General features: G+C 61.3%; 60 protein-coding genes, 1 tRNA gene and 6 pseudogenes (2 of these 67 running past the window's edge). 49 read left to right on the forward strand and 18 right to left on the reverse strand.

Annotation, left to right across the window (positions count from 1 at the left end):
- The 4 genes from ELS24_RS04290 to ELS24_RS04305 all read left to right on the forward strand — a co-directional run.
- A protein-coding gene (locus ELS24_RS04290; protein WP_127183465.1) for a thiamine pyrophosphate-binding protein crosses the window boundary here: on the forward strand, positions 1-1,652 show its 3' portion. The gene continues 43 nt to the left of window position 1, outside the view; only the last 1,652 of its 1,695 coding nucleotides appear in the window; its start codon lies beyond the left edge, outside the window; its stop codon occupies positions 1,650-1,652.
- Positions 1,653-1,806: 154 nt separating this feature from the next.
- Positions 1,807-2,589, forward strand: coding sequence for an SDR family oxidoreductase (locus tag ELS24_RS04295; protein WP_127183466.1), 783 nt, complete (start codon positions 1,807-1,809; stop codon positions 2,587-2,589).
- 87 nt (positions 2,590-2,676) lie between these two features.
- Positions 2,677-3,135, forward strand: coding sequence for an Lrp/AsnC family transcriptional regulator (locus ELS24_RS04300; RefSeq protein WP_006226278.1), 459 nt, complete (start codon positions 2,677-2,679; stop codon positions 3,133-3,135).
- A gap of 160 nt (positions 3,136-3,295) precedes the next feature.
- Positions 3,296-3,907 (forward strand): gamma-glutamylcyclotransferase, encoded by a 612-nt coding sequence (locus ELS24_RS04305; RefSeq protein ID WP_050449971.1) that lies wholly within the window; start codon positions 3,296-3,298, stop codon positions 3,905-3,907.
- Positions 3,908-3,929: 22 nt separating this feature from the next.
- Here the strand turns inward: ELS24_RS04305 and pagP are convergent, their stop codons facing one another.
- From pagP to ELS24_RS04325, 4 genes and pseudogenes are all read right to left on the reverse strand, one after another.
- Positions 3,930-4,484: a lipid IV(A) palmitoyltransferase PagP gene (pagP, locus tag ELS24_RS04310; protein WP_127183467.1), complete on the reverse strand. Its 555-nt coding sequence runs from the start codon at positions 4,482-4,484 to the stop codon at positions 3,930-3,932.
- Positions 4,485-4,644: 160 nt separating this feature from the next.
- Complete coding sequence (mgtE, locus tag ELS24_RS04315) at positions 4,645-6,117, reverse strand: magnesium transporter (protein ID WP_127183468.1); 1,473 nt, start codon at positions 6,115-6,117, stop codon at positions 4,645-4,647.
- Between the two features lie 10 nt (positions 6,118-6,127).
- Positions 6,128-6,538, reverse strand: coding sequence for an acyl-CoA thioesterase (locus ELS24_RS04320; protein ID WP_050449974.1), 411 nt, complete (start codon positions 6,536-6,538; stop codon positions 6,128-6,130).
- 105 nt (positions 6,539-6,643) lie between these two features.
- Positions 6,644-7,737: pseudogene (locus ELS24_RS04325) on the reverse strand (YeiH family protein).
- Positions 7,738-7,855: 118 nt separating this feature from the next.
- On the opposite strand from ELS24_RS04325, the gene ELS24_RS04330 reads away from it, so the two are divergent.
- Positions 7,856-8,749: a LysR family transcriptional regulator gene (locus ELS24_RS04330; protein ID WP_050449976.1), complete on the forward strand. Its 894-nt coding sequence runs from the start codon at positions 7,856-7,858 to the stop codon at positions 8,747-8,749.
- A 3-nt stretch (positions 8,750-8,752) separates the two neighbouring features.
- Here the strand turns inward: ELS24_RS04330 and ELS24_RS04335 are convergent, their stop codons facing one another.
- Positions 8,753-9,949 carry a M20 aminoacylase family protein gene (locus ELS24_RS04335; protein WP_050449977.1) on the reverse strand — a complete coding sequence of 399 codons (1,197 nt, stop codon included), beginning with the start codon at positions 9,947-9,949 and terminating at the stop codon, positions 8,753-8,755.
- Between the two features lie 76 nt (positions 9,950-10,025).
- Here ELS24_RS04335 and ELS24_RS04340 point away from each other — a divergent pair, with 76 nt between their 5' ends.
- Entirely contained in the window at positions 10,026-11,711 is a 1,686-nt protein-coding gene (locus ELS24_RS04340) for an AMP-binding protein (RefSeq protein WP_164741211.1), read from the forward strand.
- Here the strand turns inward: ELS24_RS04340 and ELS24_RS04345 are convergent.
- Positions 11,708-12,595 (reverse strand): inositol monophosphatase family protein, encoded by an 888-nt coding sequence (locus tag ELS24_RS04345; RefSeq protein ID WP_050449979.1) that lies wholly within the window; start codon positions 12,593-12,595, stop codon positions 11,708-11,710. The genes ELS24_RS04340 and ELS24_RS04345 overlap by 4 nt on opposite strands.
- A gap of 143 nt (positions 12,596-12,738) precedes the next feature.
- Here ELS24_RS04345 and mnmC point away from each other — a divergent pair, with 143 nt between their 5' ends.
- From mnmC to ELS24_RS04375, 6 genes are all read left to right on the forward strand, one after another.
- Positions 12,739-14,613: an FAD-dependent 5-carboxymethylaminomethyl-2-thiouridine(34) oxidoreductase MnmC gene (gene mnmC / locus ELS24_RS04350; protein ID WP_127183470.1), complete on the forward strand. Its 1,875-nt coding sequence runs from the start codon at positions 12,739-12,741 to the stop codon at positions 14,611-14,613.
- A 269-nt stretch (positions 14,614-14,882) separates the two neighbouring features.
- Entirely contained in the window at positions 14,883-17,108 is a 2,226-nt protein-coding gene (locus ELS24_RS04355) for a TIM-barrel domain-containing protein (RefSeq protein WP_127183471.1), read from the forward strand.
- A gap of 227 nt (positions 17,109-17,335) precedes the next feature.
- Positions 17,336-18,424 carry a methionine ABC transporter ATP-binding protein gene (locus ELS24_RS04360; protein WP_050450319.1) on the forward strand — a complete coding sequence of 363 codons (1,089 nt, stop codon included), beginning with the start codon at positions 17,336-17,338 and terminating at the stop codon, positions 18,422-18,424.
- Positions 18,381-19,034 (forward strand): methionine ABC transporter permease, encoded by a 654-nt coding sequence (locus ELS24_RS04365; protein ID WP_050450318.1) that lies wholly within the window; start codon positions 18,381-18,383, stop codon positions 19,032-19,034. The genes ELS24_RS04360 and ELS24_RS04365 overlap by 44 nt, the downstream gene beginning before the upstream one ends.
- Positions 19,035-19,102: 68 nt before the next feature.
- The gene (locus tag ELS24_RS04370; protein WP_050450317.1) at positions 19,103-19,900 is read left to right on the forward strand and encodes a MetQ/NlpA family ABC transporter substrate-binding protein; all 798 of its coding nucleotides are present in this window, start codon (positions 19,103-19,105) and stop codon (positions 19,898-19,900) included.
- Between the two features lie 146 nt (positions 19,901-20,046).
- Positions 20,047-20,122 (forward strand) — tRNA-Lys (locus tag ELS24_RS04375).
- Between the two features lie 24 nt (positions 20,123-20,146).
- Here ELS24_RS04375 and ELS24_RS04380 read toward each other — a convergent pair.
- The 8 genes from ELS24_RS04380 to ELS24_RS04405 form a co-directional block, all read right to left on the reverse strand.
- Positions 20,147-21,217 (reverse strand): tyrosine-type recombinase/integrase, encoded by a 1,071-nt coding sequence (locus tag ELS24_RS04380; RefSeq protein WP_127183472.1) that lies wholly within the window; start codon positions 21,215-21,217, stop codon positions 20,147-20,149.
- Between the two features lie 310 nt (positions 21,218-21,527).
- Positions 21,528-22,811 carry a DUF1173 family protein gene (locus tag ELS24_RS04385; protein WP_240669448.1) on the reverse strand — a complete coding sequence of 428 codons (1,284 nt, stop codon included), beginning with the start codon at positions 22,809-22,811 and terminating at the stop codon, positions 21,528-21,530.
- Positions 22,811-23,011: a hypothetical protein gene (locus ELS24_RS04390; protein ID WP_127183474.1), complete on the reverse strand. Its 201-nt coding sequence runs from the start codon at positions 23,009-23,011 to the stop codon at positions 22,811-22,813. The genes ELS24_RS04385 and ELS24_RS04390 overlap by 1 nt, the downstream gene beginning before the upstream one ends.
- A gap of 2 nt (positions 23,012-23,013) precedes the next feature.
- The gene (locus tag ELS24_RS04395) at positions 23,014-23,307 is read right to left on the reverse strand and encodes a hypothetical protein (RefSeq protein WP_127183475.1); all 294 of its coding nucleotides are present in this window, start codon (positions 23,305-23,307) and stop codon (positions 23,014-23,016) included.
- 86 nt (positions 23,308-23,393) lie between these two features.
- Positions 23,394-23,540: a hypothetical protein gene (locus ELS24_RS30785; RefSeq protein ID WP_164741212.1), complete on the reverse strand. Its 147-nt coding sequence runs from the start codon at positions 23,538-23,540 to the stop codon at positions 23,394-23,396.
- 36 nt (positions 23,541-23,576) lie between these two features.
- Positions 23,577-23,957, reverse strand: a complete 381-nt coding sequence (locus ELS24_RS04400; RefSeq protein WP_127183476.1) for a hypothetical protein — start codon at positions 23,955-23,957, stop codon at positions 23,577-23,579.
- 21 nt (positions 23,958-23,978) lie between these two features.
- Positions 23,979-24,113 carry a hypothetical protein gene (locus ELS24_RS31490; RefSeq protein WP_275066557.1) on the reverse strand — a complete coding sequence of 45 codons (135 nt, stop codon included), beginning with the start codon at positions 24,111-24,113 and terminating at the stop codon, positions 23,979-23,981.
- Between the two features lie 978 nt (positions 24,114-25,091).
- On the reverse strand, positions 25,092-25,517 hold the full coding sequence (locus ELS24_RS04405; protein WP_127183477.1) for a hypothetical protein: 426 nt from the start codon (positions 25,515-25,517) through the stop codon (positions 25,092-25,094).
- 72 nt (positions 25,518-25,589) lie between these two features.
- Between ELS24_RS04405 and ELS24_RS04410 the strand changes: the two genes are divergently transcribed.
- The 22 genes and pseudogenes from ELS24_RS04410 to ELS24_RS31660 all read left to right on the forward strand — a co-directional run.
- Positions 25,590-25,850 (forward strand): hypothetical protein, encoded by a 261-nt coding sequence (locus ELS24_RS04410; protein ID WP_127183478.1) that lies wholly within the window; start codon positions 25,590-25,592, stop codon positions 25,848-25,850.
- Between the two features lie 100 nt (positions 25,851-25,950).
- Positions 25,951-26,700, forward strand: coding sequence for a ParA family protein (locus ELS24_RS04415; protein WP_120156676.1), 750 nt, complete (start codon positions 25,951-25,953; stop codon positions 26,698-26,700).
- Positions 26,697-27,917 carry a DUF7673 family protein gene (locus ELS24_RS04420; protein WP_127183479.1) on the forward strand — a complete coding sequence of 407 codons (1,221 nt, stop codon included), beginning with the start codon at positions 26,697-26,699 and terminating at the stop codon, positions 27,915-27,917. The genes ELS24_RS04415 and ELS24_RS04420 overlap by 4 nt, the downstream gene beginning before the upstream one ends.
- 85 nt (positions 27,918-28,002) lie before the next feature.
- Positions 28,003-28,278, forward strand: a complete 276-nt coding sequence (locus ELS24_RS04425) for a hypothetical protein (RefSeq protein WP_240669449.1) — start codon at positions 28,003-28,005, stop codon at positions 28,276-28,278.
- A gap of 197 nt (positions 28,279-28,475) precedes the next feature.
- A pseudogene (locus ELS24_RS04430) lies at positions 28,476-29,120 on the forward strand (Mu transposase C-terminal domain-containing protein); the annotation flags it as partial.
- A 31-nt stretch (positions 29,121-29,151) separates the two neighbouring features.
- A complete protein-coding gene (locus ELS24_RS04435) occupies positions 29,152-30,420 on the forward strand; it encodes an MFS transporter (protein WP_127183480.1) in 1,269 nt (422 codons plus the stop codon).
- 48 nt (positions 30,421-30,468) lie between these two features.
- A pseudogene (locus ELS24_RS04440) lies at positions 30,469-30,816 on the forward strand (YkvA family protein); the annotation flags it as partial.
- A gap of 110 nt (positions 30,817-30,926) precedes the next feature.
- Positions 30,927-31,271: a TMEM165/GDT1 family protein gene (locus tag ELS24_RS04445; RefSeq protein WP_205736956.1), complete on the forward strand. Its 345-nt coding sequence runs from the start codon at positions 30,927-30,929 to the stop codon at positions 31,269-31,271.
- Positions 31,272-31,374: 103 nt separating this feature from the next.
- Positions 31,375-31,653: a metal/formaldehyde-sensitive transcriptional repressor gene (locus ELS24_RS04450; protein ID WP_127183482.1), complete on the forward strand. Its 279-nt coding sequence runs from the start codon at positions 31,375-31,377 to the stop codon at positions 31,651-31,653.
- Positions 31,654-31,661: 8 nt separating this feature from the next.
- On the forward strand, positions 31,662-32,639 hold the full coding sequence (gene dmeF / locus ELS24_RS04455; protein WP_127183483.1) for a CDF family Co(II)/Ni(II) efflux transporter DmeF: 978 nt from the start codon (positions 31,662-31,664) through the stop codon (positions 32,637-32,639).
- A pseudogene (locus ELS24_RS04460) lies at positions 32,636-32,953 on the forward strand (YnfA family protein). The gene dmeF and the pseudogene ELS24_RS04460 overlap by 4 nt, the downstream one beginning before the upstream one ends.
- Before the next feature lie 386 nt (positions 32,954-33,339).
- Positions 33,340-33,675: a PepSY domain-containing protein gene (locus ELS24_RS04465; RefSeq protein WP_127183484.1), complete on the forward strand. Its 336-nt coding sequence runs from the start codon at positions 33,340-33,342 to the stop codon at positions 33,673-33,675.
- Positions 33,676-33,731: 56 nt separating this feature from the next.
- Entirely contained in the window at positions 33,732-34,328 is a 597-nt protein-coding gene (locus ELS24_RS04470; protein ID WP_127183485.1) for an undecaprenyl-diphosphatase, read from the forward strand.
- A 69-nt stretch (positions 34,329-34,397) separates the two neighbouring features.
- Positions 34,398-35,180, forward strand: coding sequence for a COG4705 family protein (locus ELS24_RS04475; protein WP_127183486.1), 783 nt, complete (start codon positions 34,398-34,400; stop codon positions 35,178-35,180).
- 28 nt (positions 35,181-35,208) lie between these two features.
- On the forward strand, positions 35,209-35,661 hold the full coding sequence (locus ELS24_RS04480; protein WP_127183487.1) for a hypothetical protein: 453 nt from the start codon (positions 35,209-35,211) through the stop codon (positions 35,659-35,661).
- A 2-nt stretch (positions 35,662-35,663) separates the two neighbouring features.
- Complete coding sequence (locus ELS24_RS04485; RefSeq protein ID WP_127183488.1) at positions 35,664-36,287, forward strand: DedA family protein; 624 nt, start codon at positions 35,664-35,666, stop codon at positions 36,285-36,287.
- Positions 36,284-37,057, forward strand: a complete 774-nt coding sequence (locus tag ELS24_RS04490; RefSeq protein WP_240669450.1) for a COG4705 family protein — start codon at positions 36,284-36,286, stop codon at positions 37,055-37,057. The genes ELS24_RS04485 and ELS24_RS04490 overlap by 4 nt, the downstream gene beginning before the upstream one ends.
- A gap of 45 nt (positions 37,058-37,102) precedes the next feature.
- A complete protein-coding gene (locus tag ELS24_RS04495; RefSeq protein WP_127183489.1) occupies positions 37,103-37,657 on the forward strand; it encodes a cytochrome b in 555 nt (184 codons plus the stop codon).
- A 29-nt stretch (positions 37,658-37,686) separates the two neighbouring features.
- Positions 37,687-38,352, forward strand: coding sequence for a response regulator (locus ELS24_RS04500; RefSeq protein WP_127183490.1), 666 nt, complete (start codon positions 37,687-37,689; stop codon positions 38,350-38,352).
- Complete coding sequence (locus tag ELS24_RS04505) at positions 38,328-39,701, forward strand: ATP-binding protein (RefSeq protein ID WP_127183491.1); 1,374 nt, start codon at positions 38,328-38,330, stop codon at positions 39,699-39,701. Before ELS24_RS04500 ends, ELS24_RS04505 begins: the two co-directional genes overlap by 25 nt.
- Positions 39,702-40,295: 594 nt before the next feature.
- Positions 40,296-40,847, forward strand: a complete 552-nt coding sequence (locus ELS24_RS04510) for a phosphatase PAP2 family protein (RefSeq protein WP_127183492.1) — start codon at positions 40,296-40,298, stop codon at positions 40,845-40,847.
- A 467-nt stretch (positions 40,848-41,314) separates the two neighbouring features.
- Positions 41,315-41,591: pseudogene (locus ELS24_RS31660) on the forward strand (LysR substrate-binding domain-containing protein); the annotation flags it as partial.
- An 18-nt stretch (positions 41,592-41,609) separates the two neighbouring features.
- On the opposite strand, the gene ELS24_RS04520 reads toward ELS24_RS31660, so the two are convergent.
- Positions 41,610-42,521: a ChbG/HpnK family deacetylase gene (locus ELS24_RS04520; RefSeq protein ID WP_342672806.1), complete on the reverse strand. Its 912-nt coding sequence runs from the start codon at positions 42,519-42,521 to the stop codon at positions 41,610-41,612.
- Between ELS24_RS04520 and ELS24_RS31040 the strand changes: the two genes are divergently transcribed.
- Complete coding sequence (locus ELS24_RS31040; RefSeq protein WP_127183494.1) at positions 42,456-42,848, forward strand: GtrA family protein; 393 nt, start codon at positions 42,456-42,458, stop codon at positions 42,846-42,848. The genes ELS24_RS04520 and ELS24_RS31040 overlap by 66 nt on opposite strands.
- Before the next feature lie 45 nt (positions 42,849-42,893).
- Here ELS24_RS31040 and ELS24_RS04530 read toward each other — a convergent pair whose 3' ends face one another.
- The 3 genes and pseudogenes from ELS24_RS04530 to ELS24_RS04535 all read right to left on the reverse strand — a co-directional run bounded on the left by ELS24_RS04530 (position 42,894) and on the right by ELS24_RS04535 (position 45,272).
- Positions 42,894-43,946 (reverse strand): glycosyltransferase family 2 protein, encoded by a 1,053-nt coding sequence (locus ELS24_RS04530; protein WP_127183495.1) that lies wholly within the window; start codon positions 43,944-43,946, stop codon positions 42,894-42,896.
- A 753-nt stretch (positions 43,947-44,699) separates the two neighbouring features.
- Positions 44,700-44,889: pseudogene (locus ELS24_RS31665) on the reverse strand (hypothetical protein); the annotation flags it as partial.
- On the reverse strand, positions 44,883-45,272 hold the full coding sequence (locus tag ELS24_RS04535; RefSeq protein WP_127183496.1) for an SOS response-associated peptidase family protein: 390 nt from the start codon (positions 45,270-45,272) through the stop codon (positions 44,883-44,885). The gene ELS24_RS04535 and the pseudogene ELS24_RS31665, both read right to left, overlap by 7 nt.
- Positions 45,273-45,527: 255 nt before the next feature.
- Between ELS24_RS04535 and ELS24_RS04540 the strand changes: the two genes are divergently transcribed.
- The 14 genes from ELS24_RS04540 to ELS24_RS04600 all read left to right on the forward strand — a co-directional run.
- Positions 45,528-46,055 (forward strand): JAB domain-containing protein, encoded by a 528-nt coding sequence (locus tag ELS24_RS04540; protein ID WP_127183497.1) that lies wholly within the window; start codon positions 45,528-45,530, stop codon positions 46,053-46,055.
- A gap of 160 nt (positions 46,056-46,215) precedes the next feature.
- The gene (locus ELS24_RS04545; RefSeq protein WP_127183285.1) at positions 46,216-47,280 is read left to right on the forward strand and encodes an IS110 family transposase; all 1,065 of its coding nucleotides are present in this window, start codon (positions 46,216-46,218) and stop codon (positions 47,278-47,280) included.
- A 444-nt stretch (positions 47,281-47,724) separates the two neighbouring features.
- Positions 47,725-48,135, forward strand: coding sequence for an antirestriction protein (locus tag ELS24_RS04550; RefSeq protein WP_127183498.1), 411 nt, complete (start codon positions 47,725-47,727; stop codon positions 48,133-48,135).
- 306 nt (positions 48,136-48,441) lie between these two features.
- Positions 48,442-49,341 (forward strand): N-6 DNA methylase, encoded by a 900-nt coding sequence (locus ELS24_RS04555; RefSeq protein WP_127183499.1) that lies wholly within the window; start codon positions 48,442-48,444, stop codon positions 49,339-49,341.
- A gap of 301 nt (positions 49,342-49,642) precedes the next feature.
- Positions 49,643-50,290: a DNA methyltransferase gene (locus ELS24_RS04560; RefSeq protein WP_127183500.1), complete on the forward strand. Its 648-nt coding sequence runs from the start codon at positions 49,643-49,645 to the stop codon at positions 50,288-50,290.
- Positions 50,287-50,541: a hypothetical protein gene (locus tag ELS24_RS04565; protein ID WP_127183501.1), complete on the forward strand. Its 255-nt coding sequence runs from the start codon at positions 50,287-50,289 to the stop codon at positions 50,539-50,541. Before ELS24_RS04560 ends, ELS24_RS04565 begins: the two co-directional genes overlap by 4 nt.
- Before the next feature lie 3 nt (positions 50,542-50,544).
- On the forward strand, positions 50,545-50,739 hold the full coding sequence (locus ELS24_RS04570) for a DUF6900 domain-containing protein (protein WP_127183502.1): 195 nt from the start codon (positions 50,545-50,547) through the stop codon (positions 50,737-50,739).
- Between the two features lie 466 nt (positions 50,740-51,205).
- Complete coding sequence (locus ELS24_RS31670; RefSeq protein WP_127183503.1) at positions 51,206-51,541, forward strand: ClpX C4-type zinc finger protein; 336 nt, start codon at positions 51,206-51,208, stop codon at positions 51,539-51,541.
- 451 nt (positions 51,542-51,992) lie between these two features.
- Positions 51,993-52,424 (forward strand): hypothetical protein, encoded by a 432-nt coding sequence (locus ELS24_RS04580; RefSeq protein WP_127183504.1) that lies wholly within the window; start codon positions 51,993-51,995, stop codon positions 52,422-52,424.
- Between the two features lie 13 nt (positions 52,425-52,437).
- Entirely contained in the window at positions 52,438-52,668 is a 231-nt protein-coding gene (locus tag ELS24_RS04585; protein ID WP_127183505.1) for a hypothetical protein, read from the forward strand.
- A 19-nt stretch (positions 52,669-52,687) separates the two neighbouring features.
- The gene (locus ELS24_RS04590; RefSeq protein ID WP_127183506.1) at positions 52,688-53,110 is read left to right on the forward strand and encodes a hypothetical protein; all 423 of its coding nucleotides are present in this window, start codon (positions 52,688-52,690) and stop codon (positions 53,108-53,110) included.
- Between the two features lie 72 nt (positions 53,111-53,182).
- A complete protein-coding gene (locus ELS24_RS30795; RefSeq protein WP_164741215.1) occupies positions 53,183-53,332 on the forward strand; it encodes a hypothetical protein in 150 nt (49 codons plus the stop codon).
- A gap of 30 nt (positions 53,333-53,362) precedes the next feature.
- Positions 53,363-55,351: a ParB/RepB/Spo0J family partition protein gene (locus tag ELS24_RS04595; RefSeq protein ID WP_127183507.1), complete on the forward strand. Its 1,989-nt coding sequence runs from the start codon at positions 53,363-53,365 to the stop codon at positions 55,349-55,351.
- Between the two features lie 87 nt (positions 55,352-55,438).
- Positions 55,439-55,573: the 5' portion of a type II toxin-antitoxin system RelE/ParE family toxin gene (locus ELS24_RS04600; RefSeq protein ID WP_046804265.1), read on the forward strand. The gene runs 144 nt beyond the window's last position; the window shows 135 of its 279 coding nt (coding positions 1-135); its start codon is at positions 55,439-55,441; its stop codon lies beyond the right edge, outside the window.

Here is a 55,573-nt window from a genome sequence, read left to right on the forward strand (position 1 = left end):
AGCACAACGGCGTCAAACATATTTTTGGCCTGTGCGGCGACACCAGCCTGCCGTTTTACGATGCGCTGTACCGCCTGGACCACGGCATGCAGCACATCCTGACCCGCGACGAACGTAGCGCGGGGTACATGGCGGACGCCTACGCCCGCGTCACCGGCAAGGTTGGCGTGTGCGAAGGCCCCAGCGGTGGCGGCGCCACCTATCTGTTGCCCGGCCTGGTCGAAGCCAATGAGTCCTCGATTCCTGTGTTGGGCATCACCTCGGACGTAGCCGTCGGGTCACGCGGGAAATACCCCCTGACTGAACTGGACCAGGAAGCGCTGTACCGTCCGCTGACCAAGTGGAACCGCACGATTGACCGCGCGGACCAGATTCCCGGCATGGTGCGCGCGGCATTCCGCGCCATGACCACCGGCAAGCCGGGCGCCGCGCACCTGTGCTTTCCGTATGACGTGATGAAGCAGCAGGTGGATGCGTCCGATATCTGGGCGCAGCCCGAACACGCCCGCTTCCCGGCCATGCGTTTTGCTCCGGATCCCGCGGATGTGGCGCGTGCCGCGCAGCGCCTGATCGGTGCGCGTGCGCCGGTGATCATCTGCGGCGGCGGCGTGGTCATCGCCGGGGCCAGCGGCGCCTTGCAGGAACTGGCGGAAAGCTTGAAGGCGGCGGTGTGCGTGACCGTCAGCGGACAAGGCAGCCTGGCCGACACGCATCCGCTGAATGCGGGCGTGGTGGGCTCCAACGGTGGCGTGATGGCCACCCGCGACGTGGTGGCCGCGGCCGACGTGGTGCTGTTCGTGGGTTGCCGGGCTGGCTCGACATCCACGGAACATTGGCGCTTCCCGAACCGCGACGTGCCCATTCTGCACATCGACATCGATCCCATGGTGATCGGCGCCAACTACCTGACCGAAGTCGGCCTGGTGGGCGATGCGAAGCTGGCGCTGGAAGCCTTGGGCGCCGAAGTGCAGGCGCGCCTGGCACATCGCAATTCGGACGCGGTGGACGGCGCGGTGCTGGCCGGCCGTGCGAAGGCCGCGCGCCTGGCGCAACTGGAGCCGCTGGCCAACAGCCTTGAAACGCCGATCCGCCCCGAGCGCGTGGTGCAATCGCTGAACCGCTTGCTGCCCGACGATGCGGTGGTGTGCGCCGACCCGGGCACGCCTTGCCCGTATTTCTCGGCCTATTACGATGTGTCGCGCCCCGGCCGCCACTTCATCACCAACCGTGCACACGGTGCGCTGGGCTTTTCCATGTCGGCCGCGTTGGGCGCCTGGGTTGGCCGGCCGCAGTCCAAGTGCGTGTCGGTGATGGGCGACGGCAGCTTCGGCTTCACCGTCGGCGAACTGGAAACCATCGTGCGCCACAAGGCACCGTTGCTGTTGATCGTGTTTTCGAATTCGGTCTACGGCTGGATCAAGGCCAGCCAGAAGGCGGGCTACGACCAGCGCTACTACAGCGTGGACTTCAACCGCACCGACCATGCCCGCATTGCCGAAGCCTATGGCGTGAAGGCATGGCGCGTGGAAGATCCGGCCAAGCTGGACGACGCCATCAAGGCCGCCATGGAACACGATGGCCCGGCGCTGATCGACGTGGTGGCGCAGCCGCTGCAGGATACGGCGGCCCCGGTCAGCCAGTGGATGGGCTGATGCGCGCTTGACGGTGCATTGACCACGCAGTCAACGCAAGAGGCCCTTCGGGGCCTCTTATTTTTGGTCCAAGGTGTTGGCAGCCGGTCCTATACTGATCCGCTTTGGCGCGGCGTTGCCGCGTGGCTTGCAACACGTCAAAGGGGAATCGGGCATGGATCTGGGGATCAGTGGCAAGACGGCCTTGGTGTTCGGCGGCAGCCGCGGCATGGGCCGCGCGTGTGCGCTGCAACTGGCGCGCGAGGGTGTGGCGGTGACCATCGCCGCGCGCAATCCCGAGACGCTTGCGCAAGCCGCGGCCGAGATTTCCAAGGACGCCGGCATCGGCGTGGGCTGGGTGTCGGCCGATCTGACCCAGGAGCACGGCCGCGATGCGGCCTTGGCCGCGTGCCCGCAACCCGACATCCTGATCAACAACGCCGACGGCCCGCTGCCCGGCGATTTCCGGGATTGGACGCGTGAGGACTGGATCGCATCGTTGGACGCCATGATGCTGGGGCCCATCGACATGATCCGGCGCGTGGTGGATGGCATGGTCGAGCGGCGCTTTGGCCGCATCGTGAATATCGTGTCGCGCAGCGTGAAGGCGCCGCACGCCGAACTGGGCCTGTCGAATGGGGCGCGTTCAGGTTTGATCGGCTTCGTGGGCGGCCTGGCGCGGCAGACGGTGCGCCACAACGTCACCATCAACAACCTGCTGCCGGGCGCCTTCGCCACCGACGCCCAGGTCCGGCACGTACAGGGCATGCTGGCGCAGTCGTCGGACAAGACCTTCGACCAACTGTGGGAAGAGCGCGGACGCGCCAACCCGGCCGGGCGCTTTGGGCAGCCGGAAGAAGTGGGCGCCTTGTGTGCCTATCTTTGTTCGGCGCAAGCTGGCTACATGACGGCGCAAAGCCTCTTGATCGATGGGGGCGGCTACCCCGGCACGTACTGAAACCAGCGACACACGGCGGCTGCTTCCGGCTGGACGGCGACCGGACTAACGGGCAAGATTGCCTTCCATTGTGTTCGAGAAAAACTCATGGACCAGACCGACATCAAGATATTGGCGTTGCTGCAGAAGGACGCTACCTGCTCGGTCGCTGAAATTGCCGAACAGGTGAACCTGTCGGTGACGCCATGCTGGCGCCGCATTCAGAAGCTGAAGGATGACGGCGTTATCGCGCGCAACGCCATCTTGCTGGATCCGCGCGCGCTGGGCCTGAACCTGACGGTATTCGTGTCCATCAAGACCAGCCAGCACAACGAAAAGTGGACGCAAAGCCTGATCAACGCGGTCATGGCCTTGCCGAATGTGGTGGAGTTTCACCGCATGGCGGGCGATATCGATTACCTGCTCAAGGTGGTGGTCGAGGACATGGCGGCGTATGACCGCTTCTACCGTCGGCTGATCGGCGCGGTGGATCTGCTGGACGTCAGCGCCAGCTTCTCGATGGAAATCATCAAAAGCACCACCGAATTGCCGCTGGACGCGGTATAGCGGCGGTCGCGCAAATTTTTTTCGTTGCGGGCCGCTACGGCGGATGCAAATTTCTTTCGGCGTGTTGCGCAAGGCCTATCTCGCAATGCTTTTGCGCAGGGTGCGGCGTAGGATATCTCTCGTTCCCATCAGGGAATGAATCGGGATATCAGAGGACCCTATGTCGTTCGCAGTACCCGCCGGCTGTGCCGGTTTGGCAAAAGCGCGGCAAGCGCGATCGGTGGACGACTTGCTGGCCGACTGGAACGGCGTCGACGACCTATGGGTGTTCGCCTACGGGTCCCTGATCTGGCATCCCGGTTTTGCGTGGCGCGAGCGCCGCCTGGCGACGGTGCGCGGCTATCACCGGTCGTTGTGCCTGTGGTCGCACGATCATCGCGGCTCGCCAGACAACCCTGGCTTGGTCTTCGGCTTGAACCGGGGCGGTTGCTGCCGGGGCGTGGCATATCAGATCGCGGCGGCCGATGTGCCCGATGTGTTCCAGGCGCTGTGGCGCCGCGAAATGGTCACCGGGGCCTACACCCCCCGTTGGCTCGCTTGCCATACCGAGGTCGCCCCGGTGCGTGGCCTGGTCTTCCTGCTGAATCGCGCCTGCGATGAGTACGCCGCCGACCTGAGTGACGACCGCTTGATCGCATCCGTGCGCAATGCCGTCGGCCAGTCGGGGCCTTGCCTGGACTATGTGGTGGAGACCGAACGCGCCTTGCGCGCGCACGGTATCGACGATTGGCGGCTGGGTGATCTGGTGCGCAAGCTGGGCCAGGCTTTCTGAGTGTTGGCCCTGCGCCTTAGGTTTAGAAGTGCCAGCGGCCGAACATATACAGGACGTTGCCCGCGCCGCTTGAGCCGGGAATGTAGGTCGCGTAGAACATGGCGTCTTTGTAGCCGGCGCCCACCAGCGGCAGGATGCCGGGAAATGGCACGTAGCTCATGATGTCGTGCCGCGCGGTCAGGAACACCGTGTAGCCCGCGCCCAGGCGAAAGTTCTCGCTGACTCGGCCTATTTTCAGGAAGCCATAGCCGGCAATCGGTTCGACCTTGCTGTGCGAATCCAGGAACGCCATGGCATACAGGCCCTGCCAGTCGCCGTCTTCGTCGTAGATGCTGCGGCCATAGCCGGCGCCCCACGCCAGCTCGTTGAAGCTGTCGATTTTTTCTTTGCTGTACATGGCGCGGTTGTGCCAGGCATAGCCGGAAACGTAGAGGTCGTTGCCGCCTTCGGTCCAGATCTGGTCAAGGCGATTGCAAGCGGACTGTGCCCAGGAGGGCATGCTTTCACAGGCTTGCGCGGCGGCGGTGAAAGTCCAGAGCAGCAGGCCAAGAAGGGCTGCTCGAAATGCGGTGATCATTACGGGTACAGACGGATGAAAATGACAAGTTCATGACTGTACATGTTGTCATCGCTCGGTCCCTGTCAGTACGCTTTCATCAAACGGCGTTCGTGGCCCTGGCCCCAGGAAAGGGGCGGTCAGGCAAACGCGAAATCAAGAATTTTCTGTGGTGGCCGTGCTACAGCAGGAAGATGGTGGCCAGCCCCAGGAAGATGAAAAACCCCAGCGAATCGGTGGCGAAGGTCAGCAGCACCGATGAGCCCATGGCGGGGTCCTTGCCGAAGCGCGCGCGCACCATCGGCACCAGCACGCCCACCGAGGCGCCGACCAGCATGTTGCAGATCATCGCCGCCATCATCACCAGCGCAATCGAGATCGAGCGCGAGATCACCCAGGCGAACAAGGCGGCCACCAGGCTGCCGCACAGGCCCACCAGCAAGGTCACGAACAATTCGCGCTTGACCAGTTGCCACAGGTTGCGGCCCGTGATCCGGCCCATGGCAAGTGCCCGGATGATCAGCGTCATGGTCTGGTTGCCGGAGTTGCCGCCGATGCCGGCCACGATCGACATCAGGAAAGCCAGGATCACGATGTGGCTGACCGTGCCTTCGAACCGCGATGCCACGAAGGATGCCGTGGCGGCGGTGCAGAGGTTGAGCAGCAGCCACGGCGCGCGGTTGCGCAGCGCGGTGGTGACGGGCGCGAAGATGTCTTCTTCTTGCAGACCCGCGCGCGACAGGGCTTGTTCCTGGGAGTCTTCGCGCATCACGTCCACCACATCGGCGATGGTGACGCGCCCGATCAGGCGACCCTGGTCGTCCATCACGGGGGCGGAAACCAGGTCGTAACGTTCGAAGGCGCCTGCCGCGTCGGCGTCGGAATCCAGCGGGTTCAGCGTCAGGAAGTCGGCGTTCATGACGGCGCGCACTTCGGTTTCCGGTTCGCTGACCAGAAGGCGCGACAGCGGCAGGATGCCTTGCAGCTTGTCTTGGCGGTCCACCACGAAAATCTGGTCGGTGTGGTCGGGCAGTTCGTGCAAGCGGCGCAGATAGCGCAGCACCACTTCCAAGGTGACATCTTCGCGCACCCGGACCATTTCAAAGTCCATGATGGCGCCCACGCTGTCTTCCGGATAGCCCATGGCTTCCAGCAGCTGCGCGCGTTCTTCTTCGGTCAGGCCTTTTTGTACTTCGGCCACCACGTCGGGCGGCAGGTCGGGCGCCAGGTCGGCGAGTTCATCGGCGTCCATGCTGCCGGTGGCGGCAACCAGGTCCTGGCGGTCCATCGCTTCAATCAGCGATTCCCGCACCCAGTCTTCCACTTCCAGCAGCACGTCGGCGTCGTGCTCGGGGCTGACCAGCTTCCAGATGGCCTGGCGTTCATCCTTGGGCAGCGATTCCAGGATGAAGGCGATGTCGGCCGGATGCAGGCCGTCCAGCAGCGTCTTGAGTTCGGCTTCGTGCTGGCGGTGAACCAGGTCTTCGACCAGCGTGGCCTTGGCGTCGCCTTCTTCCTGGCGGTGCACCAGGTCGGCCACCAGTTGCTGGCGGCGCAGGCATTCCTGCACTTCGGCCAGGGCGGTCTGTGCGTCTTCCGGGTCGAGGCGGCGGGGCGTCGCGGGCGGTTTCTGCGCGGCGGCGGACTGCGTCATGCGTTACGGCTCAAAGAGTAGGAAGGGGGCGGCTGCGCCGTGCTTCGTCGGTGGCGACGTAGGTCAGGGTGGCCTCGGTGACCTTGACGACTTCGGCGTCCAGGCGCTGGCGTTCCGCGTAAACCTCGACCGACACCGTGACAGACGTGGTGCCGGTTTTGACGATGGCTGCGTAGAAGCTGAGCAGGTCGCCCACGAATACGGGCTCTTTGAACTGGAAGGCGTTGACCGCCACGGTGGCGACCCGTCCCGCGGCGCGGCGCGCGGCGGGAATGGACCCGGCGATGTCGACCTGGGCCATGATCCAGCCGCCAAAAACGTCCCCGTGGATATTCGCGTCGGCCGGCATCGGCATGACGCGCAACACCGCGTCGCGATTGGCGGGCAAAGTCGTAAACGGGGATTTGGGGCTGGAGGTCATGCGGCCGACTCCAATGCATGGGAATCAGCCGATTATGCAGGAAAAACGAGACAGCGGCGTGCGTGGCGCAAGCCGTCGCGGCGCTTTGCCGCGACGGCTTGGAAATCAGGTGGCCAACTTCACGATCCCGTAGCCGCCAACCAACAGCCAGGCGTACAGAATCAGGCCCAGGGCCATCACGCGGGGGCCCGCTTTCTTGATCTGCGCAAAGCGCGTTTCGATGCCGAGCGCCGTCATGGCCATGGTCAGGGCAAAGATGTCCAGGCGGCGGATGGCGGCAATGGCGTCGGCGGGAATGATGTTCAGCGAATTGATGATGGCCAGCACCAGGAAGCCGACGGCAAACCAGGGAATCGGCAGCTTGCCACCCTTGGCCTGACCGCCCGCCTGGCTGGCCGCGCTGCGCAGATACATGCCCAGCACCAGCAACACCGGCACCAGCAGCGCCACGCGGGTCATCTTGACGATGGTGGCGACTTCGGTGGTGGCCGGGTCGATATTGCTGGCGGCCCCTACGACTTGAGCCACTTCATGGATGGTGCCGCCGATATAGATGCCCAAGGCCTGGGTGTCCAGGCCGAGCCAGCCTGCGTGATACAGGATGGGGTACAGAAACATGGACAGCGTGCCGAACAGCACCACGGTGGCCACGGCGACGGCACTTTTATGGGGGCGGCCCGCAGTGTGGGCTCGAACGCCAGTACGGCGGCCGCGCCGCAGATGGCGCTGCCCGCGGCGGTCAGCATGGCGGTATCGCGGTCCAGGCCCAGAATGCGTTGCCCGACGACGGTGCCGATCAGCAAGGTGCCCAACACCACCGCCACCGACACGGCCAGGCCCGGCAAGCCCACGGCCGCGATCTGCTGAATGCTGATGTTCAGGCCGTAGAAGGCCACGGCAATGCGCAGCAGGCGCCGCGCGGTGAAGTTGACGCCCACGCCCCAGTCAGCCGGCATCGTGCCGCGCAGGAAGTTGCCGTACAGCATGCCGCAGACAATGCCCACCACCAGGGGCGAAAAGCCCAACTGGCGGATGACGGGCAGGTCGGCCAACTGCATTACGGCGGCGGCCATCAGCCCGACAAACAATACGCCGTTGAGCTTGTCACGCCACGGGGTGGCCGTGGCGGGGGCGGCAGCAACCGACGGGGCGGGCGCTGAGGGAGGAAGGGGAACGGCGGTGCTGGTTGAGGTGCTCATGACGGCTCTTGGGGTATATCTAAATAACTTCTCGAAATATTAGATCTGACCTCGTTATTTGAAAAATCTTGATTTTGAATATGTAATATCAAGAATTCTGATATCGAAAGAAGCTGCTATGACACCTGACCAGTTGCTGTCGTTTGCCTGCGTGGCCGACACGGGCAATATCAGCCGCGCCGCGCAAGTGCTGAATTTGTCCCAGCCCGCCGTGTCGGGCCAACTGCGCGCGCTGCAGGACTGGTTTGGCGAACCCTTGTATCGCCGCAGTGGCCACGGCATCGTCCTGACCGAGGCGGGCGAGCGCTTGGCAGAGCAGGCCCGGCAATTGCGGCAGGTCTACCGGCAGGCCCAGGCGGTTCGGGAATCCTGGCGTGGCTTGGAAACGGGCGTCTTGCGCCTGGGCGCCAGCACCACGCCCGCCAGCTACCTGTTGCCGCGCCTGGTGGCGGATTTTCGCTCGGCGTTTCCGGCGGTCAGCCTGCACCTGTCAGACGGCAATACCCGCGAAATCGTCGAGCGCCTGCCCGCGCTGGACCTGGCGTTTATTGAAGGCGATGTGCCGTCAGGCTTGCCGTCGGACACGGCCGTGCATGCCTGGCGTCAGGACGAGGTGGTGGCGATTGTGCGGGCCGACCATGCGCTGGCAGCCAAGGGGGCGGTGACCTTGCGGGACTTGGCGGCGTCGCCGCTGGTGATGCGCGAGCCGGGCTCGGGGGTGCGCCGGCTGGTCGAGCGCGCGTTTGCCGATGCCGGGCTGACCCCGTCCGTGGGTTTGGAACTGGCGGGCGTGGAAGGCGTGAAGCAGGCGGTGCGCGCGGGGCTGGGGGTGGGGTTTGTGTCGGTGATGTCGATGCGGCACGAAGACGGCGCCTTGGCGGCGTTGCGTCTGCTGCCCAGGCCGCTGACTCGCACGCTGAGCATTCTGGTGCCGCACGCCGATGCCGCCGCCCGCGCCGCCGAACGCTTTCTGGCGATGTGCCTGGCGGTCGGGGCGGGAGACGGCGGGTAGCGCTCAGGCCTTGGCCAGGCGCTTCAAGGCAAGTTGGACCCAGTACGTGCCGCCCAGGGGCAGCAGCTCGTCGTTGAAGTCGTAGCTGCCGTTGTGCAGCATGCAGGGGCCCAGGCCGTGGCCGCTATCGCGGTGTTCGCCGGTGCCGTTGCCGATCCAGACATAGCAGCCCGGCAGTTCCTGCAGCATGAACGCAAAGTCTTCCGCGCCCATGGTCGGTTGCACGTGGTCGTTGACGTTGGCGTCACCGACGATGTCGCGCAGCACGTCGGCGCAGAACGCGGCTTCTTCGGCGTGGTTGATGGTGGGCGGATAGTTGCGCTGGAACGTGAACTCCACTTCGCAATCCATGGCCGCGCAGGTGTGCCGCGTGATCTCTTCCATACGGCGTTCGATCAGGTCCAGCACGTCCAGCGTGAACGTACGCACGGTGCCGCGCAATTCCGCGTGGTTGGGCACCACGTTGTCGGCGCTGCCCGCGTGGATCTGGGTAATGCTGAGCACCGCGGCATCCAGCGGATTGCGGTTGCGCGTGATGATGGTCTGCAGCGATTGCGCCAACTGCACCGCCGCCATGACGGGGTCGATGCCCAGGTTGGGCATGCCCGCATGCGTACCCTTGCCTTTGACGACGATCGAAAATTCGTTGCTGGACGCCATGATGGGGCCGGCGGTCAGGCCGAACTGGCCGGGCTTCATGCCGGGCCAGTTGTGCATGCCGAACACCGCTTCCATGGGAAAACGCTTGAACAAGCCGTCGTCGATCATGCGCTTGGCGCCGCCGCCGCCTTCTTCGGCCGGCTGGAAAATCACATACACGGTGCCCGCGTAATCGCGATGCTGGGACAGGTATTGCGCCGCCGCCAGCAGCATGGCGGTATGGCCGTCGTGGCCGCAGGCGTGCATCTTGCCTTCGTTCTTGCTGGCGTGCGCGAAGCTGTTGACCTCTTGCATGGGCAGCGCGTCCATGTCGGCGCGCAGGCCCACCGCGCGATCACCAGGCAGCTTGCCGCGAATGATGCCGACCACGCCCGTACCACCCAGGCCGCGATCAATCTCGATGCCCCATTCTTCAAGCTTGGCCGCCACCACGTCAGCGGTGCGGAATTCTTCGAAGGCCAATTCGGGATGCGCGTGGATGTCGCGGCGGATCTTCGAAATATCCTGGTGCCAGGCGACGATGGGTTCGAGCAGTTTCATGGGAGAAGGGGGGCGGAAAAAGGGAACGCAACAAGGTTATCATCAATCAAAAATCTGTTTAATGGAGACAAACACCATGACGCGACCGTGGCTTGCTCACTATCCGCAGGGGGTGCCGGCAGAGATCTCCACCGAGGGCTATTCCTCGCTGGCCGACCTGTTGGACCGGGCCTGCAAGCAGTACGCCACCCGCATCGCCTGCACGGCGATGGGCAGCGACATCACCTACGCGCAACTGGATCGGCATGCACGCGCGTTTTCCGGATGGCTGCAAAGCCTGGGCCTGGAAAAGGGCGCCCGTGTTGCGTTGATGATGCCCAATGTGCCGGCTTATCTTGTCGGCATGCTGGGCACGCTGCGCGCCGGGTTGGTCGTCGTGAACGTGAACCCGCTGTACACGGCCGACGAACTTGAACGCCAATTGCAGGACAGCGGCGCGTCCGTCATCCTGATCCTGGAGAACTTCGCGCACACGCTGCAGGCGGTGAAAAACCGCGCTCAGCTCAAGCATATTGTCGTGACAGGGCCAGGCGATCTGCTGGGTGGCCTGAAAGCACCACTGGTCAACTTCGTGGCGCGTCATATCAAGAAGATTGTTCCGGCCTGGAACATCGACGGCGCGCATACGCTGCCCAAGGTCTTGGCGGCCGGCGCCAACCTGCCGTTCACGCCGCCCACGCTGACGATGGACGATATAGCGGTGCTGCAGTACACGGGCGGCACCACCGGCGTGCCCAAGGGTGCGATGCTGTCGCATCGGAACCTGACGGCCAACGTGCTGCAGACCGAAGCCGTGGCGCAGCCCGTGGTGCATGACTTGTCGGCTACGCAGCTCACGATCATCAGCGCGCTGCCGCTGTACCACGTGTTCGCAATGACCGTCTGCGGCTTGTACGGCCTGCATGCGGGCATGCGCAACGTGCTGATCATCAACCCGCGCGACCAGCCTTCGCTGATCAATGCGTGGCGCAAGGTGCCCATCAATCTTTTCCCCGGGGTCAACACCTTGTTCAATGCCTTGGCGCACAACGCGGATTTCGCCAAGCTGGATTTTTCGGCGTTGCGCCTGACGCTTGGGGGCGGCATGGCCGTGCAGCAGCCTGTGGCCGAACGCTGGCTGAAGATCACCGGCAGGCCGCTGATCGAAGGCTATGGTTTGTCGGAAACTTCGCCCGTGGCCACGGTGAATCCCACCAACGCCACGGCCTATTCCGGCTCTATCGGCCTGCCGCTGCCGTCCACCGACGTGGCCATTCTTGACGATGCGGGCCAGGAAGTGCCGCTGGGCGAACGCGGCGAAGTGGGCATCCGCGGGCCGCAGGTCATGCTGGGCTATTGGCAGAAGCCCGACGAAACCCGGCAGTCGATGACGGCGGACGGGTTCTTTCGCACGGGCGATATCGGCATCATGGATGACAAGGGCTATACGCGCATCGTGGACCGCAAGAAAGACATGATCGCGGTGTCCGGCTTCAAGGTCTATCCGAACGAGGTCGAAGCCGTGGTAGCGCAGATGCCGGGTGTGCTGGAGTGCGCGGCCATCGGCGTGCCGGACGAACACTCGGGCGAAGCGGTCAAGGTGTTCGTGGTGAAAAGCGACCCGTCGTTGACCGAGGCGCAGGTGCAGGACTGGTGCCGCGAAAAGCTCACGGGTTACAAGCGCCCGCGCTTTGTGGAATTCCGTGATGAACTGCCCAAGAGCAATGTGGGCAAGATTCTGCGCCGGGAATTGCGCCCCGACGCGCCCGCCAAGGCGTCTTAGGCTTCGGCGGGTGGCTCGCCGCCAAGGTGCGGCGCAATCATCTCGTGCAGGGCGCGTTCGATGGCGGGGTTGCCCGCCACAACGCGCCCGCCGATGGGCCAGGGATCCAGCTTGTGCATGTCTGAACACGTGCCACCCGCTTCACGCAGGATCAGCGTGCCGGCGGCCACGTCCCACGGCGCCAGGCCCATTTCCCAGTAACCGTCGTAGCGGCCGCAAGCCGTCCAGGCCAGGTCCAACGCTGCCGCGCCCATGCGGCGCACGCCGCGCGCGCGCTTGATGGCGTCGTTCAGCATGGGCATGTATTGTCCGGCGAAGGAAAAGTCGCGGAACGGAAAACCGGTTGCCAGCACGGAATCTTCAATGGTCTGCGTGCGCGAACACTTGATGCGGCGGCCGTTCAGCCAGGCGCCAATGCCATAGACCGCGGTGAACAGCTCTTCGCGGTTGGGGTCGTAAACCACGCCGGCCACGGGCGTGTCTTCAGTCAGTGTTTCCGTGCCAGACACTGCGGTGCCCGCATGCGCGATCAACGCGATCGAGACGGCGTAGTGAGGGATGTCGTGCAGGAAATTGGTGGTGCCATCAAGCGGGTCGATGTACCAGGTGGCGCGGCCTTGGGGCTTGCCGCCCGTCTCTTCAGCCACGATGCCGAACTTGGGCGTGCGCGTTTGCAGTTCCTGGATGATCACGGCCTCGGCTTCGCGGTCTGCTTGCGATACGAGATCGTTGCGCGCCTTGCGGTCGATCACGAGGTCGGCCCGATGATGCGCGTAGGATTGCAGGATGGCCGCACCGGCATGCGCCGCAGTGACTGCCGCGTCGATCGCGGCGCACAGGTCGATGGGTTGAGCCAGTGAGCGGGGCTGATCATAGGTGTCCATGCAAACCAGTGTAAGCCCAGGTTTGCGTCAAATCCGAGGCAGCCATTTGAAACCGCGCCACCGCGTGGCGTCTATCCAACGCATGGGGCGCGGCCAGCCGATAATTCGCGTTTGTCACAACCCTGATTCTTTTTGAAGAGCCCATGTCCGCGCCTTACGTTCCCCTGACACCCGCAGTGGTCGACTTCGATGCCGACGGCAAGCTCCATGACGCCGAGTCCGGCGACGTCTACCCCCAGCATGCCGGGTCATTCAGCGACCGGGAACACGTATTCCTGCGCGGTAACGGGCTGCCCGAGCGTTGGCGCGGATGCGACGTATTCACCATCTGCGAGACCGGTTTCGGGCTGGGCCTGAATTTTCTGGGGCTGTGGCAGGCGTGGAGGCAAGATCCGCAGCGGCCATCGGCGTTGCATGTCGTGTCGCTGGAGGCGCATCCGTTCACTTTGGCTGATTTGTCGGCATTGTTGGCGCGTTATGCGCCGACGTCCTTGGCGGGATTGGCGCGGCATCTGGTGGAGCAGTGGCCCACGCTGCTGCCGGGGCTACATCGGCTGGAATTCGAGAACGGCGCGGTAACGCTGACGCTGGGTTTCGGCGATGCGCAGGTGCTTGCGCCACGCCTGGACGCGCGCGTGGATGCCTTCTTCCTGGATGCCTACACGCCAGAACCCGATCCCGGCACGAGGTCGGCTCCCTTGCTACGCGCGCTGGCGCAACTGGCGGCGTCCGGGGCCACCCTGGCGGCCGGGGTCGGTACGGAAGCGCTGCGGCGTGCGTTGCAGGATGCGGGTTTTGACGCGCGCTGCGTGCCGATTGACGGGGGCAAGCGGCAAATGATCCAAGCCACCGCCCGCGTGCAGGGCCGAGCGGCCGGAGCGGCCGCGACGCCCGCGGCCGTCAAGCATGCGGTGGTGGTGGGCGCAGGGCTGGCGGGTGCTGGCATCGCGCAGGCGCTGGCCGGCCGGGGCTGGCGAGTCACCGTGTTGGACGCAGGTAGGGCGCTGGGGGCGCCTGCGCACGCCGGTCATGTGGCCGCTGCGCTGACGCCCGTGGTGGCGCGTGACGACAATGCGCGGGCGCGGCTGTCGCGCGCCGGCAGCCAGCGCGCGCTGGCGCGTTGGCAAGGGCTGGCTGGCGACGCCGCGCCGCGCGTGTGCGGCACGGTTCAGATCGAGCGCGACGCGGGCAAATCCGCTGCGTTGGCGAGCACATTGGAAACGCTGGCTTTTCCGCGCGACTGGGTACGCCAGGTGGATCGTGACGAAGCCAGCGCCTTGGCCGGTTTGCCGGTGGCGCGCGGCGGCGTGTACTTCGCGCAGGGCATGCTGGTTCAACCGAACCGACTGATCGACGCCTTGCTGGAAACGCCCGGCGTGAGCGTCTTGCCGGGCAGGGCGGCCCGGGTCGAACGACAGGGGCAAGGATGGAGCGTACGAGACGCGCAAGGCGGGGAATTGGCGCAAGCCGACACCGTCATCCTGGCCAATGCCTTTGGCGCGCGCGCGGTGCTGGCCGAAAGCGGCTTGCTCGATCCCTTGCCGCGCGTGGGGCAGATGCACGCGCTGGCTGGCGAGGTCACCCTGGTGCCCGGCGAGGCGCTTGCGGGCGGGCCGCGCTGCATCGTTGGCGGCGAGGGCTATCTGCTGCCGGACGTGGGCGTGGGCTGCGTGGTCGGCAGCACCTACGTGCATGGCGCTACGCAGGCCTTGGTCAGCCCGGAAGGGCAGCACACCACGCTTGCCAAGGCGGCCTGGCTACTAAGCGGTCACTTCCCGGCCTTCGATGCGTTGGTGCCCGGCACGCTGCCAGGTTGGGCGGGATGGCGGGCCGTATTGCCCGGGCGCCTGCCCGCAGTGGGGGAATTGCCGCATGCGCCGGGCCTGTGGCTAGCCATCGGCTATGCCTCGCGCGGCTTGTCCTGGTCAGCCTTGATGGGCGATTTGATCGGCGCTCGCCTGGCTGGCGAACCGGCGCTGCTGGAAACCGATCTGTCCAAACTTATTTCACCACGGTGAAAAAAAGTTTGGCGGTGAATGGGGGCTCGACCCAGGTGGCGTAGAATTGCGGTAATTGCCAGGATTTGGCGCCAAATAGGCTGTATTGGCCTCGTTGTTGGCGTTTCGGCGGCGCGCGGCACTAAGCCGATAGGCGCTGATCGAGGGCTTTACGACCCCTTTTTATGGATGAGAAAGCCATCCAGAAGAGGGACCGAGTTTATTTCAAAGCTCAAATCCGTCAAAATAGCGTCTTTTGATGGTTTTTGGCTTAAGCCGGGGGATGCTCTGTGCCGCCCAAGTTCGACTTTGCCCATACTACCCAGCTCGACACCATCGAGCTGCTGACGTCCCGCCCCAGTCGCTTCGATTTCGACGCGGGCGATGGGTTGCACCTGGTAGTCGAGGCGCATGCGCCTGGTGTGTTTCGCCTGCGCTGCGGCGAGGCGAACCACCTGAACGATGACAAGCCCGGCGCGCGTGCGCGCGCCGTGGCCGAGATGCTGCTCGCGCGCCAAGAGGCCGTGGGCGAGGCTTCTATTGCCCCTCGCGAAGGCGGGGATGGCTGGCGGATCACACAGGGCGACGTTGCCCTGGAGATCCAGTCCGACCCTGTGCGCGTGGCGATCTATCGCAACGAGGACCGGGTGTTCGAGTCCGAGGTTTCCGCGCATACGCCCGCATTCGGACACAACGCGCTGGACCAGGAAGACGACGCGGTGTGGACGGCGGGCTTTACCCTGCAGGCCGACGAGCGCATCTTCGGCCTGGGGGAAACACCGGGCGACTTGAACCGCCGCGAAGAATCGGTGGTGTCCGATGACCCCGAGCACCGCGCCTTGCCACTGGCATGGAGCCCGCGCGGCTGGGGCGTCTACGTCAATACGATGCGGCGCGTTGAGCATTCCGTGGGCGTTGCCCCGGCGGATTCGGCCTACGTGCTGACCGTTGACGACGCCGTGCTGGATATGTTTCTGTTCGCCGGCGAGCCCGCCGAAATCCTGAACCAGTACACCGCCTTGACTGGCCGCGCCGGCCAGCCCGTGCTGTGGGCGATGGGCGCCTGGCTGCAACAGGCTACAGGCGAAATGCCGACGCAAACCGTCGCTTTGCTGGCCCGTATGCGTGAAAACCAGATTCCCGTGGATGCCGTAACGCTGGCACAGCCGGCGGCTTGGGGTTTCCAGTCGGACAAGGCGGTGTTCGAATGGGACGCCCAGCGCTTCCCCGACGCCAAGCAGATGCTGGCCCTGTTCCACAAGCACAACGTGCATGTCGCGGCATCCGGTTTCCCCGGCGTGCTCAAGACCAGCCCCTTGTTCGAAGAACTGGAAGACCGCGGCTGGCTGCTGACCAAGGAAGACGGCGCTGCTCAGGTGTTTGACGGCATCGCCGCCACCTCGGGCCAGCCGTTCGGCCTGCTGGACCTGACTTACCGCGACATCTACAACATGTGGGTCGAGCGCCACCGCCAACTGATCGAAGATGGCCTGGACGCGCCCGCCTGCGATGCCCAGCTTGCCATTCCCGATGGCGTGACGGCCCGCAATGGCGAAACCGGCCCGGCGCTGCGCAGCATGTATCCGCTGCTGGTGCGCCGCGCGCTGTTCGATGCCGTGGCCGGCCTGAAGGTGCCGCCCGAAGGCGTCGTCCCCAGCTCCGACCTGTTCCCCGCCGCGCAACGTCTGCCATGGCAGGTGGGGCCGCAGGCCGAGAACTCCTGGGATGGCTTGCGCCATACGCTGCGCACCGCCTTGTCGATCGGCGCCAGCGGCGTGCCCGTGCAGGTGCACGGCATCGGTTCGGCATCGCGTGACCGCGCGGGCATGACGTCCGAACTGTATTTGCGCTGGCTGACCGTGGGCGTGTTCTCGGCGAACTTCTCGTTCCAGGGCGTGGAAGGGCTGATGCCTTGGGACTTCGACGACGACACCCTGGCGCAGGCCAAGACCTGGATGCAGTGGCGCTATCGCCTGGTGCCCTATGTGTTGGGCGCCATCGAGGATTCCGCCCGTACCGGCCTGCCGGTGCAGCGTTCCATGGCCCTGTCTTTCCCGAACGATCCGCATGCCCACGAATGGGACCTGCAATACCTGCTTGGCCCCGCCTTGCTGGTGGCGCCGGTCACCGAACCCGGCAAGCAGGTGCGCGTGTACCTGCCCAAGGGCGAGGCCTGGTGGGATCTGAACACCGGGCATCGCTACGAAGGCGGCACCACCTGGACAATCGACTGCGAGCTGGGCCAGTTCCCGGTTTTTGGCCGCGAAGGGCACATGCTCTGTCTGGGACCCGCCGCGCAGCATACGGGCGAGTTCAACTCGGCCCGCATCCTGGACGAGGTCTGGATGTTTGGCATGCCGGTGCATAACCCGGTTGTCATGCGCAACAAGATCCGCGTGATGCAGATGCAGGGCTCCAGCTACATCAAGGGGCTGGAAGGGCTGCGCATCTCGCCGTCCGAAGGTCTTGAGGTCAAGCGCCGGGGGGCGGAAGTCCGCATTTCTCGCGCTCGCTGATAGCGACGCGGCCGGTTCTCCGGCTACCGTCATCAAAAGGGCAGTCAGGAAGGCTTTCCTTCCGACTGCCCTTTGCGCGTTTTGCCGACGCCCTATCGCAACCACGGCCCGCGTTTATACGGGGCGGGCCGATGTCGCGGTAAAGATCGCTGATATTACTTATAGTTATTAAAAATGAAAAAAACGGTCGTTCTCTTCAGAAGAGAAAAGATACAAAATCGCTTGCCATGATTCACATCGAGAACCTATCCAAGACCTATGCCACGCCGCATGGACTATTCCAGGCGCTGCGAGGCATCAACCTGCATATCGAGCAGGGCGAGGTCTTCGGCATCATCGGCCCCAGCGGGGCCGGCAAAAGCACGCTGGTCCAGTGCATCAACCTGCTTGAACGCCCCAACGAAGGCACGATTGCCATCGGTGGACAGCAACTTACCGGCCTGAACGAGGCGCAGCTTCGCGGCCAGCGCCGCCGCATCGGCATGGTGTTCCAGGGCTTCAACCTGCTGTCGCGCCGCACCGTCTATGGCAACGTGGCGCTACCGCTGGAAATTGCCGGCGTCGCCAAGGCCGAGATTCCGGCCCGCGTTGAACGCCTGCTGGCCTTGGTGGGCCTGGAGCATCTGCGCGACCGCTATCCCAGCCAGATCAGCGGCGGCCAGAAGCAGCGGGTGGGCATCGCCCGCGCGCTGGCCAACAACCCGGACGTGCTGCTCAGCGACGAAGCCACGTCCGCGCTGGACCCCGAAACCACGCACAACATTCTGGCCCTGCTGCGCGACATCAATCGCAAGACGGGCGTGACGGTCGTCATGATCACGCACCAGATGGAAGTGGTGCGCGAAGTGTGCGACCGGGTGGCTGTGCTTTCGCAAGGCGAAGTGGTTGAAATCGGCAGCACGCGCGAAGTGTTCGCGCAGCCGCGCCACGAGGTCACGCGCGGCATGGTGTCGGCCGCCACCGCGTCCGACCTGACCGACGCCACCTTGGCGGCCGTGAAGGAACGCATCGCCACGCTGCTTGCCGCCACGCCCGGCCAGGCGGTGCGCCTGTTGCGCCTGGCCTTGACCGGTACGGATTCGTCGGGCTCGTTCCTGACTGATCTGTCCAAACAGTTCTCGCTGGACGTGAGCCTGGTGCAGGCCCGCGTTGAAGATATCCAGGGCGTGGCCGTGGGCACGATGTTCGTGCTGGTCCAAGGCGCGCCCGCCACGGTCAAGGACGCGATTGCCGCGTTGGCCGCCCGTGACATTACCGTTGAAGAAATAGCTCATGAGTCCGCAACTGATCGATCTGCTTATTACGTCGCTGCTTGACACCCTGCTGATGGTGGGCGTGGCCAGCGCCATTGCGGTGGTGATCGGCATTCCGCTGGGCGTGACGCTGACCGTGACCGCGCGCGGCAACATGCTGGAAAACCAGCCCGTGAACCACGTGCTGGGCGCCATCATCAACGCCACGCGCTCGGTGCCCTTCGTCATCCTGATGGTTGCCATCATTCCGTTCACGCGCCTGATCGCGCAGACCTCCATCGGCACCACGGCCGCCATCGTGCCGCTGTCAGTGGCCGCGATTCCGTTCATGGCCCGCATCGCCGAAAACGCCATGCGTGAAGTGGATCCGGGGTTGATCACCGCGGCGCGTGCCATGGGCGCATCGCCGATGCAGATCATCCTGAAGGTGCTGTTGCCGGAAGCCTTGCCCGGCCTGATCGCCGCCACCATCGTCACCGTGGTCAGCCTGATCGGCTATTCGGCGATGGCCGGCGCTATCGGTGGTGGCGGCCTGGGCGACCTGGCCATCCGCTACGGGTATCAACGTTTTCAATCGGACGTCATGGCCGCGGTCGTGATTGTGCTGATCATTTTGGTCCAGGCAATCCAAAGCCTGGGCGACCGCTTCGTGCGCCGCATGTCGCATCGCTGATACGTCGCGGCGCCGCTTCGTTTTCGCTGCAATTTTCTTTCTACTTCCGTTACTCGGGATATCGCAACATGAGCATCAAGGTTTTGAAGTCGCTGGCTGCATTCGCCCTCGGCGCCGCCGTATTCGCCCAGCCCGCGCTGGCTCAGGACAAGCCGCTGAAGGTTGGCGTTACCGCCGGCCCGCACGCGCAGATCTTTGATGTGGTCAAGGCCGAAGCCGCCAAGCAAGGCTTGAACATCCAGGTCATCGAATTCACCGACTACGTGCAGCCCAACGTGGCGCTGGCCGCGGGCGACCTGGACATGAACAGCTACCAGCACCAGCCCTACCTGGACAACGCCAACGCCGACCGAGGCTACAAGCTGGTCAGCATCGCCAAGACCGTGATCTTCCCCATCGGCATCTACAGCAAGAAGATCAAGTCGCTGTCCGAACTGAAGGACGGCGCCCGCATCGCCTTGCCGAACGACCCCACCAACGGTGGTCGCGCGCTGTTGCTGCTGCAAGCCAACGGCCTGATCAAGCTGCGTCCGGAAGCGGGCCTGAAGGCAACGCCGATTGACGTCATTGAAAACAAGAAGAAGCTGCGCTTCATCGAACTGGACGCCGCCCAATTGCCGCGTTCGCTGGACGACACCGACGCCTCGGCCGTCAACACCAACTTCGCACTGGAAGCCGGCCTGGATCCTGCCAAGGACGCCATCGCCCAGGAATCGCCGGATTCGCCGTACGCCAACGTGCTGGTCGTGCGCGAAAAGGACAAGGACCGCGCCGAATTCGCCAAGCTGATCAGCATCTATCACAGCCCGGCCGTGAAGCAGTTCATCCAGACCAAGTACAAGGGCGCCGTGGTGGCTGCCTGGTAATCCAGGTCCATCGCAAGCCCCGGAACGACCGCCGCGTGCGGTCGTTTTCTTTTGGGCGGCACGCCGGGGGTTGCGGGCCAAGCGCTGGGCGACGTTAAACTTTTTGACAAGCCCAAAGAAATCCGCCATAATTTCTGGCTTCGGTCGGGCTGATAGCTCAGTCGGTAGAGCAGCGGACTTTTAATCCGTTGGTCGCGAGTTCGAGTCTCGCTCAGCCCACCACCAAACACCCGCAGTATCAAGAACTTACGCCGCTATCACTAGCGGCGTTTTTTCTTTCTGTTCCGACTTTGACCAAAATTCGACCGTGTTCGAATGGTGGGCCAAGTGCGACGGGGCCAAATGGGCATAGCGTTGAACCATGTCCAGTGTCTCCCAACCCCCCAGATCCTTTAGGACCATGAGTGGTGTTCCGGCCTGCACATGCCAACTGGCCCAGGTGTGGCGAAGGTCGTGGAAATGAAAGTCGTCAATCCCGACCTCGGCGCACGCACGACGCAAGCACCGAGCATCGACCTGGCTGATCTTCCGCACCACGCCGTCTCTTGATGGCCGTTCGAATACAAACCGTTTGGCCTTGGGGATCCGGCGTTGCAGCACTGCCATAGCGTCCGCGTTGAGAGGCACCGATCTGGCATAGCCCGATTTTGCCTCTTCTGCGATGACCCATGCGTTTCGCTGGGGCATGTCCACGTTGCTCGGCTTGAGCGAAAGTAATTCGTCTTCCCTCATCCCAGTCGCTACGGCGACGAGGCTGACATCGCGCATCCACTCGAGCGACATCGCACTTATCAGTCGGCCGATAACGGACGGGGGTTCCCATCGCACACGATTATCGGGTTCAACAAATTCCGAGAATTTTGGGCACTTGTCGATCCAGTCCCAGTCTTCGCAGAGCTTGAGCATTCTGCGTAGCGTGGCGAGGTAGCGTTTTTTGGTCGCTGCACTTACCGGCGTCGGCTTGCGATGCTTATGGGTAGTATGCGTCGGCAGTTTGTCCGCGATCTCGTCAAATTTTAAAGAGCGAATTGCACGTCCAGAGAACTGAGTACGCCAATATGCGACGTGCCGGACCTTGCTGTCATAGTCGCGTAGTCCGTCCCATAGTCGAAGACAACGCACCGCAGCCTCTTCAAAAAAACGGTCGGGTTGCTCGCCGAGCTTGGCTTGGCGCCAGAGGTCGGCTTTCAGCTTGTCGTGGTATTCCTGCGCGGCTTGCCTGTCCGTCGTTCCAGAAGAGCATCTAACTCGCGGGACGCCTGGGACGCGGATATCAACTTGCCAAATACCTGAGGTTTCATCTTTGCGGATGGGCATTGTGCATCTCCCACAACCCGCAGCGATAGCTGGGTGACATTGTTGTTCTTTTCCGAAAATGCAGCAAGGCGCGATGGCCAAATGCGCCATGCGCCCCTCGCTCTAAGCTGAAAACCAAGCTCTTTGCGATAGCTGAATATGGTGCTGTAAGAGATGTTGAGGCGCATTGCTGCTTCTTGCAGGGTGAGCGCCTTTTCATCCACGTTCTCTGCCGGAGGCATGGAGGACATGCGAACTCCTTTATCGGGCCGGGGGAATATCGGGGTGTTCCAGGAAAGCCAGAAGGCTAGGGACCGTTCGGGGTCATTGCTTAATCGTGCGATCTCAGTGGTGCCGGGAAGTCTGGTACTGGATCACCGATCGACGCGTTCCAAGACCACCAGCCTTCTTTGCCGTACGTCTCGTCGTAGTGCGCGCCCTTTTCTGCCTTGCGCGCCAGGTATTCCGGCGTACTCATGCCCCACACCTCCAGGGGCGCTGGCGTGTGCCTGTCGCGCAACCAAAAATCCGGGAAGGCTGCGTCCTCGCCAGCGTCAAACCGGAGCGGCTTTTCAAAACGGCGCTTTTCCGCAACCAGCTTGTCGGCGACCAGCGCTTCGTAGCCTGAGTCGACCGGAATCCAGTCCCGCGTGGTTTGCATCAGCGCGATGTCGACCACTTGCGCGCGCATACTCCCTCCGGAAGACTTGGGGGGATCTGTTTGTACGACGGCGATGACAGCATTTCCTGCCCGCCAAGAGTCGATTTCTCGGGTAAAGCGGCGTTCTAAGGGTTCCCAGACGTTTTCATCGAGGTTCAAGTACGGGATTCCATGAAACCCCGCGATAGGCAGGGTGGCGCTGCCGTCCATTCCTTCTTGGTGCTGCGCGAGGGGGGCAATCACAACCAAACGCCGTCGTTGAGTAACCGCCTCCAGGGCCTTGGCCTTGTTGTGCCCCGCCTGCTGCCCGCTTGCGTTCGGCGTGGAGATCAGGAGGTTTTGAGCCAGTCGCACACGCCCCGCATAGGTAGTCATGGCCGAGCGCATCAAGTGGTAATGCAGCACACCAAGATTGCGCTTTCCTTCCATGCCTGGCGACCATGCGTGCAGGCCTGCTTGTGTCCAGAGAAAATGCAGGAGGCCGAGCAATGTCATGCTGGCTTGACCGGTTCGAGGGCGCGTCGCTGGCATCGACGGAGCGGCGGCAGACGAGGCGTTCCCTTCTTCTGGGGCGGATGTCGCACGCTGTTGAAGCCCGACCTTCAGCTTAATCTTGACCGCGCCGTCGTCGAGTTCCTGGACCACGCCGCGTCGGTAGGAACCAAGACCGGACATGCTCGGATCTACACCGTAATAGACGCAGTCTTCGCTGTGCTCCGACCCTGTCTCGGGAAAGCGGGCAAGGTGGAACCGATCAGAGTTGGAACGGCTGTGGATCGACAAGCGCCGTTCGCCCGATCCAGGGCAAGTGCACCTCACGTCTGCCTTGCCATGCGCCATCAACAGTACGCGTTTCCAGCTGTCCTTGAACTGATCAGCCGTTTGAAACTCCGACGAGTACGGTCGGGTCATTCCGGCTAGAGTGACCTCCACGGTATATATCTTTCGATCCATCAGTCTTCTCCGCCATCGATCGACGCCAGAATGGCGAGGTCCAAAGCCACCGTGAGGAAGAGAGAACCGCGCATAGCGACCACAGCGATCTGTTGATAGATGTTCAGTTCGCTGAACGAGTCGTAGGAAACGGACAGGGCGAGGTTCGCGACGATGAAAATCGCCATGCCCGCAATCTGCGTGGCGATAAGCCAGCGCAAGATCACTGTTTTACGTTTCGAGGCGCCATATGCTGTAGGCCCCCCCTTTCCGTCATGGCATAGGTAATCAATCCGGCCCATGCGGTGAATGCGACGCAGATTAGTCCCACGGAGACAGCTCCCCAGAACCGTCCGCCCATGGATACCAGCCACAGAACAGCTGACCATTCTTCGATTAGCTTTCCAACCGTGGCCAGCACCACGACGATCAAGACCAGCCCCATCGCGACCTTTATCGCGGACGAAGCCATTAGCGTGCTGTTTGGATTTCGATGCGTGGGCTGTTTCTTGTGCAAGATGTACTCCATTTTTCAGATGGCCAGCCTTTTCTGTTGGAGGGGAGACGTAGCCGACCAAGACAAAGATTGGCTGACCCCTTCTGCTACTTCCGCTCGACCGCGCAAAATGTGCTGCTTACGTAGGGCTGCTTGTAGCAATCTTCTTTGGCGGAGGAGTAAAGCTCGTACAGCGCGTAGCCGACGGCGAAGATCGCGATTGCGATCCCCCAGATAAGCATGTGTTTTTTCATTGAATTTCCGTATGAAGGAAGCCCTGCTTGACGGGCTCAAGTCGAGCGTGAGCGGTACCATTTGCGGCAGACAAATATGCTCCGCGTCAGCATGGCGATGCCTCTGGTCACCATGGATATGCAGACGGATATCGAGACAGCAGCCGAAGAGAGCGCCAACATGCCAAGGATGCCGTTGTTAATGAACAGCGCGTCAGAGCTAGCACCTGTTGAGTCAATCTTCAGCTTGGCCAACTGGACGACTGCGCCGGTGAGCGGGGCCAGCGCCGGCTGCTGCATCACCCAGGCGTAGATTTCCTGGCCGTGCAAGGCGGTTATGGCAAAGGCGCCAATGCCCACGGTCACCACGAATATGCCGATCAATAGGCAAATTTGTATGTAAAGGCCGGTGGCAAGGCCACCGATAAATCTATCCATGTGCCCTCCAGGGTCGACCTTTCATATCATCGGACTTCGCAGCTTTGAGAGTTCCGAGGCGCGAGCGTAGACAGCTTTCTTCCCGCCGCGCAATCCTGCGACCGTCGCCATCAACGCAAGGGCGATCTGAAGTGGGCCATCCAGCAGGATGGCCAAGAAGGCCTCCTGGCACGCTTGGACGATCGGTACATCATGGCCATGCGCGTGCCACATGGCTGTGCCGAAAATGGTCAGGACTACAAACGCAAAAAGTGCACGGCGGCGCTTATCGCCCAGGCCGTCGCCCATCGCCCGTTAGTGGCGCGATTTCCGTCAGCCTGACTGCACAAGTGGTACTTGATGTTGAAATCGTGCTTTCTCTGAAGAACGTTCATGTGTGTGTAGACCTTCGTGAGATGGAGCCATGTGCCATCCGAATCGGAGCGCTCGATTTCCGCAGTGTTTAGCAGCTAAACACCGGGAAAAACCTTGGTGAACGCCGATTCGGATGCCGCCGCCGAGATACCACGACGTTGGCGGCTTCCTGCCGACTTGCACGGCACAGGCAAGTTGAGTCCCTGCCCGGTGTTCGCCCAACACGTTATTCGCCACGTGGGGCATGTCCTACTTTGGCGCTCGTGTGAAACTTGGAGCCCCGCGTTGGCGGTTCGTCGGTTTCACTAGGGTGGGCTTCAATGTGCTTCCATCCCCGCACGAGATCAATGCGCCTGCCAGGCTCTGCACCTGGCCGGATTTGTACGTCAGCACAATTGCTAACGAGCTTCACGGGCCTCTTCTGGCGCAATGATTCTTGCCGCTTGTTTTTGTCCCTGGGGCCTCTCAATGTCGCGACCGGCTCCCCTTCTGACATCAACGCGTGCGCCGATGCAGGACGAATAAAGGTTCGGTTGTTAAAGAGCGCAACCCAAATTTGGGTGTGTGCGAACATGATAACCCGTAAATAAACGTTGTCAACCCAGATATGGGTTTATGAATGCAGCAGCGGCTTACCCTGAGCTAGGAGGGAACAAAATGATATTGTTTTCACGTTTTGATACGCCTGGACTAAATTTTTTGCGCAAGCTGCCGTTTCTACCTATATCCAAATAGTAGACAGTGGCACCAGTCGTGTGTTCGACCCGCCATTGCGGGGGTCTATGCGCGTCGCTTGGTGGACTCCCCCTTTTTAAGCATCGTCTGGCGTTCCGCCTCAGCATAGCGATCTATATCGTTCAGGATGAGTTGTTGGAATGCTGGGTTCAGACTGCGGAAGCTGACCAGGAGCATCCTTTCTTCTTCGGAAAGTGCCGAGACCCCATCGGCATCATCATGTCCGAGTGAAGGCAACTGGCCGGGATCCAGGCCTTCCACAAACAATTGCCAAAGATCCAACCCGAAAGCCCGTGCGATTTCCGCAACGCTTTCAACACCCGCGCTGCCCTCGGCGCGGCGGACGCGGTCGACCGTCGAGCGCGTTAAGCGGCCGTTTGTTTTTTTCTCCAGTGCGGCATTCGACAAACCGGCGCTGCGCATCAGCTGGTCTACGTTCGCCCCGACGATTTCTGTAGCTTTTTTTGCCATACCGCACTATGCCGCGCAGGCGCGCAGATATGTGGGTTGAAATAACCCAAATATGGGTTAGAATCTTCGTCTATGAGCCAACTTCAATTTTTCGACCGGGTGCTGGCCCGTCTCCGCGCCGTCCCATACACCGACCTCCAGACCGTCGCAGACGCCACGCATGTGTCTCTTAGCAATCTAAGGAAGATTCGCTACGGCGAGGTGAAGAACCCCGGAGTGCAGACGGTGCAGGCTCTGGATGACTACTTCGCAAGGATAGACGGCACCGGCGGGCACCCTTGTCCCATTCCCGAATCTCTTCGGTCGCCCGACCCGACCGTCAAGAAATTCTGAGCGTGACACCAATCTACTGGTGTTTAGCAGCTAAACAGCGGAACTTGTGTGTGGCTGCTCTGCGCCCGTACCTCACAACACAAGACGGATCGCAAATAGCATGAAAATTCTCGCAGTCGCACAAGGAAAGGGCGGTGTTGGCAAGACCACGACCGCAGTCAACACCTCATTTGAAGCAGCCGAAGCAGGAGCTAGGGTCTTGGTTGTCGACTTGGATTCTGGCGACATCTCCAAGACCATGGCCCGGTTCAAGCTGGAAATCCCTGCAAGCGCGCTCTTTCTCGACAGCACGCCCGTGGCGCCGACACACGACTCGAGCATCTCTTTGATCGCGGCAGATCAACTGCTGGCGAACTTGATTTACATGCCGCTCGAGACCGCGCTGAGAAATTTCCGGGTAAATCTGTCGGCCTTCGCCGAACAAGGTTATGACCTCTGCGTGATTGACACAGCGCCGGGCGTAAGCATCGCCTTGGCAGCAGCGCTTCACGCTGCCGATGCGGTCATATCCCCTGTGGAGATGGAGGAGTACAGCATCGAAGGGATCAAGAAGATGATGCGCGTGATACTCAATGCTCGGCAGCGCAATCCTAGGCTGCAATTTCTCGGGCTTCTTCCCAGCATGGTGGATCGGCGGAATCCGCGCCAGGTCCGCCATTTGGCAGAAGTCCGTGCCACCCACGAGAAGCTGCTTGCGCCCGTCACCATCGGCCTACGCAGCAGCGTCGCTGAAGCACAGTCTATTGGCGAACCCGTCTGGAAATCCAAGAAAACTACCGCGCGTGCGGCGGGCGCCGAAATGCGTGCCCTGGGACAGTACATCCGCGCCAAGATGGGAGTAAAGGCATGATGGATCTGAAAGGACTGGGCGACCTCGCCTCGATGCTGGACGGCCCGCAGCGACAGGTCGGCGAATCCGACCTGTTCGACGTGGATACCATCGACGAGGACCGGAACGTCCGGCTGGATTACAACCCGGGGTTGAGCAAAGAGAGCATCGATGAGTTGCGCGAATCGCTGCGCCGCGATGGAATGTTGAGCCCGATATCGCTCCGGCCGAACCCGGCTCGTCCTGGTCGGTATCTGATCAACTTCGGCCACCGACGCTATCGTGCGGCCAAGGCTGAAGGTTGGCGCCAGGTGCCTGGGATTATCCGCGAAAAGTTCGACCGCTTCGCACAAATGGCCGAGAACATGAAACGCGAAGGCATCACGGCTCTTGAGATTGCCGAGTTCATCCGCGACGAGTTGGCGGAGGGCAGAACGCAGAGCGAGATCGCTGTCGGGCTTGGAAAGTCGAAGGCTTGGGTTACCCAACACGCAAAGATGCTCGATCTGCCGCCTCCGGTGGCCAAAGCCGTCGCCTCGGGAAAAGTCACGGACGTGACGCTGGCCAGCGAGCTGGCCGTTGCTCATCGAGAGGATCCGCAGGCTGTCGCAGATCTGCTAAACGCCACCGAGACGAAGCCGACGCGGTCAGCAGTGAAGGCGATTCGCAAAGCCGCAGGGACCAAGGAAGAGTCGCCAGAAGCACCGTCGGACGAGACGTCACCGTCATCACATAATGAGGCGACAGCCCGCACGGTCGCCGCGCAATGCTCGACCTACGTATTCCTGGCAAACGAGCCGAGCCCCCCGCCCGCAGACGGCGCACTCCCGCCTCGCTCAACCTTCGTGTCGACCGCCGGCGAGATCCCTGCAGAAGTGAAGGCGGAGTTCCAACGCCGTCGGAACGTGCTCGAGCAAGAGCAGCGTGAGGCTGCCAATCCCGCGCTGCGACAAGCCGGCATGGACTCCTTGAATCGGCTCATCGAAATAGCTCGACAAGACACCAACCAAAGCAAGCGAGTGGCGGACTTCCTGCTTGCCTGGTGGAACGCAACAAGCTGCGGTGGTTTTGATCTGTCGGATCTGTGGAGCGTGGACAAGGAGATATACGACGATATATCTTCAGTCATTTCTCTGGTCCGGCGCTGCCGATCCTATCCAGACACGCTCAGCACCACCGTACACGAGGCGTTCAAGGAGCTAGTAAAGATATGGAGGCCCCAGCTCGTTAATGAATGACAAAGCGTGCCGATGTTTAGCGGCTAAACCGCAAGTATCGACACTACCCAACCCACTTGCACATAACGCGTAAAAGGAAAATGACTTGCCGAACTTGATCCCCACTTTGAACGATGTGAAGTCCCTGGATGGCCGAATCTACGCATTGCTTTCGACTGACGAAGTCCGCGTGTTGGACTTCTACCGGACGCAGGGTCGGAAGTTTGACGTTCTCGTATCGATCGTCAACGAGGCCGATCCGGTGCAACTCGCTGCGGCACGTTCGCAAAACGAAGCCGTGGATATAAAAAAGTGGGCCAACAGCCGAGTCTCCGTCACGATCGGCCCGGCCGCAGAGTTGGAATGGGCTGCGCGGGCATGACCGCCGTGGCAACGACGCCTTCACGCTTAAGCGCCCCATCCCGGTCAGCCCCAAAATGCGCTGACCGTGCAAGGTAGCCCTCAGACGGAAATTGTCATTTTCAGAAGACGACTGCACCAATCAGCGCGGTTTGAAGCCCGTTGTGCATACGGCTCCTGACAGCCAGATATCAGGACTCCTCTGCACGGAACTCGTCTATGCTTAATACTCGTGTGCACCAAAGCGAGGTGGGCATGGCGACCGATACCACACCGATTACCGAGCACGGCGTAGCCACCCTGCCAGATGAGGCATGGGAGCGTGCGCGCCGTCGCGCGGAGATCATCGGGCCGCTGGCACAGTCGGAGACGGCAGGACATGAAGCGGCTGACGCGGCAGCCCAAGCACTGGGTCTGTCCCGGCGGCAGGTCTACGCCCTGATCCGCCGTGCCCTGCAAGGCTCGGGGCTGGTCACTGATCTAGCTCTTGGGCAGGCGAGCGGCGGCGAATGTAAAGGCCGCTTGTCGGAATCGGTCGAACGCATCATCCGCGAGCTACTGCAAATGCGCTTCCTGACCAAGCAGAAGCGCAGTCTGGCGGCCTTCCACCGTGAAGTTGCGCGAGCGTGCAAGCTGCAAAAGCTGCGGGTGCCTGCACGCAATATCGTGGCTTCGCGGATCGCCGCTCTCGACCCGCTCAAGACCGCGTGCCTTCGGGAAGGCCAAGAGGCGTCCCGCACTCTGCAAAGTGCCGGCGGCGTTCCGCCGCCAGGCTCCGCGCCGCTGGAGCAGGTACAGATCGACCACACAGTTATCGACCTGATCGTGGTGGACGAACGCGACCGGCATCCGATTGGACGTCCGTAAATAGCCGGGCACACTGAAGGGCCAAAGAGTGGAAGAAAGTAAGGATAAGAACGAAGCCGCATTGGTGGCTGCAACCGCAACTCGCTCGAAGGGCTGGCTCAACCGCACCGTCGCCGGCGCTGGGATCACCAGCGCCCTGGGTGACTTCTGCTATGAGACGACAACCGTCATCCTGCCTGGCTTCCTTGCCGTGCTGGGACTGCCGGCCAGCGTACTCGGCACCATCGAAGGTATCGCTGATGCGGTGGCCAGCTTCACCAAGATGGCTTCAGGCTACGTCGCAGACAAACTGGGCCACCGCAAGCTGTTGGTCCTCGTGGGCTATGGCCTGACGCCGCTCGGGCAGGCGCTGATTGCACTGGCGGCCGGGTGGCCGCTGATCTTGTTTGGGCGCATGGTTTCCTGGTTCGGCAAGGGGCTGCGCGGACCGCTGCGCGATGCCATCGTGATCCAGGCGGTGACGCCGGAAACCAAGGGCCGAGCCTTTGGATTCCACCGGGCTGCCGACACAATCGGCGCAGTCCTCGGCCCGCTATTGGGTGTCGCTTTGTTGGGATGGGCGCAAGGACTGCGTTGGGACGGTGCGGCCGGCCCGTTCCGGCTTGTGCTGTGGCTATCGGCCATTCCTGGCGCGCTGGCCGTGCTAGCCTTCCTGACGCTGGTCCGGGACCCACAACACTCGCCTAATCCGGCGCTCAAGTTCTTCAGCTCGTTGCGCACCCTGCCGGCGCGCTTCAAGCGCTATCTCGGCGCGGTCGGCCTGTTTGGCATCGGCGATTTCTCGCACTCGCTGCTGATCCTGGCCGCGACCACTCTGCTCACACCCTCGATGGGCGTGGTGAAGGCCGCTCAGGTCGCCGGCCTGCTCTATGTCTGGCGCAACGTGGTGCAGGTCGTGCTGTCCTACCCGGTCGGCGCCATGGCGGATCGAGTCGGCCATCTACGCATGTTGGTCGGCGGATACGTGCTGGGTGCCCTCACGGCTGTCCTGACGGCGCTTGCGTTCTGGCTTTCGGTGGACAGCGTGCCGCTGCTCGCCGCCATCTTCTTCGTTGCAGGCTTATACGTGACCGTCGAGGAAGCGCTGGAATCCACGGTGACGGCGGAAATGGTGCAGTCCGACACCCTTGTGATGAGCTACGGCGCACTGGGCACGGTCAACGGCACGGCCAAGTTCATCTCCAGCGCCACAGTCGGTGTGGTGTGGACTGCTGTCTCGCCGACTCTCGGTTTTGGCTTGGCGGCTTTGCTGATGATGGCTGGGACGCTGGCCTTGCTCCGCGTCGGGAACGAGTAGCGTGCGGAGACAACCATTATGACCAAACGACTAATCTCGAACGCCAAACAATGGGCGCGAACCATCAAGCGGGACGTGCACGCAATTTGGCTTGCCGCTCGTGATCCACGCACCCCATGGTTCGCAAAGGCGCTTGCACTGGTTGTCGCGGCCTATGCCGTCTCGCCCATCGACTTGATCCCCGACTTCATTCCTGTGCTTGGCTATGTTGATGACATCATCATTGTTCCGCTCGGGATCATGCTGGTCGTGAGGCTTATCCCGCAAGAGGTAATGAACGAGCACCGAGAAACCGCCGCCAAAGCCATCGCGCGTCCGGTAAGCCGCATGACGGCGGGCGTGTTTATCGCCATCTGGATCGTCTGCGCCACCCTCTTGGTCAGACTGTTCTTGTGAATATGTCTAACCGTGGCTTAGCTAGTGCGGCCCGCTTCTGACGTTGCATGCAGTCATCTTCTGAAAACGGCAGAAATGTGTCAGGAAGAAATCTATAACCTTTGACAGCTATGGCCATCTGGACAATGGTCCCTGACAAGATCGAGGAAGAGGAAACCCAGGTCGCAAAGAAATTCGGCGTCTTTGGTGCAACGCTAATCACCTTCTTCCTCGCGGAGATGGGCGACAAGACGCAGATCGCTACGGTCGCGATGGCGGCGTACTATGCTGCACCGCTGATGGTGGTCATCGGCAGCACGCTCGGCATGCTGATTGCAGACGTCCATGCTGTTTTCGTTGGTGACAAGCTTGCCAGCAAGATGCCGATGAAGCCGGTGAGCTCGATTGCCGCTGCAATCTTAGCGCTACTTGGCATTGCGACACTGCTCGGAGCGGGTTCGAAGCTCGGTTTTTAGACCTTCGAGTGTCAACGTCATCGATTGGACCACGCGCTCATCGATGGCGCTGATTCATGTGCTTGGTACTATACCCCCCTATGTTATTTGAAAGAAGGTACGCATGAGCCACACCATTCGTGAAAAAGCCAAGCTGCTGGCCAGGGTGCGTCGTATCCGAGGTCAGGTCGAGGGGCTCGAACGTGCACTTGATGCAGAAAAGGGGTGTGCCGAGATCCTTCACCAGATCGCAGCAGCACGCGGCGCGATCAACGGACTGATGACTGAGGTGCTGGAAGAGCACATCCGAACACATATCGCCGATCCAGCCATCACCAGCGATGCCGAACGTACACAAGGCGCAGACGAGCTGATCGATGTTTTGCGCGCCTACATCAAATGAGAACCGCCATGCATACCGAAAAACTTTCCGATTGGGTTCACGACCACGTTTTCCACACAAGCAATGAGGCGGCTGAGCGCAGCACGCGGGTGGTGATGTGGATTACCGCGATCACCATGGTGGTTGAAGTTGCCGCTGGTTGGTGGTTCAACTCGATGGCCCTGCTGGCCGATGGCTGGCACATGAGCTCTCACGCGGTGGCCATTGGCCTGTCAGCCTTCGCCTATGCCACGGCCCGGCGGTACTCCCAAGACCCTCGCTTTGCCTTCGGTACCTGGAAGATTGAGATTCTGGGCGGATTTGCCAGCGCCATCTTCCTTGTGGGCGTGGCAGTGATGATGTTGGTGGGTTCGATGGAGCGGATCGTCTCTCCGCAGCCCATCCAGTATAAGGAAGCCATCGTAATTGCCATCCTCGGATTGGTGGTTAATGTGGTGTGTGCGCTGATCCTGGGTAAAGCGCATCACCACGATCACGGGCATTCACACGGTCACGATCATGGACATGCACACGGTGACCATCACGATCTCAACCTGAAATCCGCCTATGTGCATGTGATTGCCGATGCCGCAACCTCGGTGTTGGCCATTGCAGCGCTGTTCGGAGGCTGGATTTTCGGCTGGTCGTGGCTGGACCCCCTCATGGGGATCGTCGGCGCAGTGCTGGTTGCCGTGTGGGCCAAGGGTTTGATTGCCGATACAGGAAAGGTCTTGCTTGACCGCGAGATGGACCATCCGGTTGTCGACGAAATTCGTGAAGTGGTTGAGACGGGAGCCGACGCGGGAGATACGCGGATCACCGATTTGCACGTCTGGCGCGTCGGCAAGCAGGTGTACTCATGTGCCATGACGGTGGTCACACACGACCGTTCGCTTACTCCGGACACAGTGCGTCAACGCCTTTCCGTTCACGAAGAGATCGTCCACTCGACCATCGAAATGCACTACTGCGACGGTGGATCGGGTGGGGTGCCACAGGTAGCATGAGAACCTTTGGCCTCTATGTCGTCACAGCACTGGCTGAAATCGTCGGGTGCTATTTGCCGTGGCTTCGGCTTAAGCAGAACGGATCGGCTTGGTTGCTTGTACCTCCGTAGCGAGCCTGGCTGCATTTGCGTTGCTGTTGACCCTGCATGATGCGGCGTCCGGCCGCGTATACGCCGCATACGGTGGGGGCGTACATCGGCGTGGCCGTCCTCTGGCTATGGACGGTAGATGGCATTCGCCCTTCCAGTTGGGATGTCTTGGGAGTCGCGGTGGCCTTGGCGGGTATGAGCATCATTGCTTTTCAGCCGCGCTGAGATGCTATGAGCCTGACCTAAGCCGCTCATTTAGTCCAGTCCCGACATGGCCTGGTTAGCACCTAGCGTGCTTTATTTTCCGTTTTCTGAGATGACCCCATTTAGTGGGGGGCTTCCTGCAGGAAGTTCACTGACGAGTATTTCGCGCAACCGAGTACTTACTAAGGCTGCTGCGCTAATTGGAGCAACGAGAACTAGACCCTTGTGCCGAAGGTCTCAATTCTTCTTTCCTCTCGAGGTCGTCTCTGAAGGCGGAAAATAAAGCGAGCCAAGCCAATCCCAGCCCTCCCTTGCGATAACAGTAACGGCTCGCCTCAGTGGCAGCTAAGTTTTCCTGCGTACCTTCTCTCCACGGTGCAAATCTCTGCACCCTTCTGGAGATGCTCATGTACCGCTACACCAAACTCGCCCTGCTGGCCATCGCCATTGCTACGACTGGCGCTGCAGCCTATGCCGCCAAGGGCGGCGTGGAAAACGACGCCCTGGCGATTACTAAGGCCAAGATTGCTCTCACCCAGGCCGTCACCGTTGCCGAGCAGCACGCCAATGGCAAGGCATCACGCGCCGAGTACGAAAACTCGAAGCAAGGCTGGGTCTACGACGTGGAAGTTGTCAGCGGGGCAAAAGTCTTCGATGTCCGGGTCGATGCCGAAAAGGGCACGGTCATCTCGTCTGCCGAGGACAAGGCGGATCACGATGATGGCCACGACAAGCAAGACTGACCACCCGCCAGTGTGGCCGGATCGCGCATGACGCCGTGATCCGGCCCGGAGACTTGATGGAACACCTCAACCAAACAATCTTCCTGTGGCTCAATGCGCCAGAGCACCCGAATGCTCAGGTGATTACGCTGGCCACTTTCTTTTCGGAATGGCTCATCTGGGCCGTCCCGATTCTGATCGGCATCGGCTGGCTGCGTGGCAACGAGAACACCCGCAAAACGCTGCTGATCGCTACCGCGTCCGGCTTGGTTGGACTGCTGGCCAACCAAGTCATCGGCCTGGCTTGGTCGCACCCCCGGCCTTTCATGATCGGGCTGGGGCATACACTCATTCCCCACGTTGCCGACTCGTCATTTCCCAGCGATCACCTGACGCTTTGGTGGTCGGTTGCCTTCAGCATTCTGATGCAGCGAGGACTGCGAAGAGTTGGTATCGCTTTGGCACTGTTTGCCCTCCCCATCGCCTGGTCGCGTATCTACCTGGGGGTTCACTTTCCGCTGGACATGGTTGGTGCCATCGTGGTCGCAGCGTTCAGTGCCGCTCTGACGCTACACGGAGCACGTTGGTATCTGGGACCGATCTACCGATTGGCCGCCTGTATCTATCGCAAGTTGTTCGGCAGGCTGATCGCGCTGGGATGGGTGCGCGAATGAGCCTATGGATCGGCTAAGTCTGCCTGGTCAGACTGGCGGCAACCCCTTTCACCTCGGCAGGAGAACACCATGAACAATTTGCCCACGGTCCGAGCAAGCAACTGGCTCAATAAAGTCCCTGAAGTAACGCTGTCGTTCTGGATCATCAAGATCATGTCCACCACGGTGGGCGAGACAGGGGCCGACTTCCTGGCGGTCAACGCGGGCTGGGGCCAAGGCGTGACCCTTACGGTCATGGCGGCTTTGCTGGCAGCCGCATTGTTCATGCAGTTGCGTACTCGCCGCTACACCCCTTGGACCTACTGGCTGACAGTATTGCTGGTCAGCGTGGTCGGTACCCAGATAACTGACCTATTAACCGATGGCCTGGGTGTCAGCCTATACGTCAGCACCTCGGTTTTCGCCGCGGCGCTCGCCGCGATCTTCTTTTTCTGGTATCGGGTTGAACGTATCCTATCCATCCATGACGTCGTGACGCGCAGGCGGGAACTGTTCTATTGGTCCGCCATCCTCTGCACGTTTGCGCTGGGCACCGCTGCCGGCGATCTGGCGACCGAGGCGCTGGGCTTGGGCTTTACTTGGGGCGCAGTCGCCTTTGGTGCGCTGATCGGCATCACCTTTGCCGCATGGCGCATGGGTGGAAACGCCGTGTTGACCTTCTGGATCGGTTACATCCTGACCCGTCCCTTCGGCGCTGCGCTCGGCGACCTGCTGACGCAAGCCAAGACGTATGGGGGCCTCGGCATGGGGGCTATGTGGACCAGCGCCCTGTTCCTCTCCATCATCGTCATGCTGGTGGCCGTTGCGCAGTTCGGCATGAACGCAGGACGCTCCGCCCAAGCCGCCAAGTAACCCTCTTCTCAATCTCCAAGGAGAAACCATGCGCAAGCAGCACTCTATCGCCCGCCTTGTCGCAACAGCTTCGGCGGTGGCACTCGTAGCCCTTGCCGCCGGCTGCTCCAAGCCTGCCGACCAAGGCGGCACGAGCGCCGAGCCTGGTGCCGCGGCCAACGCCAGCACGAAATCGCCGGGTAAAACTGCTTCCAAGCTGGGCGACCTGACCGCATTTCGCAATATTGCTGCCGATGTAGCCGCCATCGTAGACAACGGTGATCTGCCCATCGCCAAGACACGTATCAAGGATTTGGAGACGGAATGGGATTGGGCCGAGGCAGGCCTGAAACCGCGAGCCGCCAACGACTGGCATGCCCTCGACAAGGCCATCGACAAGGCGTTGGCAGCACTGCGCGCTGATACGCCGAATCAAGCCGACTGCAAGGCTGAGATGGGTGCCCTGCTAAAAACCTTCGACTCACTCGAAGGCAGGAACTGAACATGGACATTGCCAGCTGGGTCCAAAGCTGGGGCCTACCAGCCGTGGGCGTCGGAAGCTTTCTCGAAGGTGAGTCCGTACTGCTGATCGCTGGCGCCGCCGCGGCGCGCGGCCATCTTTCAATCCAGGCGGTAATGGCCGTGGCGGCCGTGGCCAGCTTTATCGGAGATCAGTTGTTCTTTCTGATCGGTCGGTACTACGGCTCCACCCTGCTGGCGCGCTTTCCTGCGTTGCAGCCACGCGCTCTGCGGGTAGCCCTGTTGCTCGAGCGTCATCACCTGCCACTGATTCTGTCAATCCGCTTCCTCTACGGCCTGCGCGTCGCCGGGCCGATCGTGATCGGCATGAGCCGCGTGCCTTGGTCGCGCTTTCTGGTGCTCAACTTCGTTGGTGCCGTGTGCTGGGCCATGCTGATTGGCGGTATCGGCTACGGCACGGGTCATGCACTGGCGTACGCACTGCAAAGCGTCGATGCCGATGAGCTTTGGGGCCTGGCGCTGCTGGCCGTATCGGTTTCCCTCACCTGGCTGATCGCGCGACACAGCCCTCGAGGGACATCGGGTAGAGAGGGGGCACATCCCGATCTGACTCAAGCAGCAAAGAACCACATTTGGAGAAGAAAATGAACACCAATGAATCGATGGCCAGCCTCCAAGATGCATTGGCCAAAGTGCCCGAAGTTACGCTGGGCTTTTGGCTCATCAAAATCGCCGCCACGACGCTCGGCGAAACTGGAGGCGACGCTGTCTCGATGTCCATGAACCTGGGCTACCTGGTCGGCACAGGCATATTCGCAGTGATCTTCCTGGCCGCCGTCGTCGCGCAGGTCAAGGCCAAGAGCTTCCACCCCTTCCTGTATTGGGCCACCATCATCGCTACCACGACAGTCGGCACGACGCTGGCCGATTTTGCGGATCGTTCACTCGGAATCGGGTACGCTGGCGGTTCGAGCTTGCTGCTGGTCTTGTTGCTCGGTTCGCTCTTAGTCTGGCATCGCACCCTCGGCTCTGTGTCAGTGAGCACCGTCAGTTCACCCAAGGCCGAAGCGTTTTATTGGCTGACAATCATGTTTTCCCAGACTCTGGGCACGGCGTTGGGTGACTGGACGGCTGATACGGCGGGCCTGGGCTATACAGGCGCAGCCGTCGTGTTCAGTGGGTTGCTTGCTCTGATTGTGGCAGCCTACTACTGGACGGATCTATCCCGCACGCTACTTTTCTGGGCGGCGTTCATCCTGACCCGCCCGCTAGGTGCCGTGGTAGGGGATTTTCTGGACAAGCCGCTGAGCGCGGGCGGTCTGGCCCTGGATCGCTACTCCGCGTCGGCCGCGCTGCTGACATTCATGCTGACCGCCATCTTGCTCTTCAAGCAACGTGCAGCCAGGACCGCACATTAAACTTAAGCCGCAGCGCAAGCGGCGCGGCAGTCTCCAGGAGAGAAAATGAGCAAAACCGAAGCCATTCACTACGACGGAATCAGCAAGATCTTTCACTGGCTCACCGTCATCCTCATTTTTGCCGCCTTTGTTCTCGGCCCCGGAGATTTCGGACGCCTGGTCCATGCTAATGGCGATCCCGGCGCACGACTGGACATTGTGTGGCACGAAACATTGGGAATAAGCATCTTTGCACTAACCTTTCTGCGCCTGTTGTGGGTTGCCCTGCGCTCGGGCGCGCCTGATCACAAGCTCGAACCCAAGCTGCGTCTGGCCTCCAGATTGATGCACATTGCCTTATGGACCCTGCTGTTTGCATTGCCGTTGACCGCTTTGCTTACACTGGCATCGGAAGGCCAACCGCTGACGCTGCTGGGCGGTTTGCGCATTACCGAATTGCCTTGGATCGCTTCCGCTCCGGTCCTCGGCGTGGCCGATTGGGGCGATATCCACTCCTTCCTGGGAGATGCCATCATCTGGCTGGCGGGCATTCATGCAGTTGCCGCCCTCTACCACCACTTCGTACTCAAAGACGGCGTATTCAGATCAATGCTGCCTTGAGCGGCTTACCCAGACTGCATGGAGAACGTATGCGGGTTTTGCTGGTCGAAGACGACCTCATGATTGGCGAGGCGGTCCAAGGCGCATTGAAGGACGCCGCGTACGCGGTCGATTGGGTGCGGAATGGGCAAAGCGCGCTGGCGGCATTGGGCTGCCAGCATTACGACCTGCTTCTGCTGGACCTTGGCCTGCCGGGCAAGGACGGGTTGCAGGTCCTGCACGATGTCCGCGCCAGCGACAACGGCGTGCCGCTGATTATCATCACCGCTCGGGACGGGCTCGATGACCGGCTGCGCGGCCTGGATGGGGGGGCCGACGATTACGTGCTCAAGCCTTTTGAGATGACGGAGCTTCAGGCCCGCATGCGTGCCGTGCTGCGCCGCAAAGCCGGGGCATCCAGACCGGTGATGAGCAATGGCGTGGTTTCCCTCGATTTGGCCACCAAGGAGGCGCATGTCAAGTCCGCCCCTGCCCAGCAACTCTCCAATCGCGAGTTCTCGCTGCTGCAAGCCCTGCTGGCCCGGCCGGGAGCCATTCTCTCGCGCAGTGAACTGGAAGATCGCATATACGGGTGGGGCGAAGAGGTCGAAAGCAACGCCGTTGAATATCTGATCCACGCACTGCGACGCAAGCTCGGAAGCGACATTATCAAGAACGTCAGGGGCGTCGGATGGATGGTCTCAAAAAACGTTTGAACGAATCGGTTCAGCTCAAGCTGTCCTTCACCCTGTCGCTGGCCATCCTCGTGGTGGCCGTCGTGGCAGGTGTCTTCTCGTTCCTATCGGCCTTCGACGAAGCCCATGAGCTACAGGACGATGTTCTACGCCAAGTGGCACAGCTCATGGATCGGCAGCGCCTGTCACCGGCCCCGCCGACGACAGATGTTCGCCCTATTGATATCGATGAAGAAGCGCGTGTGATCGTCCAGCGCTTGGGTGAAGCCAATCCATCTGAGGCAAGCGTGGATGCAGGGGGCACGCTTCCCCTTCCGAAGACTCTCGCTGATGGGTTGCACACGCTCGAGGTCGGTGGTGAGTCGTTCCGGGTGCTGGTCAAGACCACGGCTGCAGGTGAGGGCATCGCCGTGGCGCAAGAAGCGGGCTTCCGCAATGAAATCGCCCGCGACGGAGCATTGCGCACCGTGATGCCTTTTCTGATTCTCGTGCCGGTACTGCTATTGATCGTCGCCGATCTGGTGCGCAAGATGTTCCGCCCCATTGCCGCGCTTTCCGAGGAAATCGACCGGCGCGCCGAGCAGGAACTGCACCCCATCGAAGACCGTCACCTTCCGGCCGAGGTGCGCCCGTTCGCCGTTGCGATCAATCGCCTGCTCGCCCGTGTCGGCCAGTCTATGGAATCGCAGCACCGCTTTGTGACAGACGCCGCACACGAGCTGCGCTCGCCTTTGACTGCGCTCTCGCTGCAAGCGGAGCGGCTGGGAGATGCGGAAATGTCCGGCCTGGCACATGAGCGACTGACGGTCTTACGCCAAGGTATCGAGCGCGGCCGAAGCCTGCTAAATCAACTCCTAACTTTGGCCAGGGCACAGTCGGCCACTGACGCACCAAAGTTGCCGGTATCCCTCCAAAGCATCTACCGCCGTGTGCTGGAAGATCTCATGCCGTTGGCCGAGGCCAAGCACATCGACATCGGGGTCGAAGGCACGCAAGACGCAGAAGTGTGGGCGAGCGAGATGGACATGATCGCCCTGGTCAAAAATCTGGTCGACAACGCTATTCGCTACACGCCGGAGGGCGGGAGGGTCGATCTTTCCGTGGGGGCATCAGAAGGGAAAGCCGAGCTTCGTGTTCAAGACAGCGGGCCTGGCATTCCGCAGGCCGAACGGGACCGGGTTTTTGATCCCTTCTACCGCACGCTCGGCAACGAGCAGATCGGTTCGGGACTGGGGCTGTCCATTGTCCAAACGGTCGCCCATCGCGTCGGCGCAGAGATTCGGCTCGACTTCTCAGATGAAGAGAGGCAAATCGGCTTGAGTGTCATCGTCCAATTTTCAAGATCCGGCTCGCCGCACGCATCGGATTAGTGGTTCGCGTAGGCTACATCCTAACTTGGCGTCAAGATCGGCTCGCGAAATGCGTCAGTTTAGGATGATGTTGTTCCTTTCGGAAGACGACTAAACGGAATTTCATGAGTCGGATACACCAGAGATCAGCGGCCATGTATTTGCATTCAATCAGTCTGCCATCATCACCGCAGCGATTGCTTCAGCGTCCACGCGGCGTCTCTATGCTTGGCGCCTGCTTCATGGCCCGCCGTGGGGTCCGCGTCGCGACGTTTGGGAGAGTGGCCAGCATCAACGATAGGGTATGGGCTTTTAGACTCGGCTGGGTTCCGCCGATGGCGCTATCTCTACAAACGAATCCGAGATGAAATGCCTTTCGTCTTCAAATAGCTGGGTTGAATATGGTGCAACAGCCGGTTGACTGCGTAAGCCTATTAGAGGCTTACGCGAACCAGGTTTTCGAGCGCGAACAAAATGCCTCATCTGTCAAAATATGACCCGCCGTAATACGGGCGAGTGTTGCCAAGAAGATCTCCAAGGGCGATGCGAAGAGTTGATATCGAGGGTCCAATGAGCTTTGATCTGTTTACGCCACAACATTGAATTTTTCCGGATATGTATAACCTCAGCACGATTGAGCTCTGGAACGTTGCTGCCTTTGAATTTCTTCGCGCAGCCACTGATACTCCTCATTTATTGGCCAAATTAGGAGCATTACTGACTGAGCTGCCCGTGTACTTGGCCGTCGCCCTGATATTGGTCGACTTATGCCGGCGCCGCGATGGGGCGACGGCCACCGTTTTGATTGTGGCGTGCGTTGCAGCTCGACTGATGGAGGCGTTGGCCAATCTTTACATTTACCACGCACGTCCCTTCGCTGTGGGGTTTGGTCCGGCGCTGATTTCTCATGCCGCCAACAATTCCATGCCCAGTTCGCATGTCACTTTTGTTTGGACCATAGCGATGGTCACTGCGTTTGGCGGGCGCTGGCCTTTGGCTGGGACACTAATCCTGTTGGGCGCCGTGTTGGCATGGGCACGCATCTATGTGGGCATCCATTGGCCATTAGATATGGTGGGCGCGGCCCTGGTCGCAGTGGTATGCGCAGCTTTGGGAAGCACAGCACAACACTGGGGTGCCAATTTCGTTAGAGGCCGACAATCGTAAACGTGAATTCGTTGATTGCTTGTATTCCCTCTTTGAATCGTCAAAGCAGAGAAGTGAAATAATCACCTGGGCATCTGGCGCACCTACTATGCTGACTTCCTTTATGGCCCGGCAGTCGAATTCATAGAGGCTCTGACAATTTCGCTCGCCGTCGTGGTGGTTGCAAGGACGGGGATCCGCATTGTCGGGAACTGCCGTGGCAGCCGCTGTGCTTATTGGAATCATCGCTGCGCATGATCCGTCGCTCACCGGAATTCGGTTGCGCATTGTCCAACTGTTCGTGGAAACGCTCCTGCTTCTCTTCGGCTTTCGCTAGCTTCGCAAGGCAATATTGCGAGCGGCCAGAGTCTTGTCGCTGCATGAAGAAACATTAGCGCTCGAAAAAGAGGCAGTCTGATCGAAAACGTCGCCCGCAAGGCCATGCGCCCGGTCGACAAGCATAAGTCGTGTGCCCGTATGCGCGCGGAAAAGTGGACGACAAGGACGCTGCGCCTCCTCACGCAACGTGGTCGGCACCCGAATATCTGATGTTGGTGGAAATGGCCAGTTTGGGGTTCGGCTGGACTGAATTGCCCCGTTGCATGATTCAGCGCCTTGGCCGCGACCCGTTGGTGGAATCGTCGCTGCCCGGGTGGGCCGCGCCACATATCTGTCGACGCTGTGTGGCCCACCCACCGCGCGCTAAGGTCGGCAGGCGCATGGCTGCTCGAAAGCCTGACACGGGACCGCACCACGCCGACCTGACCGCGCGGGGCGCGAAGTTCAGGGGGTGGGCAGCCGCGATATACGCACGCCGTTGGCGTTCATCCAGTCGCCCAGCTTAGGGCTCGCCAACACGTCGAATTCGGCCCGCCGTTGTCGGGACATGGCATTGCCCTCTTGGCCGTTTATCGCGGGATGGCACATTAGCAGGTCGCCGTCGCGCGCGTTGAACAACCAGTTCTGAAGCAGGCCGGCGTAGCGCCGCTTGCCGCCGTTGAATCCATACACACCCAGCAGTCGGCGATTGGTGCGCAAGCCGTCACGGCTGGCCTGACGCGCCAGCGCCGCCGCCCCCAACGCGCCGATGATGCGTGCTTTGATCGATTCTTTCAGGGGAATGCCGCTCAATGTGCCCGGCGCCGTCTGGCGCAGCCACGGGCGCTGTTCGCCAAAACGCCGCTTCAACTGCGTCAGCAATTGATCGCGCACGCCTGGCAGTTGATGCACGTGTTGATGGCCGTCGATGTAGTCGGGCGCTCGCCCCAGCCCCGCTTCAAAGGCATCGAACTGCCGGTTCAACTGCGCGTGCACCCATTCCATGTCCAGCCGCCCTGTGTAGGCGCTGATGACGACTTTGCTCAAGGATGGCATGGACTCAGCGCCCGCGCCCAGCGATTCGGACAGATTCACATGCAAGCCTACATCCACGTTGCGCGCGCCAAGCCGGCCGGCGTTGGCGGCGAAAGTCGGACCGAGCGCCAGGCAGCTAACCGCACTGATGCGCCCCATGTCGGCCAGCGTAATCATGCCTTCATCGATATCGGCATTCATGCCAAAATCGTCGCCGCAAACCACGACTCGTTTGCTCATTGCAGTCCCTCGCAATTCGATTGCTCTCAGGCACTCATGCGCACTTTGCTTCGTCAAATCAGCTTTTTTGTCGCCGTCGGGTGCGCGGCGGCCGCAACGCATTGGGCGGTCGCAGTCGGCTGCGTCGAAACCTTCTCGCTGCAACCGCTGGCCGCTAATCTGGTCGGTTGGCTGGCCGCCTTCGGAGTATCTTTTTCCGGCCACTATCGGCTTACGTTCAAACATGCCCAAACACCTTGGTCCATAGCTATTCGCCGTTTCTTTTTCATTTCAGCGGCAGGATTTTTCATCAACGAATCTGCGTATGCGCTGCTGCTGCGCACCACCAACATCCGCTATGACGTGTTGCTGGCAATGATATTGATAATCTTGGCGTTCGCGACGTTTATCGCCAGCCGGTTATGGGCCTTTCGCAAGCCCCCGGTGTGACGCACTCGACGCCTCTTGCCGGGACGCGCTACTGCGTGGTAAGAATCAGAGAGACCGCGCCCCGTTGTCGGCGGACCGGCCCTGACGGCGGCGCACCACGTAGAGCGGCCGCCCTTTGACTTCGTCGAATATGCGCGCTACGTATTCGCCCACCACTCCCAACGAGATCAGATTCACCCCGGCAAAGAACAGCACGGCGGTGACGATGGTGGTCCAGCCCGACACGGGATTGCCCGAGGAAAGGTAGTCACCCACCAGATAGGCGGCGTACGACATTGCCATCAGCGCGAAGGCCACGCCGACCAGACTGACCAAGCGCAGCGGCCATGTCGTAAAGGCCGTCAAGCCGTCCAGCGCCAGACGGAACAACCGCATGCTGCTGAAGCGACTGTCGCCGTGCATGCGTTCGTCAGGCGTGTAAGGCAGCGCTTCGACTTTGAAGCCGACCCAGGCGTACAAGCCTTTCATGAAGCGAGTGCGCTCGGGCAATGCGTTTAGCGCATCGACCACGCCACGGTCCATCAGGCGGAAGTCGCCAGCATGCGCGGGGACATCAACGCCGCGCGCACTGCTTAGCAGTTTGTAGAACCAACGCGCACCGGAACGCTTCAGCCAGGATTCGTCCTGGCGCGTTTCGCGCACGGCGTAAACCATTTCAGCGCCGGCCGCCCACCGCGCCAGCATTTGCTCGATCAGCACCGGCGGGTGCTGCAAATCGGCGTCCAGGCAGATCACTACGTCGCCGAAGGCCGCCTCCAGGCCTGCGCTAAGGGCGGCTTCTTTGCCGAAGTTACGCGATAGCTGGACGTAGCGAAAGCCTTCATGTTGCGTCCATTCGGACATCAATGATTCCGTGCCATCCGTGCTGCCATCGTCCGCCACGAGGATTTCCCAGCGCGTACACAACGCCGACAAATGTCCGCGCAACAGCGGCAACAGCACACGCAGATTTTCTGCTTCGTTCAGGCATGGGATTACGCAAGTCACGCACATGTCATAAGGCACCTCGGCCGCCTTGCTGGACCACAGCGCTTCCAGCGGAAAGGTTTTGGCCAACGGCTGCGAGGGAATCGGATCGGGCCGGAATTGGATGCGCATGAGGCGGCAGTTGTCAGGATACAGGAATGCTATGACCCTAGTATGCGTGGCACCCCGTCGAATTTTCATGAAATGCCGTCACCGCTGCCGTCATCGTTAAGTTGCACAACAGTCTTTTCCTTACCGGCAGTCATGAAGTGCCCTGGAAGTGCCCTGGAAGTATCCAGGTTAAAACTAGAGGTAAGGTTGCTTCTCAACGCCCCGGGCGGCACGAGGAGAAGCCATGAAACGTCGATATTTACCGAAGGGCAGATCCTCTATGCGCTGTGACTAGCAGAGCCATGAATGAAGAATTGACACCTAAACCACTTGGCAATTCTGTGGTTCAGGGAAAGTTCTTCAAAAAACCGCCCGTTTGCAGATATTCCGGGTCGATTCAGCGGCTAAAAACCCAATCCAAACACGCTTATCCGAACCCGTGGATATGTGGATGATCGCTCCGCGACCGCCCGGCTCGCCGTACTCGGCCCGTGGACAACCGCTGATGGACAAACGGTGGACAGGCGCCGCCTGACCACGCGCTTGACCACAGGGTATGCCCACCGGCTACCCGGGCTTCTCCCACATACCCACCGGCCCCCATCAAGCAGCCACAAAACAGACAACTTCTAAACAGGTCCCCAAAGGTACTACTGAGCGTAGTTCTGCAGAAGCAAAGCCATACGTGGAATCTCTCACAGTTGCTGCCGCTACTGTCTTTCGTCACCGATGGCCTTCATCGCCTTTCCCAGTGATTGGGGTGTACAGTCATCCGGAGACGCGCAGTCCAGGCCTCGCGAGAGCTGACCAAGCCGATGCAGTTGGCGTCCCAAAGCCGTTCCGCAAGATCCACGAAGATCTTCCCGAGCCGGGTCTGCGGGCCGCTGTTTGCGACAAAAATCAGCAACAGTGTGCGTGCGAGCCGACATCCAACAGTCTCGGCAAACCCGTTGACGGTCACCCATAAAAAAGTGGTCCATTTTCATGTATGAAGTAGGGCTGCTTGGGCGCTTTTGGCCCTGACCCGAGGGCCTTCCACTCGTACCACCCGTCCACCGGCACGAGGATGCGGCCACTACCTACAAGCATTTTCCACGGCCAGCCTCCAGCCAGGACCTTGTCCAGGCGTGCGCAACTCATCTTGTACTTGGAACCCTGGGGCCTATACGTCCAGAACTGGCGGTCTAGCTCGTCAGCGCCTGCCAGGCGAGGCAAAGTGAGCGGGCGCGTGCCCGGGGGTATGTTGAATCGCGGCCCTGTCGGGTCCGCGAAGATCTGGCCCGGGTTGGTAAAGATCCGCTCAACGTAGTCCAGCGGGCCCGATTTCTGAACAATTCGACCGCACATCGATCACCTGTGTGAATGCAGATGTCCGGCCAGTATAGGCGCGTGCGTGCCGTACTGCAGGTGGCCAGCAGCAGGGGAGGGAAGGCAGTCTTGCGTCTTTGGCGATCATGACACGCTGTTCTCGCCGTCAAGTGCTGCGCAACGCCGGCGGCGCCGGCGCCGCTTGCGGCCAGGGGCCGGCAGGCCACTTGACCGCTCCGCTGCAGCGTATCCCAGGAACGCCGGGCAATCCCGCCCGGCACTGGAGATCCAGCCATGCAGTATTCCATCGCGTTCAGCACTAACGAGCACGCCATGGGCGCGCTCTTCGTACAGGATTCCGCGGGCGCGGTGCGCCCGGCTGCGCCGAAAGAGATCCTCGCTGCAGCACGCGAGGTCGTCCTTCAGGAGATCCAGCGGGGCCAGCTTATGAATTCGCCGAAGCTCTTGCGCGAGTTCCTGCAGCTGCGATTGAACCGAAGCCTGGAGCACGAGGTGTTCGGCATCATGTATCTGAACCCGCGCGCCGAACTGATCGCATATGACGAGCCGTTCCGTGGCACGTTGAGCAGCGCTCCCGTATATCCGCGCGAGATCGTCAAAGCTGCGCTGGCGCACAACGCGGCAAGCGTGATCCTGGCGCACAACCATCCGAGCGGTCATGCCGAACCGAGCTCTGCCGACATCAACATGACGCGTCAGCTCAAAGATGCGCTCGCGCTGGTCGGCACCACCGTACTCGATCACCTGGTCGTGGCCGGCAGCAGGATCGTCTCGTTCGCAGAGAAGGGCATCATGCCCTGACTTGCGGCGCCGGGCCTGGCGCTGGTGTCAGTCCTTGGGCGCATCTTTGCCCTGCGCGCACCAGGCGCAAGGGGCTTTCGAATACAAAGGGACTTCCTTCTGATGGCGAACTCCGCAGCCGTACTATCAATCGTCATCTTTATTCCTTTGGAGACGAATCATGGCGCAGATTGTTAGGGTTGGGGTAGACCTGTCGAAAACCGTCCTGCAGATCCATGCTGTTGATGACGCGGGCGCGACCATAGTCAATCGAGCCGTATCTCGAGAGAGATTCTTCGAGTGGTGTATTCAACTTCCAGAAGGATGCGTGGTGGCAATGGAAGCCAGTTCGGGCGCCCATCATATTGGGCGCAAGCTAACTGCGTTTGGCCTGGATGTGAAGATCATTGCCGCGCAGTTTGTTGCGCCGTACCGAATCCAGGGAAAAACCGGGAAGAACGATGCAAACGACGCAGCTGCGATCTGCGAAGCCGCTTCGCGACCGCACATTCATGCGATCCCGATTAAATCGGCAGAGCAGCAGGCAATCATGAGCGTGCATAAGGTCCGCGAGGGCGTTAAGGAAGAACGAACTGCGTGCATCAACAGGATTCGTGGACTTTTGGCGGAATTCGGCATCGGCGTCTCTCGTTCTCCGGAAGTGCTGCGACGTAGGTTAGCGGACATAATCGATGACGCTACCAACGAAATGCCAGCATTTGCACGCCTCGTAATCCGGCAGGCGTACTCACATTGGATCGAGCTTGAAGAGCATCTTGCCTGGTGTGATGACCGCATTAACGAGCATGTGAGGCGAGATCCCCAGGCGCGACGCGCGACAGAATTGGTGGGCATTGGCCCGATTACCGCTTCGGCTCTGGTCGCCTACGTCGGCGACTTTCGACAATTCAAGAGCGGAGCCCAGTTCGGCGCTTGGCTTGGGTTGACGCCCAAGCAGTCCTCAAGTGGAGGAAAGGCCAATCTCGGGAAAATTACAAAGCGCGGGAATTCCTACTTGCGGTGCCTGATCGTCACCGCCGCCAAGGCGGCAATTTTCTCGTGCGCGAAGAGAAATGATCCATCCTCAGTCTGGGCGAAAAAACTATGTGACCGTATCGGATGGCAGAAAGCGACCGTTGCTTTGGCCAACAAGAACGCCAGGATTCTGTGGGCGGTCCTGGCGCTTGATCGGAAATTTGATCGAGCGTACGTGAGTCCTAGCCCGTTCAGTACGTCATCATCCTGAGTCTGTGTAACGCATCGGCAGCTCGCAAGCGAAGATACTAGAACTGGTCAGACCGTCAGCAAGCAAGCTCGTATATGCCGCCGGCGTGAAGTTAGCGCCGACTTTCGAATGGAGCCTTGCTGAGCGGTTTGTATCTGGGTCCGCGTGATGTTAAGCGCACAAGACCGACTGTAGAAGCGCAGTCTGCACCATGTTCGTTCGTCATCTTCGAATCGGCGCTGCGTTCACGTATGCGTGTGTTCGTTCCCGTACGGTTCTTAATTAACGCTTTGATGGCAACTTTTCTATGGCTCTTGCAACGACCAGGAAGTCCCTGTAGCGGCATATAGCCGCTCGCTGCGCTCGCTTTATATTCCACGTCCCCTTGCCCCCGGCGCTTGTTCCGCAGGGCGCCAGTGCTCCCGTCCCGCCACCCGGCCGGGCCCTACTTCTGAGGAGCACGACATGACCCAAGCCACTCTTTCCGTCGCACGCCTGGTTCCCGATGGCGAACGCATGAACTTTCTCCCCAAGGCATATGGAAGTCGCCTGATGTTGCGCGGAGAAATCAGTGTCTACAACTGGCTGGATCGCCTGTCGCGGGAATACAGCGGCGGCTACTGGCACTACTACGAAATCCCGAACGGTTTCTATATGGCGCCGGCCGACTACGAGACGCTTCACATCGTATGGCCGATGAACTGGTGCGACCGGACCATGTCGGCGGACGCCGCCGGCATCGTGGCAACGCTGTACGCCCTGTGCGAACTGTGCAGCCAATACCGCAGCGACGACCTGGCCGAGAAGTACCACGCCCTGCGCGACTTCGCCGGCGAGCACGCCGAGGCAAAAGCCATTCTTGCAGCGATCGATTGACGCCATCCCGGCCCGCTTCGGCGGGCCTTTCTTCTTCTGAGCGCCATCAGGCCATCGTGGCTCAGCCCCTGCTAAGCGACGCTGCAGGGCAACGGCTGCGCTTTGAAGTTGCACCGTTGCAAGCCATACGGGGTGGCGGGTCTGCATTCCGGGTCAGTGTGCCACGGCGTTCTCGCGTTCAAGTGCGGCGCGGCGCCGGCTGCGCCGGCGCCACTTGCGGCCGCTGGCCGTCTTCGACACAAGCGCTGCGCTGCGCCGTGCCTCTCAAGTTCCGGGCATTCCCGCCCTGGCAACCGGAGAGACCACATGGCCAAAACCTCAAATGCACAACAATGCCGTTTCCTGAACGGCGCCGACGCCCATCAGAAGGAAATCGTCAGCCTCATTCGGCAGGTCGCGCGTACGCGTGGGATCGACCGCGTTTGGAGCGATTGGGTGGAGATCTGCGCGATCGCATTGGCCCGCGCCGACTTCATGCGGCGCGAGGCGCGGGAGCAGCGCTACTTGCAGGTAATCGCTCAGTACGAGCGGGCCGAGCTGGCCCTGCTGGTGCAAGCGTTCTCGCACTTGGTCATGGCTTACGAGGTCCGGGTTCAGGCAGCAGACTTTGGCGACGTGCTGGGCAGCACGTTCATGATGCTGGACATGGGCAACGCCGGCGCCGGCCAATTCTTCACGCCCTATGAGGTGTCGCGCCTGATGGGCAACATGATGATGGGCAATGGCCAGGATTTGGTCGACAGGACGAGCGTGCGGGGGGTCGTGCGCGTACTGGAGCCAGCCTGCGGCGCCGGCGGCATGTTGATCGCGGCGGCGCACGCGATGCACGATGCGCAGCTGAACTATCAGCAGTGCATGCACGCGACTGCGATCGACATCGATCAGCGCTGCGTGCATATGACGTTCATCCAACTGGCGCTCTTGCACGTGCCGGCCGTGGTGATACATGGCAACGGCCTCACGGGCGAGTGCCGGGAGCAGTGGTTTACGCCCGCGCACGTCCTGGGCGGTTGGGGCGCGCGGCTTCGCCGTCGCGAAGCGGAGGAGGGCGCTCGGGCGCTACCGCAGGCGCCGGCGGCCCCGGAAGAGATCCACGTCGACCAGGTGGCGGCCGACAGTCCATCGGCCGAGATCGATGCGCCGCCGCAGGCCATTCCGAAGGCGATCCGCCAAGCTGCTGCCGCCGGCCAGATGTCGCTCTTCTAGCGAGGTTGCGATGGCCCCTCTCGGGGCCTGGCGCGCCAGCCACGCGCCAACTGCGGACCATGTAGAGCCACAAGCACTGCACGGAGCATACAGTCGCATCCCACTCCCGCACGGACGCTAGGGCCGCTGCGCGCGGCTTTGTAGCCGCGGCCCCTTCTTCAAGGGCTTTCGCGGCATAAACCGCTCACTGCGTTCGCTATTTATTCCACGTCCCTTGACCGCGCTTTCGTGGGCTGCGCCCGCCTGCCCCGTGCAGTGCAATGCAGATCGGCTGACATTGCTGCACGCAAAGGAGCCAACCATGAGCCGTGTTGTCCTGGGCGATTGCCTGTCCGTTCTTCCCACCTTGCCGGATCGCTGTGTTGACCTGGTGTTGACCGATCCGCCGTACCTCGTCAACTACGTGGACCGCTCCGGCCGGAGTATTGCCAACGACCGAACCGATGAATGGATGACGCCGGCGTTTGCGCAGATGTTCCGCGTGCTTCGTGATGACGCGTTTTGCATTTCGTTCTACGGCTGGAATCGCGTAGATCGATTCTTCGCCGCGTGGCGCGCGGCAGGCTTTCGTGTGGTCGGCCACATCGTGTTTGCCAAGCAATACCAGTCGAATGCGCGATTCTTGGCGTACCAGCACGAGTCCGCCTACTTGCTGGCCAAGGGCCAGCCGGCGCTGCCGGCGACACCACTGCCCGATGTGCTGCCCTGGAAGTACACCGGGAATCGCCGCCATCCGACTCAGAAGCCGGTCGAATGCCTGACGCCGCTGATCGAAACCTTTAGCCGCCCGCGCGACATTGTTCTAGACCCGTTCGCCGGCTCCGGTTCCACGTGCGTGGCCGCCCGCCAAACCGGACGGCGCTTCTACGGGATCGAAATGGACCCCAAGTATCACGGCGCCGCAGTGCAGCGCCTTGCGCTGGCCAACCAGGAAAGGATCGCAGCATGAGCCGGGATGAAAACGAACTGAAGAATGGGTTAACCGCATACCTGCACGGCTACGGCCGCAACAATCGGGGCGGTTTGTCCGCGATCGCCGCATATGGCGCCTGGCCGGTGCTGGCGGAGCAGGAAATTGAACAACGCATGGGGCGATTCCTCGAAGCCTTGCCGCTGGAAGAATTGCGCGCCATCGCCCAGTCGACAATCGATCTGAACGAGCTGGCCAGCCAAGTGCTGGCCCAGCTGGACAAGGAGTGAAGCATGGCAATGCCCCAACTATCCAGCACTGCGAAACTGGCCATCGAAAACATCGTCCTGGAGATTCTGGACATGGAATGTACGGAACTTCAGTGGATCAGCTCCAAGGACTATCACGAAATACCAGCATGTGCTCTTTGGAGGGCGTTGCAGGCGGCGTACTTGGCCGGCATGGTGGACCATCACCGAAACGGCTGAACGGCATAGCCAGGCCTGGCGGCCTGGCTATCTCACTTGGACTATCAGACGTCCAAGGCTGTCCAGGGAGGCGCGCTCACAGTCGCCGGGTAGTGTTCAGTCTTTTGGACCAATCCGCGGCGACATGACTTTGGATTGCTCGGCGAGCCAAGGCGTCATCCGCGAATACCGCGCGCGCGCCGCCGACGCTCTCCCACGGTCCGCTCGGGGCATACTGCACTTCAGCTATGACCCCGTTTCCATTCGGCGATTGAATGGTCCGATACGACGCCCGGACTCCGTTGATAACCAGGGTACCGTCCAAAGTGGTTCTCCTCGTCCAAAAAATCCGCGCGCGATTTGCCTAAGAATGCCACCGCAAGATGGGTAGGGCACTAGGGATAAACACCCGTTCGGATCGGTGTGCCATATGCTAGATTTCGCACCTCTCTGACCTCGCGACGCGTTGACGCGGCCCCTGCGCCAAATGGACGAAAACAAGAAAAAAAGCCCACGGCGCAAAAAGCAGCCGGCCGCGCTGCATTGCTCGTTTTGCGATAAGTCTCAGAACGAAGTGCACAAACTGATCGCACGGGAAAACGCCCCTGGCGCGAGTGCGCTTGCAATCTGCAATGAGTGCGTAGATTTGTGTACCGAAATCATCAACGACCAAGGCTTGGTCGAGGCCGAAAACAGCCCCAAAGCCCTGTACGAGTACATCGTTCGGCAGAATCAAATCATCGACGACGCACGAGATAGGGCAAATAAGGCCCTGGATTTGCTGAATGTCTCGATGCCGCCGGGTTCCCAATCCCAGCACTGATTTTTTGATCACGACTCCCCATTGGGCGTGCCCCTGCGGCTGCGCCTACGGGTCGGGCCATCGCGCTTCGCGTTGAGCCTGGCCAAAGGGCCAGTCTCACCCCCTTGCGGGGCTTCAGTCCTACCCTCCCTACGGTCGGCTCACGCAGGCCGCCTTGCGGCCAGGTTGACCCGCGCTGCGCGCGGGTAGGGGCGTTCGGCGCGCGCCTGGCTTTGGTGTCGCCGCCCTGTCTCTCGCAAAGCATCCATTCCCGCGAGCCCTGTCCTAAAACGCCGACCGTACCACTGCGTTCCTCTCTCCAAGGGTCCGGTGCTCCCCCGTTCGGTGCTCGCCTTCGGCTGCGCTCCGCATGCGGCCTCTGCTCCGGCCCTTTCCAGTCGTCACTACGTGGCCACGGACGGCACGGACAGGCCTCACAGGAACGGATGCAAATAACGCGGAGGGAAAGACCATGACCAACCAAATCCAACAAACCTACGCTCGGACGACTTCTTCAGGATCGGTCAGCGCTGCAAAAACGCTCTTGAATGTAAAGGAAATAACCATGGCAAACACTGTTCAGACAATCGCAACGCCGAAGCCCGCAGTGGTGTTCCTTCGCGGCCTGGACGCCCGCGTCGCTCGCACCAAAGCAGCAGGGATGTTCGATGAAGACAGCCGTTTCATGGAGCTTGATCACGCGCAAATCCTCGCTCACGTTCAAGGCCGGGAAGACTTCACCCGTGGCCGTGACGCCGACGACGTACCGCCGTTGCTGGCCGATGTTGCCGAACTGGCAAGCGCATGGGTGGACGGCTGGAATGAAGCAGAAGAGTCCGTAGCCATGGCCGCATGTTCGGGTTGCAACGACGGCTCCGGCAATCCTTGCCCGCATCACGGCTGAGAGGGGAACCCAGATGCTAATCAAGTACGTAACGGACCAGATGGAAGGCGAGCCGGACATTCTGGCCGCACTGCGCCACCAGCCTTTGCTCCTGCGCGGCCTGGATGGATCGCCCCTGCACGTCCAGCAGGCACCGGCACACGGCTGGACACATGAGGGGCTTTGCGCTGTGCAACCTGAATCGGCCGTGATCGGCTGCGATGCGTTCCTGGGCACGTCCTGGGTCGGCTCAACCGAAGTCTAGTCAAACGAGGAAATCCGCCATGTCTTGCGACGTCGTTCTGTACACCCACCTGGCTTGCGTCCAGTGCGAGCTTTCCAAGGATGATCTTGCCGCGCGCGGCATCGACTTCACCGAACGCAGCGCTGCCGACTTCGCTCAAGCGCTCGCGGCAAAAGGCTATGACACCGCGCCGGTCTTGGCCGTCGCCATCGAAAACGAGTTGGTCGCATGGCAAGGCCACAGGGCCGACATGATTGAACTGCTCGCGGACCTATTCGATCTCGGGCCGGTTTCGGCCCGGGGCCTGCGCGATAGGGAATCTGCGGACGAAGCCGTGGTGACGCGCATCCAGGTCATGGAAGAAATCGGTAGGCATCAATTGAACGCTCAAGAGTTCTTTGCCGACTGCGGCAATCACCCGCTGTATCGCGGCCACGTGCTGCTGGAATGGCTTGGCTATTAAACGAAAAAGCCCCTGATCGGCGGCAACCGACAGGGGCTTGCACCTCGACCCACCCTTCGAAGGAGAACCGTGATGAACCACGACTTTATCAGATTGGCGAACGACATGCGCCGCGCCCACGTGCTGGGCCTTTCCTACCGCCTTCCGGCGATGACGGTGCGCGACCTTGCCACCCTCATCGCCGCGATGCAGGACGCGCCGGTCACTGCACAGCTGCACTAATTCCGATAAATCGAAGCAAGAGCACACACCATGAAGATCGACTCCAAAGAACTCGCCGCCATTCACGCCGCAAGCACCCGCACGGAGATCCCGCATTCCCAACTGCGCCTGAGCGAAAGCTATCAAGCTCGTCGTCCGCTGGATCCGAAGAAAGATCCTGAACTTTCGGAACTGAAGGCCACGATTAAGGCCATGGGCGGGCTGTTGCAAAACCTCGTGGTCGTTGCGTGCGCCGATGGCTTCTACGAAGTCTGCGCGGGCGGTCGGCGCTGGGCAGCGCTGGGGCTGTTGATCGAAGACGCCGTGTTCCCGGCAGACTACAGCGTTTCGTGCCTCGTGATTCCGGCCGAATACGCCCACCACGCCAGCCTGATCGAAAACATCGCCCGCAAGGCTATGCACCCGGCAGACGTGTATGAATCGTATGCCCGTATGCGCGCGGAGAAAAACTGGACCATCGAAGCCATCGCGGCCGCGCACGGCGCAACGGAATCCGCCGTAAAAAAACTGCTGGCTCTCGGCGCCGTTTCGCCCAAGCTCATGCAGCTATTCCGCGATGGCAAGATTGAAGTTGCCGATATGCAGGCGTTGGCGTCCGTTTCGGACCACGCCCGACAGGAAGCGGCATGGAAGGCGGCGCAGTCGGAACACTGGCACCGCGACGTTCATATCCGCAACCTCCTGGCGGAAACGGAAATGCTGGGCGACTCGGCCGCTGCCCGCTACGTGACAGTTGCTGCGTATGAGAAGGCGGGTGGAGAAGTGCGCCGCGACTTGTTCGAGAACGACACCTATCTGGCTGATCCGGATATGGCGCGAACGATGGCCCTGGCGAAGATGCAACGGTCCAAGCTCTTCAAGGCGGTATCGACCGAAGGCTGGCTGTGGGTGGAATGCCGGGTGTCTTTCGCATACGACGACAAGAAGCAATTCGGGGAAATCCAACGCGCCCACCTCGACCCGAGCAAAGCCCAGGCCAAGCAGATTGAAGCGCTGGAGAAAAAGGTGTCCACCGCACAGGAAAAGCTGGATGGCTTGCGCGCCGTTGAAGGCTACGACGAATCCGACCTCGATAAGGTTCGGGCATTGATTCGCGGCTACCAAGGCGAGATCCGCGCCATTCGCGACGAGCTTTACAACTACCCGGCTGAGTTGAAGGCAGTGGGCGGTGCCATCGTGCACCTGACCTATGACGGCGAGCTTACCGTCACCCGTGGCCTGATCCGCCAGGACGAACGCGAGGCCGTGGCGCACATCATGCGGGGCAAAGCTGGGGAGGGCGACACGACGGCGGGTGTGGACCTGCCTCCGGTCAAGACCCGGCCCGTGCATTCTGAGGCGCTGACCAACCGGCTCCAGGCGCAACGCGTCATTGCGCTCCAGGCCGAAATTATGGCCCGCCCGAACTTGGCGCTTTGCCTGCTCATTGAGCAGATGCTGGGCGACTTCGACGGGAGCCGGTCCAGCAGCGCCGGTGACTCATTCGACCTCGCATTGCGGCCAGCGCATCATGAGCTTGCGAACACGGACGCGGACATCAAGGGCTGCCCAGCCTGGGCGCGGGTTCAGGAGCAGATTGAAGCCGTCACCAAGAACGTACCGGAAGACGACGCGGCGGTGCTTCCCTGGCTGCTGGCGCAGCCGCAGGCGGACCTCATCGAATTGCTTGCCGTGCTCACCAGCATTTCAATTTACCGCCGCCAAAGCCATTCCTATGGCGCGGAGCCCCGGCACCTGGACCGCCTGGGAGAAGTGGTTGGGCTGGACATGAGCAAGTGGTGGAAGCCGACCGCGCAGTCGTACCTCGCCCATGTGTCCAAGGACCGAATCGCGGCTGTCGTTACTGACGCGGTCGGTGCGGAGCAGGCCAAGCCGCTGTTGGCGATGAAGAAGGCCCAGGCGGCGACCGCTGCCGAGCAGTTGCTCGATGGGAAGGGATGGGTGCCGGAACTGATGCGCGGGAAGCCATTGCTGTCGAACCCGGAGCCGATTTCGCAGGAGGCGGCAGCGGGAGAGTAAGCCACCGTTAGGAAAGGGAAGGGGGCAGCACGCCAATTTTGCGCGCCGCCCCATTGCATCGTGTATCGTTACGGGATACAATATCGCATGATCATCGGATTTCGCCACAAAGGTCTTGAGACCTTCTACCGCACCGGTTCAACCCGAGGAATTCAGGCGGCACACGCCAACAAGCTGGGCCGCATCCTGGCCCTGCTCGATGTGGCGAAGGGACCGCAGGAT

The organism is Achromobacter spanius, assembly GCF_003994415.1.
GTDB classification, from domain to species: domain Bacteria; phylum Pseudomonadota; class Gammaproteobacteria; order Burkholderiales; family Burkholderiaceae_B; genus Achromobacter; species Achromobacter spanius_C.

Coding starts and splice junctions, on each gene's coding strand:
- ELS24_RS04295 (WP_127183466.1), top strand. CDS start 1,807: ATGGATCTGGGGATCAGTGGCAAGACGGCCTTGGTGTTCGGCGGCAGC.
- ELS24_RS04300 (WP_006226278.1), top strand. CDS start 2,677: ATGGACCAGACCGACATCAAGATATTGGCGTTGCTGCAGAAGGACGCT.
- ELS24_RS04305 (WP_050449971.1), top strand. CDS start 3,296: ATGTCGTTCGCAGTACCCGCCGGCTGTGCCGGTTTGGCAAAAGCGCGG.
- pagP (WP_127183467.1), bottom strand. CDS start 4,484: ATGATCACCGCATTTCGAGCAGCCCTTCTTGGCCTGCTGCTCTGGACT.
- mgtE (WP_127183468.1), bottom strand. CDS start 6,117: ATGACGCAGTCCGCCGCCGCGCAGAAACCGCCCGCGACGCCCCGCCGC.
- ELS24_RS04320 (WP_050449974.1), bottom strand. CDS start 6,538: ATGACCTCCAGCCCCAAATCCCCGTTTACGACTTTGCCCGCCAATCGC.
- ELS24_RS04330 (WP_050449976.1), top strand. CDS start 7,856: ATGACACCTGACCAGTTGCTGTCGTTTGCCTGCGTGGCCGACACGGGC.
- ELS24_RS04335 (WP_050449977.1), bottom strand. CDS start 9,949: ATGAAACTGCTCGAACCCATCGTCGCCTGGCACCAGGATATTTCGAAG.
- ELS24_RS04340 (WP_164741211.1), top strand. CDS start 10,026: ATGACGCGACCGTGGCTTGCTCACTATCCGCAGGGGGTGCCGGCAGAG.
- ELS24_RS04345 (WP_050449979.1), bottom strand. CDS start 12,595: ATGGACACCTATGATCAGCCCCGCTCACTGGCTCAACCCATCGACCTG.
- mnmC (WP_127183470.1), top strand. CDS start 12,739: ATGTCCGCGCCTTACGTTCCCCTGACACCCGCAGTGGTCGACTTCGAT.
- ELS24_RS04360 (WP_050450319.1), top strand. CDS start 17,336: ATGATTCACATCGAGAACCTATCCAAGACCTATGCCACGCCGCATGGA.
- ELS24_RS04365 (WP_050450318.1), top strand. CDS start 18,381: ATGAGTCCGCAACTGATCGATCTGCTTATTACGTCGCTGCTTGACACC.
- ELS24_RS04370 (WP_050450317.1), top strand. CDS start 19,103: ATGAGCATCAAGGTTTTGAAGTCGCTGGCTGCATTCGCCCTCGGCGCC.
- ELS24_RS04380 (WP_127183472.1), bottom strand. CDS start 21,217: ATGCCCATCCGCAAAGATGAAACCTCAGGTATTTGGCAAGTTGATATC.
- ELS24_RS04385 (WP_240669448.1), bottom strand. CDS start 22,811: ATGGATCGAAAGATATATACCGTGGAGGTCACTCTAGCCGGAATGACC.
- ELS24_RS30785 (WP_164741212.1), bottom strand. CDS start 23,540: ATGAAAAAACACATGCTTATCTGGGGGATCGCAATCGCGATCTTCGCC.
- ELS24_RS04400 (WP_127183476.1), bottom strand. CDS start 23,957: ATGGATAGATTTATCGGTGGCCTTGCCACCGGCCTTTACATACAAATT.
- ELS24_RS04405 (WP_127183477.1), bottom strand. CDS start 25,517: ATGGCAAAAAAAGCTACAGAAATCGTCGGGGCGAACGTAGACCAGCTG.
- ELS24_RS04410 (WP_127183478.1), top strand. CDS start 25,590: ATGAGCCAACTTCAATTTTTCGACCGGGTGCTGGCCCGTCTCCGCGCC.
- ELS24_RS04415 (WP_120156676.1), top strand. CDS start 25,951: ATGAAAATTCTCGCAGTCGCACAAGGAAAGGGCGGTGTTGGCAAGACC.
- ELS24_RS04420 (WP_127183479.1), top strand. CDS start 26,697: ATGATGGATCTGAAAGGACTGGGCGACCTCGCCTCGATGCTGGACGGC.
- ELS24_RS04445 (WP_205736956.1), top strand. CDS start 30,927: ATGGCCATCTGGACAATGGTCCCTGACAAGATCGAGGAAGAGGAAACC.
- ELS24_RS04450 (WP_127183482.1), top strand. CDS start 31,375: ATGAGCCACACCATTCGTGAAAAAGCCAAGCTGCTGGCCAGGGTGCGT.
- dmeF (WP_127183483.1), top strand. CDS start 31,662: ATGCATACCGAAAAACTTTCCGATTGGGTTCACGACCACGTTTTCCAC.
- ELS24_RS04465 (WP_127183484.1), top strand. CDS start 33,340: ATGTACCGCTACACCAAACTCGCCCTGCTGGCCATCGCCATTGCTACG.
- ELS24_RS04470 (WP_127183485.1), top strand. CDS start 33,732: ATGGAACACCTCAACCAAACAATCTTCCTGTGGCTCAATGCGCCAGAG.
- ELS24_RS04475 (WP_127183486.1), top strand. CDS start 34,398: ATGAACAATTTGCCCACGGTCCGAGCAAGCAACTGGCTCAATAAAGTC.
- ELS24_RS04480 (WP_127183487.1), top strand. CDS start 35,209: ATGCGCAAGCAGCACTCTATCGCCCGCCTTGTCGCAACAGCTTCGGCG.
- ELS24_RS04485 (WP_127183488.1), top strand. CDS start 35,664: ATGGACATTGCCAGCTGGGTCCAAAGCTGGGGCCTACCAGCCGTGGGC.
- ELS24_RS04490 (WP_240669450.1), top strand. CDS start 36,284: ATGAACACCAATGAATCGATGGCCAGCCTCCAAGATGCATTGGCCAAA.
- ELS24_RS04495 (WP_127183489.1), top strand. CDS start 37,103: ATGAGCAAAACCGAAGCCATTCACTACGACGGAATCAGCAAGATCTTT.
- ELS24_RS04500 (WP_127183490.1), top strand. CDS start 37,687: ATGCGGGTTTTGCTGGTCGAAGACGACCTCATGATTGGCGAGGCGGTC.
- ELS24_RS04505 (WP_127183491.1), top strand. CDS start 38,328: ATGGATGGTCTCAAAAAACGTTTGAACGAATCGGTTCAGCTCAAGCTG.
- ELS24_RS04510 (WP_127183492.1), top strand. CDS start 40,296: ATGTATAACCTCAGCACGATTGAGCTCTGGAACGTTGCTGCCTTTGAA.
- ELS24_RS31040 (WP_127183494.1), top strand. CDS start 42,456: ATGCGCACTTTGCTTCGTCAAATCAGCTTTTTTGTCGCCGTCGGGTGC.
- ELS24_RS04520 (WP_342672806.1), bottom strand. CDS start 42,521: ATGCGTTGCGGCCGCCGCGCACCCGACGGCGACAAAAAAGCTGATTTG.
- ELS24_RS04530 (WP_127183495.1), bottom strand. CDS start 43,946: ATGCGCATCCAATTCCGGCCCGATCCGATTCCCTCGCAGCCGTTGGCC.
- ELS24_RS04535 (WP_127183496.1), bottom strand. CDS start 45,272: ATGTGCGGTCGAATTGTTCAGAAATCGGGCCCGCTGGACTACGTTGAG.
- ELS24_RS04540 (WP_127183497.1), top strand. CDS start 45,528: ATGCAGTATTCCATCGCGTTCAGCACTAACGAGCACGCCATGGGCGCG.
- ELS24_RS04545 (WP_127183285.1), top strand. CDS start 46,216: ATGGCGCAGATTGTTAGGGTTGGGGTAGACCTGTCGAAAACCGTCCTG.
- ELS24_RS04550 (WP_127183498.1), top strand. CDS start 47,725: ATGACCCAAGCCACTCTTTCCGTCGCACGCCTGGTTCCCGATGGCGAA.
- ELS24_RS04555 (WP_127183499.1), top strand. CDS start 48,442: ATGGCCAAAACCTCAAATGCACAACAATGCCGTTTCCTGAACGGCGCC.
- ELS24_RS04560 (WP_127183500.1), top strand. CDS start 49,643: ATGAGCCGTGTTGTCCTGGGCGATTGCCTGTCCGTTCTTCCCACCTTG.
- ELS24_RS04565 (WP_127183501.1), top strand. CDS start 50,287: ATGAGCCGGGATGAAAACGAACTGAAGAATGGGTTAACCGCATACCTG.
- ELS24_RS04570 (WP_127183502.1), top strand. CDS start 50,545: ATGGCAATGCCCCAACTATCCAGCACTGCGAAACTGGCCATCGAAAAC.
- ELS24_RS31670 (WP_127183503.1), top strand. CDS start 51,206: ATGGACGAAAACAAGAAAAAAAGCCCACGGCGCAAAAAGCAGCCGGCC.
- ELS24_RS04580 (WP_127183504.1), top strand. CDS start 51,993: ATGACCAACCAAATCCAACAAACCTACGCTCGGACGACTTCTTCAGGA.
- ELS24_RS04585 (WP_127183505.1), top strand. CDS start 52,438: ATGCTAATCAAGTACGTAACGGACCAGATGGAAGGCGAGCCGGACATT.
- ELS24_RS04590 (WP_127183506.1), top strand. CDS start 52,688: ATGTCTTGCGACGTCGTTCTGTACACCCACCTGGCTTGCGTCCAGTGC.
- ELS24_RS30795 (WP_164741215.1), top strand. CDS start 53,183: ATGAACCACGACTTTATCAGATTGGCGAACGACATGCGCCGCGCCCAC.
- ELS24_RS04595 (WP_127183507.1), top strand. CDS start 53,363: ATGAAGATCGACTCCAAAGAACTCGCCGCCATTCACGCCGCAAGCACC.